At 44.3% G+C, this 57671-nt stretch carries 53 protein-coding genes, 2 tRNA genes and 1 other annotated feature (2 of these 56 cut by a window edge); of the genes, 14 read left to right on the top strand and 41 right to left on the bottom strand.

Annotated elements, in window-relative coordinates; translation table 11 throughout:
• Both nrdE and nrdF read left to right on the top strand, forming a co-directional pair.
• Positions 1-499, top strand: the 3' portion of a protein-coding gene (gene nrdE / locus IGI84_RS03430; protein ID WP_008377092.1) for a class 1b ribonucleoside-diphosphate reductase subunit alpha. It extends 1661 nt beyond the left edge of the window; only the last 499 of its 2160 coding nucleotides appear in the window; the start codon falls outside the window, past its left edge; the stop codon is at positions 497-499.
• A gap of 97 nt (positions 500-596) precedes the next feature.
• Positions 597-1562 (top strand): class 1b ribonucleoside-diphosphate reductase subunit beta, encoded by a 966-nt coding sequence (nrdF, locus tag IGI84_RS03425; protein ID WP_005225180.1) that lies wholly within the window; start codon positions 597-599, stop codon positions 1560-1562.
• A gap of 59 nt (positions 1563-1621) precedes the next feature.
• On the opposite strand, the gene IGI84_RS03420 is transcribed toward nrdF, so the two are convergent.
• The 6 genes from IGI84_RS03420 to IGI84_RS03395 form a co-directional block, all read right to left on the bottom strand.
• Positions 1622-2677 carry an alpha/beta hydrolase gene (locus tag IGI84_RS03420; protein WP_368255496.1) on the bottom strand — a complete coding sequence of 352 codons (1056 nt, stop codon included), beginning with the start codon at positions 2675-2677 and terminating at the stop codon, positions 1622-1624.
• 90 nt (positions 2678-2767) lie between these two features.
• A complete protein-coding gene (locus IGI84_RS03415; protein ID WP_005225178.1) occupies positions 2768-3484 on the bottom strand; it encodes an MIP/aquaporin family protein in 717 nt (238 codons plus the stop codon).
• The gene (gene glpO, locus IGI84_RS03410) at positions 3477-5306 is read right to left on the bottom strand and encodes a type 1 glycerol-3-phosphate oxidase (RefSeq protein WP_081119083.1); all 1830 of its coding nucleotides are present in this window, start codon (positions 5304-5306) and stop codon (positions 3477-3479) included. The genes IGI84_RS03415 and glpO overlap by 8 nt, the downstream gene beginning before the upstream one ends.
• Before the next feature lie 3 nt (positions 5307-5309).
• Positions 5310-6830, bottom strand: a complete 1521-nt coding sequence (gene glpK, locus IGI84_RS03405; RefSeq protein ID WP_005225176.1) for a glycerol kinase GlpK — start codon at positions 6828-6830, stop codon at positions 5310-5312.
• A 131-nt stretch (positions 6831-6961) separates the two neighbouring features.
• Positions 6962-8404, bottom strand: coding sequence for a helix-turn-helix domain-containing protein (locus IGI84_RS03400; RefSeq protein ID WP_081119084.1), 1443 nt, complete (start codon positions 8402-8404; stop codon positions 6962-6964).
• On the bottom strand, positions 8394-9701 hold the full coding sequence (locus IGI84_RS03395; RefSeq protein WP_081119085.1) for an NAD(P)/FAD-dependent oxidoreductase: 1308 nt from the start codon (positions 9699-9701) through the stop codon (positions 8394-8396). Before IGI84_RS03395 ends, IGI84_RS03400 begins: the two co-directional genes overlap by 11 nt.
• Positions 9702-9837: 136 nt before the next feature.
• Between IGI84_RS03395 and IGI84_RS03390 the strand changes: the two genes are divergently transcribed.
• Positions 9838-10662, top strand: coding sequence for a DUF92 domain-containing protein (locus tag IGI84_RS03390; RefSeq protein ID WP_081119086.1), 825 nt, complete (start codon positions 9838-9840; stop codon positions 10660-10662).
• 61 nt (positions 10663-10723) lie between these two features.
• On the opposite strand, the gene IGI84_RS03385 is transcribed toward IGI84_RS03390, so the two are convergent.
• Positions 10724-11434: an MgtC/SapB family protein gene (locus tag IGI84_RS03385; RefSeq protein ID WP_008377072.1), complete on the bottom strand. Its 711-nt coding sequence runs from the start codon at positions 11432-11434 to the stop codon at positions 10724-10726.
• 230 nt (positions 11435-11664) lie between these two features.
• Positions 11665-12366 carry a glucosamine-6-phosphate deaminase gene (gene nagB / locus IGI84_RS03380; RefSeq protein WP_005225171.1) on the bottom strand — a complete coding sequence of 234 codons (702 nt, stop codon included), beginning with the start codon at positions 12364-12366 and terminating at the stop codon, positions 11665-11667.
• Positions 12367-12594: 228 nt separating this feature from the next.
• Between nagB and IGI84_RS03375 the strand changes: the two genes are divergently transcribed.
• Positions 12595-13758, top strand: coding sequence for an epoxide hydrolase family protein (locus IGI84_RS03375; RefSeq protein WP_081119088.1), 1164 nt, complete (start codon positions 12595-12597; stop codon positions 13756-13758).
• A gap of 124 nt (positions 13759-13882) precedes the next feature.
• On the opposite strand, the gene IGI84_RS03370 is transcribed toward IGI84_RS03375, so the two are convergent.
• Positions 13883-14485 carry a LysM peptidoglycan-binding domain-containing protein gene (locus IGI84_RS03370; RefSeq protein WP_220426764.1) on the bottom strand — a complete coding sequence of 201 codons (603 nt, stop codon included), beginning with the start codon at positions 14483-14485 and terminating at the stop codon, positions 13883-13885.
• Between the two features lie 234 nt (positions 14486-14719).
• On the opposite strand from IGI84_RS03370, the gene IGI84_RS03365 reads away from it, so the two are divergent.
• Positions 14720-15109: a DUF1093 domain-containing protein gene (locus IGI84_RS03365; protein WP_005237494.1), complete on the top strand. Its 390-nt coding sequence runs from the start codon at positions 14720-14722 to the stop codon at positions 15107-15109.
• 320 nt (positions 15110-15429) lie between these two features.
• Here IGI84_RS03365 and glnA read toward each other — a convergent pair whose 3' ends face one another.
• The 6 genes from glnA to IGI84_RS03335 all read right to left on the bottom strand — a co-directional run bounded on the left by glnA (position 15430) and on the right by IGI84_RS03335 (position 21145).
• Positions 15430-16770 (bottom strand): type I glutamate--ammonia ligase, encoded by a 1341-nt coding sequence (gene glnA / locus IGI84_RS03360; RefSeq protein ID WP_005225167.1) that lies wholly within the window; start codon positions 16768-16770, stop codon positions 15430-15432.
• A gap of 58 nt (positions 16771-16828) precedes the next feature.
• The gene (locus IGI84_RS03355; protein ID WP_005225166.1) at positions 16829-17209 is read right to left on the bottom strand and encodes a MerR family transcriptional regulator; all 381 of its coding nucleotides are present in this window, start codon (positions 17207-17209) and stop codon (positions 16829-16831) included.
• 289 nt (positions 17210-17498) lie between these two features.
• Complete coding sequence (hflX, locus tag IGI84_RS03350) at positions 17499-18743, bottom strand: GTPase HflX (protein WP_081119091.1); 1245 nt, start codon at positions 18741-18743, stop codon at positions 17499-17501.
• Positions 18740-19657 (bottom strand): tRNA (adenosine(37)-N6)-dimethylallyltransferase MiaA, encoded by a 918-nt coding sequence (miaA, locus tag IGI84_RS03345; RefSeq protein ID WP_430600761.1) that lies wholly within the window; start codon positions 19655-19657, stop codon positions 18740-18742. Before miaA ends, hflX begins: the two co-directional genes overlap by 4 nt.
• A complete protein-coding gene (locus IGI84_RS03340) occupies positions 19654-20403 on the bottom strand; it encodes a glycerophosphodiester phosphodiesterase (protein WP_081119094.1) in 750 nt (249 codons plus the stop codon). Before IGI84_RS03340 ends, miaA begins: the two co-directional genes overlap by 4 nt.
• 223 nt (positions 20404-20626) lie before the next feature.
• Complete coding sequence (locus IGI84_RS03335; RefSeq protein WP_005231097.1) at positions 20627-21145, bottom strand: hypothetical protein; 519 nt, start codon at positions 21143-21145, stop codon at positions 20627-20629.
• A 175-nt stretch (positions 21146-21320) separates the two neighbouring features.
• On the opposite strand from IGI84_RS03335, the gene clpP reads away from it, so the two are divergent.
• Positions 21321-21911, top strand: a complete 591-nt coding sequence (clpP, locus tag IGI84_RS03330) for an ATP-dependent Clp endopeptidase proteolytic subunit ClpP (protein ID WP_005225161.1) — start codon at positions 21321-21323, stop codon at positions 21909-21911.
• Positions 21912-21973: 62 nt separating this feature from the next.
• On the opposite strand, the gene IGI84_RS03325 is transcribed toward clpP, so the two are convergent.
• The 3 genes from IGI84_RS03325 to IGI84_RS03315 form a co-directional block, all read right to left on the bottom strand.
• Positions 21974-22567: a gamma carbonic anhydrase family protein gene (locus IGI84_RS03325; RefSeq protein ID WP_005231095.1), complete on the bottom strand. Its 594-nt coding sequence runs from the start codon at positions 22565-22567 to the stop codon at positions 21974-21976.
• Positions 22568-22629: 62 nt separating this feature from the next.
• Positions 22630-24387, bottom strand: a complete 1758-nt coding sequence (locus IGI84_RS03320) for an ABC transporter ATP-binding protein (protein ID WP_005225159.1) — start codon at positions 24385-24387, stop codon at positions 22630-22632.
• On the bottom strand, positions 24384-26117 hold the full coding sequence (locus IGI84_RS03315) for an ABC transporter ATP-binding protein (RefSeq protein ID WP_010747462.1): 1734 nt from the start codon (positions 26115-26117) through the stop codon (positions 24384-24386). Before IGI84_RS03315 ends, IGI84_RS03320 begins: the two co-directional genes overlap by 4 nt.
• A gap of 401 nt (positions 26118-26518) precedes the next feature.
• Between IGI84_RS03315 and IGI84_RS03310 the strand changes: the two genes are divergently transcribed.
• Both IGI84_RS03310 and rnjA read left to right on the top strand, forming a co-directional pair.
• The gene (locus tag IGI84_RS03310) at positions 26519-26731 is read left to right on the top strand and encodes a DNA-directed RNA polymerase subunit epsilon (RefSeq protein WP_005225157.1); all 213 of its coding nucleotides are present in this window, start codon (positions 26519-26521) and stop codon (positions 26729-26731) included.
• Position 26732: 1 nt separating this feature from the next.
• Entirely contained in the window at positions 26733-28412 is a 1680-nt protein-coding gene (gene rnjA, locus IGI84_RS03305) for a ribonuclease J1 (RefSeq protein WP_005225156.1), read from the top strand.
• Between the two features lie 142 nt (positions 28413-28554).
• On the opposite strand, the gene IGI84_RS03300 is transcribed toward rnjA, so the two are convergent.
• The 10 genes from IGI84_RS03300 to ezrA form a co-directional block, all read right to left on the bottom strand.
• Complete coding sequence (locus tag IGI84_RS03300; RefSeq protein WP_005225155.1) at positions 28555-28755, bottom strand: cold-shock protein; 201 nt, start codon at positions 28753-28755, stop codon at positions 28555-28557.
• Positions 28756-28955: 200 nt separating this feature from the next.
• Complete coding sequence (radC, locus tag IGI84_RS03295) at positions 28956-29648, bottom strand: RadC family protein (protein WP_081119097.1); 693 nt, start codon at positions 29646-29648, stop codon at positions 28956-28958.
• An 81-nt stretch (positions 29649-29729) separates the two neighbouring features.
• Positions 29730-30404, bottom strand: a complete 675-nt coding sequence (locus tag IGI84_RS03290; RefSeq protein WP_081119098.1) for an HAD family hydrolase — start codon at positions 30402-30404, stop codon at positions 29730-29732.
• Complete coding sequence (locus tag IGI84_RS03285) at positions 30397-31710, bottom strand: bifunctional folylpolyglutamate synthase/dihydrofolate synthase (protein WP_081119100.1); 1314 nt, start codon at positions 31708-31710, stop codon at positions 30397-30399. Before IGI84_RS03285 ends, IGI84_RS03290 begins: the two co-directional genes overlap by 8 nt.
• Before the next feature lie 148 nt (positions 31711-31858).
• The gene (locus IGI84_RS03280; RefSeq protein ID WP_077454036.1) at positions 31859-34504 is read right to left on the bottom strand and encodes a valine--tRNA ligase; all 2646 of its coding nucleotides are present in this window, start codon (positions 34502-34504) and stop codon (positions 31859-31861) included.
• Positions 34505-34950: 446 nt separating this feature from the next.
• Positions 34951-35185: a binding site (T-box leader), on the bottom strand.
• 57 nt (positions 35186-35242) lie between these two features.
• Positions 35243-35734 carry a thiol peroxidase gene (gene tpx, locus IGI84_RS03275; RefSeq protein ID WP_081119102.1) on the bottom strand — a complete coding sequence of 164 codons (492 nt, stop codon included), beginning with the start codon at positions 35732-35734 and terminating at the stop codon, positions 35243-35245.
• Between the two features lie 65 nt (positions 35735-35799).
• The gene (locus IGI84_RS03270) at positions 35800-36453 is read right to left on the bottom strand and encodes a redox-sensing transcriptional repressor Rex (RefSeq protein ID WP_005237525.1); all 654 of its coding nucleotides are present in this window, start codon (positions 36451-36453) and stop codon (positions 35800-35802) included.
• Between the two features lie 153 nt (positions 36454-36606).
• On the bottom strand, positions 36607-37815 hold the full coding sequence (gene thiI, locus IGI84_RS03265) for a tRNA uracil 4-sulfurtransferase ThiI (protein WP_042890128.1): 1209 nt from the start codon (positions 37813-37815) through the stop codon (positions 36607-36609).
• A 47-nt stretch (positions 37816-37862) separates the two neighbouring features.
• The gene (locus IGI84_RS03260) at positions 37863-39005 is read right to left on the bottom strand and encodes a cysteine desulfurase family protein (RefSeq protein WP_081119120.1); all 1143 of its coding nucleotides are present in this window, start codon (positions 39003-39005) and stop codon (positions 37863-37865) included.
• A gap of 186 nt (positions 39006-39191) precedes the next feature.
• Positions 39192-40913 (bottom strand): septation ring formation regulator EzrA, encoded by a 1722-nt coding sequence (gene ezrA, locus IGI84_RS03255; RefSeq protein WP_016611694.1) that lies wholly within the window; start codon positions 40911-40913, stop codon positions 39192-39194.
• A gap of 358 nt (positions 40914-41271) precedes the next feature.
• Between ezrA and IGI84_RS03250 the strand changes: the two genes are divergently transcribed.
• Entirely contained in the window at positions 41272-42621 is a 1350-nt protein-coding gene (locus IGI84_RS03250) for an aspartate kinase (protein WP_081119103.1), read from the top strand.
• 71 nt (positions 42622-42692) lie between these two features.
• Here the strand turns inward: IGI84_RS03250 and IGI84_RS03245 are convergent, their stop codons facing one another.
• The 3 genes from IGI84_RS03245 to IGI84_RS03235 all read right to left on the bottom strand — a co-directional run bounded on the left by IGI84_RS03245 (position 42693) and on the right by IGI84_RS03235 (position 45019).
• Positions 42693-43223, bottom strand: a complete 531-nt coding sequence (locus IGI84_RS03245; protein WP_081119104.1) for an HAD family hydrolase — start codon at positions 43221-43223, stop codon at positions 42693-42695.
• 96 nt (positions 43224-43319) lie between these two features.
• A complete protein-coding gene (locus IGI84_RS03240) occupies positions 43320-44180 on the bottom strand; it encodes a Cof-type HAD-IIB family hydrolase (RefSeq protein WP_081119105.1) in 861 nt (286 codons plus the stop codon).
• 8 nt (positions 44181-44188) lie between these two features.
• Complete coding sequence (locus IGI84_RS03235; RefSeq protein WP_081119106.1) at positions 44189-45019, bottom strand: DUF72 domain-containing protein; 831 nt, start codon at positions 45017-45019, stop codon at positions 44189-44191.
• An 88-nt stretch (positions 45020-45107) separates the two neighbouring features.
• On the opposite strand from IGI84_RS03235, the gene IGI84_RS03230 reads away from it, so the two are divergent.
• Entirely contained in the window at positions 45108-46076 is a 969-nt protein-coding gene (locus tag IGI84_RS03230; protein WP_005237533.1) for an asparaginase, read from the top strand.
• A 50-nt stretch (positions 46077-46126) separates the two neighbouring features.
• Here IGI84_RS03230 and IGI84_RS03225 read toward each other — a convergent pair whose 3' ends face one another.
• The 6 genes from IGI84_RS03225 to IGI84_RS03200 all read right to left on the bottom strand — a co-directional run bounded on the left by IGI84_RS03225 (position 46127) and on the right by IGI84_RS03200 (position 52884).
• Entirely contained in the window at positions 46127-46885 is a 759-nt protein-coding gene (locus IGI84_RS03225; protein WP_015509041.1) for an acyl-ACP thioesterase domain-containing protein, read from the bottom strand.
• Positions 46886-46900: 15 nt separating this feature from the next.
• Positions 46901-47731 (bottom strand): fructosamine kinase family protein, encoded by an 831-nt coding sequence (locus IGI84_RS03220; RefSeq protein ID WP_081119107.1) that lies wholly within the window; start codon positions 47729-47731, stop codon positions 46901-46903.
• Positions 47732-47747: 16 nt separating this feature from the next.
• Positions 47748-48527 (bottom strand): tyrosine-protein phosphatase, encoded by a 780-nt coding sequence (locus IGI84_RS03215; protein ID WP_081119108.1) that lies wholly within the window; start codon positions 48525-48527, stop codon positions 47748-47750.
• A gap of 158 nt (positions 48528-48685) precedes the next feature.
• Entirely contained in the window at positions 48686-50074 is a 1389-nt protein-coding gene (locus IGI84_RS03210) for an L-cystine transporter (protein ID WP_081119110.1), read from the bottom strand.
• Positions 50075-50419: 345 nt separating this feature from the next.
• Positions 50420-51748, bottom strand: a complete 1329-nt coding sequence (locus IGI84_RS03205) for an aminopeptidase C (protein WP_005225135.1) — start codon at positions 51746-51748, stop codon at positions 50420-50422.
• Positions 51749-51867: 119 nt separating this feature from the next.
• On the bottom strand, positions 51868-52884 hold the full coding sequence (locus IGI84_RS03200) for an acyltransferase family protein (protein ID WP_194195697.1): 1017 nt from the start codon (positions 52882-52884) through the stop codon (positions 51868-51870).
• A gap of 164 nt (positions 52885-53048) precedes the next feature.
• Between IGI84_RS03200 and IGI84_RS03195 the strand changes: the two genes are divergently transcribed.
• Complete coding sequence (locus IGI84_RS03195) at positions 53049-53438, top strand: GntR family transcriptional regulator (RefSeq protein ID WP_005237540.1); 390 nt, start codon at positions 53049-53051, stop codon at positions 53436-53438.
• On the top strand, positions 53435-54823 hold the full coding sequence (locus tag IGI84_RS03190; RefSeq protein WP_430600754.1) for a hypothetical protein: 1389 nt from the start codon (positions 53435-53437) through the stop codon (positions 54821-54823). Before IGI84_RS03195 ends, IGI84_RS03190 begins: the two co-directional genes overlap by 4 nt.
• A 91-nt stretch (positions 54824-54914) precedes the next feature.
• Here IGI84_RS03190 and IGI84_RS03185 read toward each other — a convergent pair.
• A tRNA-Asn gene (locus IGI84_RS03185) sits at positions 54915-54988 on the bottom strand.
• Positions 54989-55182: 194 nt separating this feature from the next.
• Between IGI84_RS03185 and IGI84_RS03180 the strand changes: the two genes are divergently transcribed.
• Positions 55183-55255, top strand: a tRNA-Thr gene (locus tag IGI84_RS03180).
• Between the two features lie 94 nt (positions 55256-55349).
• Here IGI84_RS03180 and IGI84_RS03175 read toward each other — a convergent pair.
• Complete coding sequence (locus tag IGI84_RS03175; RefSeq protein WP_081119116.1) at positions 55350-55589, bottom strand: hypothetical protein; 240 nt, start codon at positions 55587-55589, stop codon at positions 55350-55352.
• 358 nt (positions 55590-55947) lie between these two features.
• Positions 55948-56382, bottom strand: coding sequence for a universal stress protein (locus IGI84_RS03170; RefSeq protein ID WP_005237544.1), 435 nt, complete (start codon positions 56380-56382; stop codon positions 55948-55950).
• Between the two features lie 392 nt (positions 56383-56774).
• On the opposite strand from IGI84_RS03170, the gene IGI84_RS03165 reads away from it, so the two are divergent.
• On the top strand, positions 56775-57131 hold the full coding sequence (locus tag IGI84_RS03165) for an iron-sulfur cluster biosynthesis family protein (RefSeq protein WP_194195699.1): 357 nt from the start codon (positions 56775-56777) through the stop codon (positions 57129-57131).
• A gap of 49 nt (positions 57132-57180) precedes the next feature.
• On the opposite strand, the gene IGI84_RS03160 is transcribed toward IGI84_RS03165, so the two are convergent.
• A protein-coding gene (locus IGI84_RS03160; RefSeq protein ID WP_081119118.1) for an HAD hydrolase-like protein crosses the window boundary here: on the bottom strand, positions 57181-57671 show its 3' portion. It continues 160 nt past the right edge of the window; 491 of the gene's 651 nt are visible here — the last part of the coding sequence; the start codon falls outside the window, past its right edge; the stop codon is at positions 57181-57183.

The raw sequence follows: 57671 nt of genomic DNA, 5'->3' as shown, positions 1-57671 counted from the left end.
TGGTGAAGATTGGGCAGCCTTGGCACAAACCGTCAAAGAAACCGGCTTGTATCACCAAAACCGCCTAGCCGTTGCACCAAATGGTTCGATCTCTTATATCAATGATACGAGTGCCAGCATCCACCCAATCACTCGGATGATCGAAGAACGCCAAGAAAAGAAAATCGGCAAGATTTACTATCCAGCACCTTACTTGAGCAATGAGACGATCGGCTACTACAAATCAGCCTACGATATGGATATGCGCAAAGTGATCGATGTTTACGCAACTGCTCAAAAACACGTCGATCAAGGGATGAGTATGACCTTGTTTATGCGTTCAGATATTCCAGAAGGTCTTTACGAATGGAAAGAAACGACAAAACAAACCACCCGTGATTTGAACATCTTGCGTCACTACGCTTTCCACAAAGGCATCAAATCGATCTACTATGTACGGACCTTTACAGATGATGCAGAAGAGATCGGCAGCAACCAATGTGAAAGCTGTGTCATCTAATCCAACTTTTGCCTGAAAACGAACTAACCGCCTGCCCCTGCTCTTTCTTGACAGCGGGTCGGCTGTTGTCTTGATACGATTATTGGAGGAACCGACTATGGGTAAGACTTACTATGAAGCAATCAACTGGAATGAGATTGAAGATATCATCGATAAATCCACTTGGGAAAAATTAACAGAACAATTCTGGTTAGATACGCGGATCCCTTTATCAAATGACCTTGATGATTGGCGGACGCTATCACCATTAGAAAAAACGACAGTGGGCTACGTCTTTGGCGGCTTGACCTTATTAGATACCGTTCAATCAGAAAGCGGTATGGATCAACTGCGTAAAGATGTCCGCACCCCACATGAAGAAGCGGTCTTGAACAACATCCAATTTATGGAATCTGTCCATGCAAAAAGCTATTCATCGATTTTCAGCACCTTGAATACAAAAGCGGAGATCGCCGATATTTTTGAATGGACCAACACCAATCCATATTTGCAAAAGAAAGCCGAACGAATCAATGAGATTTACAAAAATGGGACACCGCTAGAGAAAAAAATCGCCAGTGTGTTTCTAGAGACCTTCTTATTCTATTCAGGTTTCTATACACCCCTTTACTACTTAGGTAATAACAAACTAGCGAACGTAGCGGAGATCATCAAATTGATCATTCGTGACGAATCCGTTCATGGCACGTATATCGGCTACAAATTCCAATTAGGTTTCAACGAATTACCAGAAGACGAACAGCAAAAGCTGAAAGACTGGATGTACGACTTGTTGTATGAGTTGTATGAAAACGAAGAGCGTTATACCGAAGAATTATACGATGAGATCGGCTGGACCGAGGAAGTCAAAACCTTCTTGCGTTACAATGCCAATAAGGCTTTGATGAATCTAGGACAAGACCCGCTTTTCCCAGACACCGCCAACGATGTCAATCCAATCGTCATGAACGGTATTTCAACTGGTACCAGCAATCACGACTTCTTCTCACAAGTTGGGAACGGGTATCTGCTTGGTTCCGTTGAAGCGATGAAAGACGATGACTACTTCATCGGACTTGATTGATTTGCTTACAAAAAAACACCTTGTTTCTCGCCAATAGAGGGTGAGAAACAAGGTGTTTTTTAGTTAGCCAGCTGGTCTTTGATAAAGGTCAACGTTTCTGTCAAACATGCCTGTGCTTGCGGCAAGCTATAATCAAATTGGTATTCGTGGGTCACTGTTTCCGAATTCCCTTTGTAAAAACGACTTGTCACGGGAATATCAAGAGCTTGCAGCTGGTTGGCAAAGGCAATGCCTTGGTCTTCAAAGGAATAGGCATTGCCATCCGTGATATACGTTGGCGGAAAATCAGCCGTCAATTTATCCACCAGTGAGATCTCCTGCAGTTGGGGACTATCTTGCCATTCTTTTTTGCCTAATAACGACCAAGCCACCGTTTTGACAAAGAATTTCATAAAGCGATCATCCGAAGAAGTCCCGGCGATCTGCTTCAAATCAAGCGGTCCGCAATAGGAAATAAACCCTTTCAGGGCCGATGCAGGAATGTCTTGATCAAAGGACATTTCCTTCGCATACGCTGGATTGGTTTGCAGCGCCACATATTGCCCAGCAATTTGGGCTCCTGCAGAATCCCCGCCGAAGAAGAGTTGATCGAAATCCAGCATGGGGTATGCTTGGGCATCTGCTTTGATCGAGTCTACCGCTTGGGCTAATTGTTTGACCTGTCCAGGATAATGCAGACTTGGTGCCCATTCATAATTAATCGAAATCACAGCGGCTTTGGTTTCATCGACGACATAGGTCGCAAACTCTTTGACCCCTTCTTTGTCTCCCCCGACATAGCCGCCCCCATGGACCCAAAAAATGACTGGAACAGGGCCTTGTGCCTCTTTGGGATAATATAGATCAAAGGTACTACGTTGATAATCCGATTGATACGTCAAGTCCTGTTTGACCGTCACATTCGGCAAACTTTTTTGATAAGCTGCCTCATCCTTGATGGTCACTTCTTGGTTAAACAGATGACCGATCAAAAAAGCCCCCGGTCGTGGGGAGAGTTGAAAAGCCAGAAAAACGGCAGCTAAGAGTCCGATCAGGACCATCGCCACCCACATGAAAAAGCGCAGAATTTTTTTCACGCAAAAGCTCCTTCCTTCGTTCTGTTTCAGCTTTTTCATTTAACCATGTTTTTTTATCAAATTCAATGACAATCGCTAAAGATTAAAAAAGGATGATACCAATAGGCATCATCCTTAAAATAACATCGTTTATAATGGCAACATCATAAACAAACCAGCTGCGATCGCTGCCCCGATCATTGGACCGATGATTGGTACTAACGCATAGCCCCAATCGGAAGTCCCTTTGTTTTTGATTGGCAAGATTTGGTGAGCGATCCGTGGTCCTAAGTCCCGTGCCGGGTTGATGGCATAGCCTGTTGGTCCACCAAGCGACAGCCCGATCGCTAAGATCAAGATCCCAACGACGATGGGATTTAATCCATCCGTAAAGGTATTGGCACCAAAAGCCAATAAGCCAAAGACTAAGACAAAGGTACCAATCACTTCAGTGATGGTATTCGATACTAAATTACGAACTGCAGGCCCTGTTGCAAAGGTACCTAAAATCGCGCCTTGGTCTTTTGTTTCATCCCATAATGGCAAGTAGTTGAGCCAAACGAGGATCGCCCCTACGATCGCACCAGCAATTTGTGCCAGCATAAACGGTACAGCCAAGCTCCAAGAAAAATTCCCCGTCATCGCCATGCCTAATGTAACGGCTGGATTCAAGTGAGCAGGTCCCATGTACCCTGAAACGTAAACGGCAATCGTTACCGCTGTCGCCCAGCCCATCGCGATCACGATCCAGCCAGAGGCTTCCGCTTTACTCTTTTTCAGATTGACAGCCGCACACACACCATCCCCTAACAAAACCAAAATAGCCGTTCCTAGAAATTCACTAAAGATCTGGGTTGTTTCATTCATCTTTTTTTCCTCCTTTTAAGGCTGTTAAATCTGATTCTGCGATCACTTGGTTCAATTCTGCTACATGGGCTGCTTTTTCTTCCTCGTCCCAGACAAAGAAGTCGGTCATAGCTGCAACGACACCGGCTTTGACTTCATCTAAGGTATCTCGCATAAATAGGATATGGTTGGTCCGACGCAATAGATAATCGACAGGCGTCAGAACCATTTCTTCATGCAAGGAATAGTTCAAGGCAGTGCTTTCTTTTTCATCTAAGCCCTCAAACTTCGTCTTGTAGTTCAACACTTGGGGAAGATTCGACCCATAAAGATGAGCCAAATACGTCGCATCTGCTTCATTGAACCCAGCGGCTTGCGCTTGGTCAGCCAGCTTCGCTAATTCTTCCTCTACATTGGCTGCATCAAGCTCCCCACCAGAAACTGGGTACGTGGTTGAATCCACTAACTCGAAGGAAGCACCTCTTTCTTGAAGCAATTCATTGATCCGTTTGACTGCTCCTTCCGCCATCAAACGATAGTCGGTGATTTTTCCGCCTGCCAACGTCAATAGTCCGTCTTTTGAGCGTTCCAAACTGCTGCCGCGAGAAACTTGCGATGGATCCACTTTGCTGGCTTCTACTCGTTCTTGTGCTTGTTTTACGGCTTTTTCTACAACTGGTCGCTGCCGCTTATCTGCAAGATATTCTTTGACGCTTTCAACGATCTGCTCAAAGCTTTCATCCGATAGTTTGCCTTTACCGCCGCCATTGTAATCCGAACCGCCATTATTCGTAATCAATGGACGTAGACCAGCCCAGCTCGCTTCGATATCATCAAGGGTGATTTGTGCATGTGGGAAGCGTTCATTCACGATGGTCAGTAGATAATCGACATCTTCTTGTGTGACCGTCGGATGGGCAAAATCGCCTGTATAGTCCGTATCGGTTGTGCCAAAATAGGTCTTGTTTTCTCTTGGTACCACGAAAACCATCCGACCATCATTTTTCCCAGTATCAAAATAGGTTGGTTGCGGCACTTTTAGTTTTTCCCGATCGACCACTAAATGGACACCTTTCGTCGGACGCATTTGTGGCGGCAGCTCATCATTCTTGTCTAATTGACGAACGATGTCTGACCAAGGGCCGGTCGTGTTGATCACGACTTTGGCGTGAACCTCAAAGCGCTCGTTTGTCAGTTGATCCTCCACTTCTACCCCATTGATGATGCCTTGCTCATCATGTAAGATGCCGACGACTTTGGCTTTACTGATCATTGCTGCCCCATCGGCTTGTGCTCGTTTGATGTTTTCGATCACCAAGCGGGCATCGTTGTTGCGAAAATCAAGATAGACTCCGCCACCAACTAAGTTTTCCGCCTGCAGCTGTGGTTCGCGTTCTAAGACCTCTTCTTTCGTCAACAGATAATTTTCGTATTTACTGCCTGTCACATTTGCTAAGCGATCATAAAGATCCATCGCCACTTTAACAGAAAACAAGGAGAAGGTTGCCCCCGGTTCATCGTAAATCGGTAAAAGCATCGGATCGGGTTTCGGGATATGCGGAGCAATTTGTTGAACGATCGCCCGTTCCCGCACGGTGTCAGCGACCACTTCCACGTCAAAGGTTTTCAAATAGCGAATACCGCCATGAACGAGTTTCGTGGACCGCGAAGACGTCCCTTCGGCAAAGTCTTGCATTTCCAAAAGAGCCGTCTTCATCCCAGCGGCTGCGGTTTGAACAGCAACCCCTGCGCCAGTGATCCCACCACCGATGATCAATACATCATAGGTGGTCTTTGCCGCTTCTTGAATGGTTTGCTTCCGATCTTTCTGAGAAAAGGTCATGGCTTACTCGCCTTCTTTCTTCGCTTTGAATTTGAAGGTCTGAGTAGCCGCCACCGCTTGTTTCCAACCTTCGTACAAATTGTCTCTTTCTTCTGCTGGCATTTCTGGTGTAAACATTTGCCCTTCTTCTGCCATTGATTTCAATTCATCCAAGTCTTTCCAGAAGCCAACCGCTAGCCCTGCCAAGTAAGCTGCACCTAATGCGGTTGTTTCCAGATTCGCAGCTCGTTGCACGTCAATGTCTAAAATGTCCGCTTGGAACTGCATCAATAAATCGTTTTTGGCTGCACCGCCATCGACTTTCAGCAATGGGATATCGATGCCAGAATCTTTTTTCATCGTGTCGATGACATCTTTTGATTGATACGCAACAGCTTGCAATGTTGCCCGAACAAAATCTTCCTTCGTCGTCCCACGAGTCAAGCCAAAGACGGCTCCTCTTGCATCTGAATCCCAATAAGGTGCACCCAATCCAGTAAAGGCAGGCACCACATACACTTCATTATCGCCTTTTGCTTTGGCAGCTATTTCTTCTGATTGCGGAGAAGACTCGATCATTCGTAGACCGTCCCGCAGCCATTGGATCGCTGATCCAGCAACGAAGATACTTCCTTCTAAGGCATAATAGACTTTGCCGTTGATGCCATACCCGATGGTCGTCAGTAGGTCATTGTCAGACAATTGTGGTTCTTCACCCGTATTCATGACGATAAATGCCCCAGTGCCGTAAGTATTTTTGATCATGCCTTTTTCAAAGGCCATTTGTCCAAAGAGGGCGGCTTGTTGGTCCCCAGCCATTCCAGCGATTGGTACTTCACTGCCGTAAAAATGGTAGCTGCGGGTGTGACCATAGACTTCTGAGTTGCTTTTGACTTCTGGCAACATCGAGCTTGGAATGTTCAAAAGATCCAAGATTTCTTGATCCCACTCTAATTTATGAATGTTGTAAAGCATCGTCCGACTAGCATTGGAGTAATCGGTGACATGGACTTGCCCATCTGTCAGTTTCCACACAAGCCATGAATCGATCGTTCCGAAAAGTAGCTCGCCATTATCCGCCTTTTCTTGTGCCCCTTCGATATTGTCTAAAAGCCAGCGCACCTTGGTCGCTGAGAAATACGCATCAATGACTAACCCAGTTTTTTCATGAATCATCTCTGTATGGCCATCTGCTTTTAATTGGTCAGCGATCGGTGAAGATTGGCGGGATTGCCAAACGATTGCATTTGCGATCGGCTGGCCTGTCGTTTTGTCCCAAACCACTGTCGTTTCACGCTGGTTAGTGATCCCGATGCCGGCGATTGCTTCTGGTCGGATACCTGATTCAATAAATGCCCCTGCGATGACTGATTGGACAGAGTTCCAAATTTCATTGGCGTTGTGTTCTACCCAACCCGATTTTGGAAAGTATTGCGGAAACTCTTTTTGTGAACTGCCGATTTTTTTCCCGTTACGATCAAAAATAATTGCTCTTGAACTAGTGGTTCCTTGGTCGATCGCCATTACATAATTTTTTTCTGCCATTTGATTCGCTCCCTTTAGTTTTTTATACGCTCTTCTTGTTAGCGCTTTCTGACTTGCTTTTATTTTAGCCGAACTTTCGCTATGTGGTTCGTCAATTTTTTTTCAAATTTCTAAGAAATTGACGAAATCCACTATTGAAAGCGTTCGCGGATCATTTTTTTGATCGTTTCCCGATCATAAGCGGTACCTAGTTCACTGATTCGATAAGTCGGTGTTTTCGTCTCGATAGCATAATTTGCCAAGATCAAATCATATTCTTGTTCTGGACGATAGCGTTCGACAACTACGCCATTCAAATTTTTGAGATACAGCAGCCACATGTAGTAGAGGGCTTCTTTAAACAGTTCATCCATTTTCAAAGCGATCCCGACGCGAAACTCCCGATTGATTTGATAATCGATGATCGTGATCACGCTCAAGTATTTGACCATCGTCATCATCAACAAACTATTTTTATCAGATGGCTTGATATCAAGCTCTGCTAAAGCCTTATCCAATAGTTCGTGACTGATTTGCTGGATGTTACGACTGGATAGCTGCGCTTCTAACTGCCAAATATTTTCTCGATCAAAAACCTCCACATCCCCTTTGAAAAAATAGACGCGGCTGTGGATCTGCAGCAGGTGACCATAACAAGTGGCTTCGATTTCACGGGGAACAAACGATGGGCGGTAGAGATGCAAAATATGTTCCAAAATCAAGGTATCCGTCAAGGCAGTTGGCGTAAACCGAGAACGCTGCAGCATATACACTTGCAGATCGTGTTCGGATAACACCGAGAACGACAGTAAAAAGACAAAGTGCAGCATCGCCTCCTCTTCTCTGACTTCTAATGCATAATGGCCAAACCCACGAAATACCAACTCCCGTAATTGCTGAAACAAAGGATCTTTCATGTAAGGTGCCATTTTCTCCCGTAAGACTTGAAAGGATTGAGTAGCAATTTTCAGTCGCGCCTTCATGATCCTCAGCCATAGGGACAAGCGCTGCTGGGCTTCTTTCGTGAAGGTCATGTTCAGACCTCGTGTGATCAGACCGACGTATTTTTCATCGATCGGCAGCGGCTGACTGTCGAAAGAATGGACATACCAAAAGAGTTCAAAATAGAAATAACGAATTTGCGTTTCTTCCCCAATCAGCTTTCCTTGCCAAATCTCTAATTCGAATTCTGCTAGCAAGCCATTTAGCTCTTTGATTTTGCGAAACAAGGATGACTCGCTGACCGCTAATTTTTGTGCCAGCTGGACAGTCGTCACTTCTTGATGTTGTAAAAGATGCTCAAGAATTTGAAATTTCAATGCTGACCGATAAAACGCCCATTCGATTTGATTGAGGGAAAAAGTGGGACTCATTTCAAAAACCAGTGAACCATTTCGGTAATACAATCGACACTGCTCTTGGTAGTGAGCCAGCTCATCTTGCAACTCCTCCACATATTTTTCCAAGGAAGGCTTACTGATGCCAAGATAGAGCGCTAATTCATGTAGCTCCATTTGACCGCCAACTAGTAAAAGTTTTTTGAGCAGCTGCAATTGCTTTGCTTCTTTTTTTTCTAATAACTGATCAAGTCTCATCGGCATCACTTCCCGACCATATGAAGGTTTGATCCAACACATTCGTGAACCGTGGATGGAAGAAAAAGTCTTTTTGGGTCAGCTCCTCCATCGTTGCCTGCTGCTCGATCGCAAATGCTAGTAAATTGATTTTTTCCAAAATATTGGCTTTTGATAATAGCTGCGCACCAACGATTCGGCCGCTGGCTTGATCGATCATCACTTTTCCATGAACCTGCGTCGAATCAAAAAGGGAAGCGGCAGCCGTAAAAGTGTGACAGACGATCGGGGATTCATAGAAAAACTGATCCGACTCGGTCAAACCAGTACTGGCTAAATACCACTCAAACAATTGTGTACCGACTGTCCGCAATCCACCACGAAACGGAGTTGTTTTGCTTGCTAGATTGCGAGCTGCCGCGATCCCTGAGCGAACAGCATTATTGACTAAGGGCATATAGACCGTGTCTTTCGTAATAGCATTCGGAATTTGGATCAAATCGCCGACCGCAAAAATATCCGTGGCAGAAGTTTCCAAGTAGGCATCTGTCCAGATGGTTTGATCACTGTGTAATTCAAAGACCGCAAATGCCTCTGGCAAGCGAGGATGAACGTTAACTGTCGTCAATACAAGGTCACTTTCATAGCCTTGATTGGCGGTTTCGATCCGAAAGCCTGTTTCCGTTTTGACGACTGCCAAAGTTGGCTCCGACCAATGCAGTTGCAAGTTGGGGATTTTTTCGATCTCCGTTAAAAAGGGCTGCAAAAAATCGCGATCAAAGTACTTGAACAAAGGATATGACATTGATTCGATCACACTGACTTTTTTTCCGATCGCCGTCAAGGTATTCGCCGCTTCCATCCCCGCTTGACCAGCACCGACGATGGTAATCGACTCTGCTTGGGGCAATTGCTGCAAGAAATGCTTCGCTGCTTCATATTCTTTGTAGGTCAGCAGTGCTTCTTCTGGTTGTGGCAAAACAGTGGAATCCTGACTAGAGCCTGCTGCCAAGACGAGTCGATCATAACTTAGTTCCCGCTTATCCGTTCGAATCCGATGATCCGAAGGAAAGACTTCTAGAAGGGTTTCTTCTAAGGCTACGTCGATTGTTTCTGCCTCCAGCTGCTCCTTCGTACAAAAGAATGCTTCTTCCAGCGAAGCGATCCTGCCTTCGATCAGCAATAACAAGCCGCTTGGAACAAACCCAAGATGGGCTTTTTTTTCTATCAGTAGAATCTCTGCGTCAGGGTATAATCGACGTGCTTCACGGGCGCAGCTGACACCACCAAAAGACCCACCTATAATTATGATTTTCATTGGATCACCTCTCTCCTTTAGCTTAAATGAAACGCTCTCATTTGACGAGTAAAAAGCTATCAAGCTGACTATTTTTTTGTTAACTGCGGTAAAATAAATGAGACCTATGCTACACTATACGCAAAGGAGTGTTCAAATGGTTTTCTTCTATCAATTCATGCTGGGCTTGTTTGCCAGTACATTCGTTGCAGCGGCAGCATTCGTCTTTCAGTGGCTGACTGTTTCTGGCGCACTGGCTGCGATTCTTTGCGGCACACTGGTCATTGGCTTTGGTCCGTGGTACAGCATCTTTTTGATTGGCTTTTTCTTTGCCAGCTCTGGCATCATTGGTCTTTTAAAGAAAATGCGCAGTCAGCCAGAGTCAGCTGTGCTTGCCAAAGGTGCTCGCCGTGATGCAAAACAAGTCTTTGCGAACATCGCACCAAGCATCTTTGCTCTACTGCTTGCCTTTTGGACGAAAGAACCGCTATTCCTTTGGGGATTTGTGGTGGGAATCGCTAGCTGTACAGCTGACACTTGGGGCTCAGAAATCGGCGTGCTGAGTCCAAGTGCACCGCGTCACTTACTAACGGGAAAAAAATTACCACCGGGACTTTCCGGCGGTGTCAGTTGGTTGGGAACTGCCGCTTCCCTAGCAGGGAGTCTCGCCATCACTGGTTTATTCGCAACAGCTTTATGGTTGAACGGCAAGCCGTTCTCCTTTGATCTCTGGTTGACCTTGACTGTCTTAGGCTTTTGCGGTAGTCTTTTGGACAGCTTACTAGGCGCAACGATTCAGGTGCGCTATCAATGCCCTGTCTGTCACCAATACACCGAAAAAAAAGTCCACCATGACGTTGTGACCAAGCAAGTCGGCGGTCTTTCCTTTGTAACGAATGAAGGGGTCAATTTGCTGACTTCAATCGTGATCGTTATTTTGACTGTGTGTTTCTTTTACTTAAAAATGTCTAACGCATCATAAAAAAAGCAGCAAGGCATCTCACTAATGTGAGGTGTCTTGCTGCTTTTTGATTCAATATCCGTTAAGCAATATCCACCAAGCGGATCTTCGTGACATTTTTGTAGACAGACAATTCTTCGATCACTTCAGAAAAGCCTAGACCTCGCGGGAGATCAATCGTATAAATGTTGGTATAAATGCGATAGTCTTCCATGAATTTGACATCAAAATTGACATCTTCGATCACGATATTTTTCTCTTGGAAGTACTCCGTCAAAAACTCTTTGGTCTCGGTGCGATGAATGTACTGGATCTCCAATTTCTTTGCTGTTGGTACGCGGACGATCCGCTTAACGATCGTCAATGCAAAGAAGATCCCGATAAAACTACTTAATGCGATGGTGTAAAAGCCCATCCCGATGGCAATTCCTAAACCGGCGATCGCCCATAAGGAAGCAGCCGTCGTCAACCCCGTCACCGAGCGCTTCGTCACAATGATTGTTCCGGCGCCTAGAAAACCGACCCCGCTGACGACTTGCGCAATCAATCGTGCTTCGTCCGAACGAATCACGCCTGCTAAATCTGGATGATCCAGCGCATCTCGCATGGCACCTGTGGCGATCTCCACTTGGATCAAAGCAATGACACAAGCCCCCATGCAAACCAAGATATGGGTTCTAAGACCAGCTGGTCGGCTTTTGTACTGCCGCTCGTACCCAATCGCGCCACCCATGACCATCGCCAACAGCAACCTCAGTGCTACTTCAGGAATGGATAAATGCATATCAACCATTTGCATCCCTCTTTTCTTCGTATTCTCTCTTTTAACTATAGCATCTCTGATGGAAAAAAGGAAAAAACATCGCTAGAGCGGCCAAATAAAAAAAGCCTCCTCAGAAATAAGCAAGATAGATCCGAACCATCGCTCGCAGCTGCGCTGGCATTACTGCACAAGCGCAGGGGGAAGCTGCAAGGATGGCGCGTTTTCCTTCTGACTTATTTCTGAAAAGGGCTGATTTTGTTTTACAGGTTGCTGGCAGCAGCCTCATCGATGATCACGATCACGTCATCATGCTTTTGTAAAACTGAAGCTGGTAATTCGTTGGTTACGGGTCCTTCGATCATTTTTTGGATTGCATCCGCTTTGACTTCGCCAAATGCCATCAAAATGATTTTTTTGCTTTGCATAATTGAACCGATTCCCATTGAAATTGCCGTCGTCGGGACGTCTTCGACTTTATCAAAGTAGCGTTTGTTGGCATTGATGGTCGATTCAGTCAAATCAACGACTGAGGTCGTTCCTTCAAAGGATGCACCAGGTTCGTTGAAGCCGATATGTCCGTTTTGACCGATACCCAAGATTTGGATATCAACTGGGTGATCCGCAATCACGCTATCGTAGCGTTGGCACTCTGCTTCTAAGTCTTCCGCTTTGCCGTTTGGTACGAAGGTTTCTTTGAATGGTTTTTTATTGAATAAATGAGCATTCATGAAGTAGCGATAGCTTTGTTCGTCTTCGCCACCTAGTCCTACGTATTCATCTAAGTTGACTGAAGTCATTTCTGAAAAATCAACTTCACTGGCAGTCATTTCTGCATAAAGGGTCTCTGGCGTGCTTCCTGTTGCTAAACCTAGCACCTTGGCGCCATTTGCCATACCTTCTTGTATCAATTCAAAAGCTTTCTTTCCGCCTTGAGCAGCATCTTTAACGCGAATAATTTCCATGATCAGCGCTCCGTTTCTATTTGGTATAGTCCAATAATACCACAGGTTGTGTTTGATTACAATAATTAGTCTAGACCAGATGACGATTTTTACTATTTTGATAGCCGAATCTGTCTTCTTCATCCTAAAAATCAGGTTCAATTTTGACTCAACAAGCGAAAAACTGTAAAAAGAACATACGTTCATGTATCCTAATTCTTAACAAGTACATTTTTATTAGGAGGTCCCATGGAAATTAGCCCTTTTGAAGTACAGATTTCAGAAAAAGCATTAAGTGACTTAAAAAAACGCCTGGCGCTAACAAGGTATCCCGATGAACCCGCCAATGCTGGCTGGAATTATGGTATTCCTTTAGATGATATGAAAACGATTATTTCTTATTGGCAAGACGAATTTGATTGGCGTAATGCAGAAAAGAGAATAAATGCTTTTGCCAATTTCACAACTACGATTGATGGAATGACGATTCATTTTATTCATGAACGTGGGCATGGTCCCAATCCAACACCATTGTTGATCCCCCATGGTTGGCCGAGTTCTATTTATGAGCTTTTGGATTTGATTCCCTTCCTAACTGATCCAGAATCCTTTGGTGGTTCACCAGAAGCTTCTTTTGATGTCATCATTCCTTCGATTCCTGGACATGGATTTTCTGACATCCCAAAAGAGGGACATTTTGAAGATCGCAAGGCTGGGCAGATTTTGTTAAAACTTATGAAGAGGTTGGGCTATGATCAATTCGGAATTCATGGTTATGATTTAGGAGCAAGTATCGCCGGTCTCCTATGTTTGGATCACCCAGACAATGTGATTGGCTACCATACCACCTCACCGGGAAACCCTAGTCCTCTTATAACAGATGAAACGCCTATGAGCACAGCAGAAACAGAATATTTGGCACTTTGTAAACGTTGGTATGCAAAAGAAGGTGGCTATGCTCATAGTTTAGGTACAAAACCACAAACGTATGCTTATGGACTCAATGATTCACCTGTAGGTTTAGCTGCCTTCATTATTGAAAAATGGCATTTATGGTCAATGCAGAATGAGGAAGACACCCACTATCACTTTGACTTGGACACACTCTTAACCAATGTGTCTATTTACTGGTTTACCGAAACGATCAATTCTTCAAATCGCTTCTACTATGAAGGCCAATATACACAGTGGCCTAACCAATTCGACCGTTCATTTGTACCTTTAGGTGTTTTACTAACTTCCCAAGCTCATGAACGTCCGCCAAAAGAGTACGTAGAAAGACTTTTCCCGAAGATCCTTCGCTGGGAAGAGCTTAACACTGGCGGGCATTTCGCAGCTGCTGAATGTCCAGCTTTGCTTGCGAGCCATATCCGCGCTTTCTTTTCTACAGTAACTGATACAACAAAGGAGTAAATAAAAAAAGCTGTGCCCTAAAAGTTGATGGGCGCAGCTTTTTTAGCGTCTGCGACGAGCTGTTCAAAACTAAATGCTCGCTTCAGTTATAGTATAGTAGTTTTTTCGATCAAGTTTTACTTGCTTACCAATTCGTATAAACATCAATACCGCTATGACCAACACCTGTGTCATAGACTTTATAGGCACCTAAGGATGATTGACCGGTCGAACCTTTCGGTTGATTGTCGCTGGCAACAACGATGTACCCATCGGCATCACGGATGGTTCCGTCTGATGCTACATAGCGACCAGGGATGTTCAATCCGCCTCCTGGCAAGACTTTTTGTGAGTAGTACGATTCTCTCACACCATTGAAGTAGTTGATACCGTCCACTGGATTCAAGACACCAGAACCAGCACCAGGAATGCTTGAACGGGTTTGACTCACGTTAGCAGTCGCTGTAGATTCACTTTTTTCTGTGCTTTCTTTCGTACTTGTTTCTTTGTTTTCTACTGATTGGCCATCGTTAGAAACCAACAATGTTTCGCCATCAAAAATCATATTTGGATTTTCGATCGAATCATTCAAAGCTAAAAGATCTTCGACCGTTGTTTGATAAGTAGCAGCGATCCCAGATAGGGTGTCTCCTGGTTCGACAACATGGGTTTGTTCTGCTGCTGAAACAACTGTTCCTCCAACGAATAAACCAAATCCTGCAACAACTGTAAATGCAAATTTTTTCAAATGAAAAAACCTCTCTTTTGATTATTTGTCCCGCTATCGGGCACAAGTAAGAGAATAACATTACAATATTGCAAGAAGGTTTCAGAAATATTTTTCATTATCACAATTGTTAAACAGAAAGTTACAAGCTTTTTGTTGATAATCAGTAAACTTACAATATTGTTATCCATTTCGATGAATGATTTTGGCTCCATCATGCTATAGTAAACCCAGTAATTGAAAGGATCGATGCACATGAAAAAACTACTTTTGACGCTTGGCGTTTTGATTTTAGCAGTAGGTGGCTACTTTGGCTATACGTACTATACAACAACTTATCAAGGGATAACGGCTTATGCCATCACGCCCAACAAAGTCCCAGAAAAGACCCAAACGTACAGCGATTCCGGTGAAAAAATCGATGGCTCCTTTACGTATAAGTACACGTTTGAGTTTGTTAAGAAAAACGGCGAGAAAGAACTCATGACCTATGATCTTTCTGGTGAAAATGTGAAGCCATTCGCGCCAAATACCTTAGTCAAAGCAGAGATCAGTAAAACCCGTGTCATCTCGGGTCCCAATGAAGTCCCTCAATCAGAAGTCCCAGCAAAAATACTGTCTGAGCTGGAAACCTTTGACGAATAAAGACTTCTTACAAGAAACTTTCTACTTTTTAAGGTTCATTTTACTTTGACCGGCTATGCTAACGTTATACCAAAACTATTTTTCTTCCTCTTACCAGTCCTAGCCCGACTGGTATTTTTTATTTTTTCTCAATGGTCAGGCAAGATTTACGCTTCTTATAGACAGAACCGCTCTAGCTTTGCAATGGTTTTTTTCTCAAATTTTGATCAAGCAGCTATTGACGATCGGAAATAAATAAAACCAGAATCAATAGGATAAACGCTGGTTTCATCATAAAAAAACCGCTAGATTGTTTATCTCTAGCGGCTTTTTTTTCGATTTTAATAGAGTTCCAAGTATTGTTCTCTTTCCCACTCGGAGACTGTTTGGCGGAAGGCTGCCCATTCTAATCGTTTTGCTTCGACAAAGTTGGCATAGATGTGTTTGCCTAAGGCATCGATCATCACTTGGTCTTTGCGCAATGCTTTGATGGCATTGTGAATCGTTGATGGCAGATCTTCGATTTGTGCTTCTGCACGTTCTGTTTCGTTCATGATGTAGATGTTGCGGTCGACAGCTGGTGGTGGTGTCAACTCACGTCTAACGCCATCAAGTCCTGCTTGTAATAAAACAGCCATTGCTAAGTATGGGTTAGCGGATGGGTCAACTGAACGCAATTCCAAACGTGTTGACAAGCCTCTTGATTCTGGTACCCGAATCAATGGTGAACGGTTGCGTCCTGACCATGCCACGTATACAGGCGCTTCGTAACCTGGCACTAAGCGTTTGTAAGAGTTGACGGTTGGGTTGCAGACAGCTGTGTAAGCACGGGCGTGTTCGATCAAACCGCCTAAGAAGTGATACGCTGTTTGGCTTAATTGCATTGGTCCTTCTTCATCAAAGAAGACATTTTCATCACCTTTGAACAAGGACATGTTGCAATGCATGCCTGAACCGTTTATGCCAAATAATGGTTTTGGCATAAAGGTCGCATGCAAGCCGTGTTTACGAGCAATAGTTTTCACGACAAGCTTGAAGGTTTGGATGTTGTCACATGCTTCCACTGCATCCGCATATTTAAAGTCGATCTCGTGTTGCCCTGGTGCCACCTCATGGTGAGACGCTTCAACTTCAAAGCCAAGGCTTTCTAATTCTAATACGATATCGCGACGGCAGTTTTCCCCTAGATCGGTTGGGGCAAAATCGAAGTAGCCGCCTTTGTCGTTTAATTCAGTTGTGATTTCGCCTGCTTCATCTAATTTGAATAGGAAAAATTCGGGTTCTGGTCCAAGATTGAAAGAAGTAAAACCAAGGGATTGCATGTCAGCTAATGCCCGTTTTAAGTTGCCGCGAGGGTCGCCTGCAAATGGGGTGCCATCTGGATTGTAGATATCACAGATCAAACGAGCCACTTTGCCATGTTCACTTTCCCAAGGGAAGATCATCCAGGTGGACAAATCAGGATACAGATACATGTCACTTTCTTCAATACGGACAAATCCTTCAATAGAAGAACCGTCAAACATCATTTTGTTTTCCAGTACTTTATCTAATTGACTTACAGGTACTTCAACGTTCTTGTTCGTTCCTAAAATATCAGTAAACATCAAGCGTAAAAAGCGCACGTTCTCATCCTTTACGATTTGTTTGATGTCTTCGGCAGTTCTTTCAAATTTTGGCATAGTATCCCTTCCTTTTTCCCAATTCTTTTTTATATCACAGCAATGATCTACTAATGCTCTACATTCGTGGACCTTTTTGCTGGTATGGCTGTTGTTGATTCAATCCACCTTGAGCCAAGAGTTCATCATAAAAAATTCGACGTACATCTTCATCGGTCAGCGGCGGTTTGTTCTTCGCTTCTTTTTCTTTGGCAACTTTCATTTCATAAACTCGTTTGATTCCCGCCATGTTCAGTCCATCGGAAAGATAGTCTTTGATCTCTAGCAAGGTATCAATATCATTCAGCGAATACATTCGTCGATTGCCATCGCTGCGTTCCGGGTGGATCAATTCTTGTTCTTCGTAATAACGAATTTGACGGGCGGTGAGATCGGTCAATTTCATGACTGTTCCGATAGGAAAGACTGACATTGAGCGCCGCAATTCTTTTTCCCGCATAACTTGGCTCCCCTCCGTTTCAATGATGCTGCGTAACTTTATGGAAACTATACCAATTCTTTTTTTGCGTGTCAACCCCTCATGTTAGAAAAAGTGACATGAATGCAAATTTTTTTGATTTTTCCACTGAGTCCTTGATTTGATCGCATGTTCAAGCAGTCCTTTTTCTGGAAGAAATGGTGCCTTAGCCAAAAATGTTCGGGTTTTGCACTTGAAGAAAGTCAAACCACTTACGCTCCCATAATTTTGTCACCACAAAAAAACGGTGCATCAGCTGCACCGTTTCTGTTTATTGCTGTTCTTGCGCCATTCTGCGTAGTGGATAGGTATCCTCCAGCGCAAATCCTTTGATATGATAGGTCTGTGTTGCTTCATCGAAGGCATTACTCAACACTAGCGACTCCCGTTTTAAACGATTCAGCGCATTGCCTTCATCGGCTTGCAGCACCAGATGATAAGGCTGCATGATCTGCATCAATTCCATTTTGATTGCTTGAGTCAAGCGCTCTTTGCCTTTGGTACTCTTTGCCGAGATCAAGACATTGGGAAATAACGTTGGGACAAACTGATCGGCGTCGATGCGATCCGCCTTATTGTAGACCGTCAACATCGGTAATTGGGTCAAAGAAAGTTCCTCCATTAATTTTAAGACCGTCTCCTCTTGCTGGACCCGTTCTTCGGAACTGGCATCGACGACATGCAGCAAGAAGTCCATGTTTTGACTTTCCTCCAGTGTGGAATGAAACGCATCGATCAATTGAGTCGGCAATTCTTGGATAAAACCAACCGTATCGGTAATGGTGACTTCGAATCCTTCTGGCATCCGCCAGCGTTTCGTCAAAGGGTCAAGTGTCGCAAACAACTGGTCTTGTTCATACGTATCCGCACTGGTCAAAATGTTTAAAATAGTTGATTTTCCAGCATTGGTATAACCAATCAAGCCCATTTGAAAGACTTGGCTGTCTTTGCGCTTTTGGCGTGTTCGGTCTCGATGGGCTGCCACTTCCTTCAATTCCCGTTTGATGATGGTGATGCGGTTGCGGATGTGTCGACGATCGGTCTCCAGCTTGGTTTCCCCTGGTCCTCTCGTTCCGATTCCGCCCCCTAGCCGAGACATGTTCTTTCCTTGCCCTATCAAGCGTGGAAGCAAATAATCCAGCTGCGCCAATTCTACTTGCAGCTTTCCTTCTTTGGAACGGGCACGCATCGCAAATATATCGAGGATCAGCTGGACGCGATCAATCACTGGCACTTCTAGCGCATCACCAATCAACTGGCTTTGCCTTGGTGTCAGTTCATGATTGAAGATCACTAGATCTGCTTCATGTGCTTCTGCCAACTGCTGCAATTCCGCAACTTTCCCCTTGCCAATCACGGTTTGTCGATCGACTTGCTGCCGTTTTTGCACCAGTGAAAAAACAACTTCGCCATTGGCGGTTTTTGTTAAGCTTTTCAATTCTTTCATTGACGAATCAAAATGAAGATAGTTTTTCTCCGTTTCTACTCCGACAAGAATCACACGTTCTTGGCTCATCTTTTCTCCTCCAACCATTGGTCGATTTCTGTTTCAAGGATACGTTGTTCTTCAGGTTGCCTCACTAAATCAATCCATCGGGGCTGTGCTCGGTTATTGAACCACGTCAGCTGCCGCTTGGCGTAGCGGCGTGAGTTTTGCTTGATTTGCTCAATGGTTTCATCCAATGTGGCCTGCCCGTAAAAATAGGGCAAAAATTCCTTGTAGCCGATCCCTTTGGCGGCTTGCGTTTCTGGATACTGCAAAACAGCTTTTGCTTCTTCGATCAAGCCTTGATCCATCATCAAGTCCACCCGCTGATTGATTCGCTGGTATAACAATGCTCGCTCAGTGGTTAACCCGATCATGAAGAAATCGTACAAAGCTTGTGGTGTCTCTTTTGGTGCAGCGATACTTTCGCCAGTCGTTTCAAAAACCTCCAACGCACGAATCACTTTCCGCTCATTGTTGTAGTGGATCTTCGCTGCTGCCAAGGGATCGACCGCCTGCAGCTTTTGCCATAAAGCTTCTTTGCCGATGGCTGCTGCTTCTTGTTCGTAACGCTGATGAATCGTAGGGTCGCCTTCTTCTGCCCCTAAACGAAAGTCATACAAAAGCGCTTGGATGTATAACCCTGTTCCCCCTACAACGATCGGCAGCTTTCCTTGCTGCTGGATCGTCTCGATGGCTTCACGCCCCATTTGCTGGAAATCAGCGGCAGAGTATGCTTCCGTCATTGCACGAATATCGATCAAATGATGGGGAACCCCTGCCATTTCTTCCTTCGTCACTTTGGCGGTACCGATATCTAACTGACGGTAAATTTGCATGGAATCCCCGCTGATGATCTCCCCATGGTATTTTTGGGCTAACTGGATACTCAAGGCGGTTTTGCCGACTGCGGTCGGTCCCACGATTACTAAGACTTTTTTCATCCTTTTGTTTCCTCACGGACCTGTTGCACAATTGCCCGAGCTTTTTCTGGAAAATCGGTGATGATCCCCGTCAACCCCAGAGCCAAGCAGGTGCGAATCGCCGCTTCTTCGTTGACAGTCCACGGACGGATCGCGATCGGAAAATCAGTTAAGATCGTTGCTGTCTCTTGGACCCAGCGATAGGCAGGATGAATTCCTTCGATATACGGTCGGCTGAGCGCCAACGGTGGTTTGTCTTCCCCGCGTCCCATAATAAAATCAAGGGTCGCATCCGGTTCGATCGCATGGATCCGATCCAAGGTCTCGATATTGAAGGAACAATACCAATGAGTAAAGGGCCATTCTTGACTATTCATTAAGTCGGATACTTTGGCTTCGATTCCTTCATACTCATAATGATCGGTTTTTAATTCGATCGTCAAAATGCCACGATAATTCTTCGCTGCAAGTAAATCCAACACTTCTTTTAGCGTGGGGACTTTGGCGGCTTGGAATTCCTCAGAAAACCAGCTGCCAGCATTGAGGTCTTTTAGTTCAGCAACCGTCAGGTCACAGATCCGACCTTTGCCGTTGGTCGTTCGATCAACCGTTTCATCATGCATGACGATCAAGCCGCCATCTTTTGATAGATGTACATCTAACTCAATGATATCAGCTTTGACCCGCACCGCTTCCGCAAATGCTGGTAGCGTGTTTTCAGGTCGGTTGCCGCTACTCCCGCGGTGGGCAACGATTTGTACCATCATTCTTTCACTCCATTCTCACTCTTTATTTTACCATGGAATCTCCTAGAACCAAAAAGCCTCTGTTTGTTTCGATCCTCTTAATGAATAATAACGCTTTGTTTCGGTCAAAGAAAAACACCCTTACTATGATCGCAGTAAGAGTGTGTGTGATCAGTTAAAAAAGCGCAACCGTCGATACTCTGGTTTGGTTGCCTTAACCAAGGAAAACGGCTGACCAGTAGAATCAAATCGTTTTTGAAAAATAGGTCAACGGTTCGCTCGTCATGTTTTTCATTTGGGTTTTACGCTCATTGACCATTTCGACTAATTGATCAAGGAAATTTTCCATAATGATCCGACCGCCTTTATAGGTATACCCACCGATTTTAACAGTTTCCTCTGGGGATAAAATCACCCGACGTGTTCCGATTTTTTTGAAAAATTCTTCCAAGAAAAAATTCGGTAGATAAAAACTGTTTTGCGCCGCAAAAGATTGTAGATAGGCAAAATCATCGATGGTGATATAACAGTCGTCAAAGGCATCAAAGCTGACATACTCATCCATCAGCATGACCCGTTTTTGTAGAATCTCACTGATTTTTTGATTCAATAAAACCAACGTTTCGATTTCTTTGACTTTATGCTCCAACAAACGGCGTTGTTTTTCTTTTTGCTCCTCATACCGAATGCGTAAATTAAAAATGATGGTTACTAACAATGCGCCCACTAAGACGCCGATCAAACCTGCTATTGCTACTGCCATTCTTCGATCCTTCCTCATTCCTTTTTTCATATTGTATCATATTTGAAAGTTTCGCAAAAAAGATAACGAACTTTTTATTTGACCTTTCTTGACCTAATCGGTATACTATCTCTTAGATATTGCGAAAACTTTATGCTAAACTATATCTATAACGATTTTTAGGAGGACTATCACTATGAATTTAATTCCTACAGTCATTGAACAATCATCTCGCGGTGAAAGAGCGTATGACATCTATTCTCGTCTATTAAAAGACCGGATCATTATGTTGAGTGGTCAAGTAACCGATGACTTAGCAAACTCAATCATTGCTCAGCTTTTATTCTTAGACGCGCAAGATTCTGAAAAAGACATCTATTTGTACATCAACTCGCCGGGCGGAAGCGTTACTGCTGGTCTAGCGATCTTTGATACCATGAACTTTATCAAAGCCGATGTCCAAACCATCGTTATGGGGATGGCTGCTTCTATGGGTTCATTCTTATTGACAGCTGGTGAAAAAGGCAAACGTTTTGCGTTACCAAATGCCGAAATCATGATTCACCAACCATTAGGTGGCGCACAAGGTCAAGCAACTGAGATTGAAATTGCTGCCCGCCACATTTTGGCAACCCGCGAACGTCTGAACAAAATCTTGTCAGAACGTACTGGTCAACCAATCGAAGTGATTGAACGCGACACCGATCGCGACAACTTCATGACCGCACAAGAAGCCAAAGATTACGGCTTGATCGACGAGATCATGGAATCAAACAAATTGAAATAAGCTTGCATAAAAAAAGGTGTACGAAGCAATTCGTACACCTTTTTGCGTCTTTTGGTTCGGCGTCAGACTTCACCATATTCCCCCTGTTGGTAAGCATACCCATTTTCCACGTAATGCGTGATGTTTGCCTGATTTTTGGCGATTTCTTCTTCTGTCAACGGGCGGATCACTCGTGCAGGACGACCAAACGCCAACACATTGGGCGGAATGACGGTTCCTTCCGTTACTAACGAACCAGCACCTAACAAACTATTTTCACCGATCACTGCATGATTCAAAACAATCGAGCTCATGCCGATCAGCGCCCCTTTTTTGATGGTGCAGCCATGAAGCATACACTGATGCCCAACAGTCACATCGTCTTCCACGATCGTCGGGGCATCGTGATCAACGTGGATGATCGTTCCATCTTGAATATTGGTACGCGCGCCGATTTCGATGCGATTGGCATCGCCTCGAATCACTGCTTGAAACCAGACCGTACTCTCTTTTCCTAGAGTCACGTTTCCTACGATCGTCGCATTTTTTGCCACAAAACAAGGTGTTCCTTGCAACGAGGCGGGCGAAACTGTTTTGTGGGTTTCATTCCCTGATTGTTCTTTGTCCATCAACTTCTCCTTCCAATCCATAAACGGATCTGCGCTTTCTTTTTTCACTATAGCACCACCCTTGCGACAATGCAAAAAGAGCGCCAGTCAGACTGGACGCTCTTTTCGGCTTACTCGGCTTCTTCTGAAAATTGACTTTGATACAGTTGGCTATAAAAGCCGCCAGCTGCCAACAAGGTTTCGTGATTGCCTTTTTCAATGATCGATCCTTGATCCATTACTAAGATCAGATCTGCTTCACGAATCGTTGACAAACGATGGGCGATCACAAAGCTGGTACGACCTTCCATCACTTTATCCATTGCTTTTTGAATCAGCGCTTCTAAGCGGGTGTCCACCGAACTGGTGGCTTCATCGAGAATCAAAATCTTTGGATCAGAGATGACTGCCCGGGCGATGGTCAACAATTGTTTTTGTCCCAAAGAGACATTATCGCCTTCAGAATTGATGATCATCTCGTAGCCATCCGGCATCGTACGAATGAAGTGATCGACATTGGCGGTTTTCGCTGCATCAACGACTTCATAATCGGTGGCATCTAATTTCCCAAAGCGAATGTTGTCGCCAATCGTGCCTTCATACAACCATGCATCTTGTAAAACCATCCCAAACAATGAGCGGACATCATGACGTTCCATCTTCTTCGTGTCGATACCGTCAATCTTGATGGCCCCTTCATTGACATCATAAAAACGCATCAACAAATTTATCAAGGTGGTTTTCCCAGCACCTGTTGGTCCCACGATCGCCACGGTTTGTCCAGCTTTGACTTCAAAGTTCAAGTCTTTGATCAACGGTTTTTTCGGATCATAGGCAAAGCCGACATGTTCAAAGGTCACGTCGCCTCTGATTTGTTCTGGCAATTGGATATCGGTTTGATTGACTGGCTCTTCTTCCTCATCTAAGATTTCAAAGACCCGTTTTGCTGCTGCTGAGGCACTTTGCAAGACAGAAGACAACTGGGTTATATTCCCCATTGGCTGACTGACTTGCCAGATGTATTGAATGAACGCTTGCAGCTGACCAACAACGATCACACCGCTGATTACGTAAAAACTACCCATGACTGCCATTGCGATATAGGTAAAGTACGCGGTCATTTGCACCAGTGGCATCATCAATCCTGACACAAAGGCAGAACGAAAGCCGTAATAGCGCAACTGGTGGTTAACGTTTTTAAACCCTTCAAGTGTTTGCTTTTCCCGTCCATACACTTTCAAGACACTGAATCCAGTCATGTTTTCTTGTACGTAGCCGTTCAGATCCCCTAACGCATTTTGCATGCCTTGGAAGTCTTTTTGTGACTTTTTGACGATCGTGCGAGAAATCAATAAGGAGGCTGGGATCATGATCAATGAAACCAATGCCATGTAGGTATTGATGTAAAACATCATGGAAACCGCCATAACGATTCCTAAGAAGGCATTGACGATCCCGATCAAGGCTTGCTGCATTGCACCGCTGACGGCATCCACGTCATTGGTCACCCGTGACAGGATATTCCCTTGTTGGTTGCGGTCGAAGTAAGAAACGGGCAAACGATTGATTTTTTCTTCAATGTCTTGCCGCAAATCTCGCATCGCCGATTGGACAACGTTGGTGATCAGCAGCCCTGACATCAATTGTGAGAAACAGTAACCGACACCAACGACTGCGATCCAGATCAAGCAAAGGATCACGTAATCAAAATTAACGCCTTCGCCAGCGGCGATGTTGCGGCTGATCTCTGTCGTCGGTAATCCAGAAACATACGGCATTGCCGCATTGAAGCCGACGGTGGCAACAGTAAACAGCAAGACTAGGATAAATTGTACTTTGTACGGTTTGATGTAAGCACCTAACCGTTTTAAAGAAGAGATTGCTTTCATTGTGCCAACTCCTCCTCTGATAATTGTGACGCCGCAATGTCGTAGTATACTGGACAAGTTTGCAGCAGTTCTTTGTGGGTGCCGATGCCAACCACATCGCCTTCATTCAGGACGACGATCTTATCGGCATTCATGATCGTTCCTACTCGTTGAGCAACGATCAAAACGGTCGATTCTGTGGTTTCTTTTTTCAAGCGTGCCCGCAATTTTGCATCCGTTTGGTAATCCAATGCAGAAAAACTATCATCAAAAATATAGATCTCTGGTTGGCGGATCACCGCACGGGCAATCGCTAGGCGTTGTTTTTGTCCGCCAGAGAAGTTGGTTCCGCCTTCTGCCAAGTGAGCATCAAAGCCATCTGGTGTGCGAGAAATGAAATCTGCCGCTTGCGCAATCTCGGCCGCTCGTTCCAGCTCTGCTTGCGTGGCATCTTCTTTCCCATAGCGCAGATTTTCTGCGATCGTCCCTGTAAACAGCAACGCTTTTTGAGGGATAAACCCGATCTTATTACGCAACGTCGTTAAGCTGTAATCCCGAACGTCAACGCCATCCACCAAGACTTGGCCTTCACTGACGTCGTAAAAACGTGGGATCAATTGGATCAAGGTCGATTTCCCGCTCCCGGTACTACCGATAAATGCCACGGTTTCCCCTGGTGAAGCGGTAAAGCTAACATTACGGATCACTGGACTTTGGGCATGTCCTGGATAAGCAAAGGTAACATTTTTAAATTCCAAGAAGCCTTTCGTCTTAGTTTCTGTCACTGGCTGTTCTGGCTCTTTGATTTCAGAAGTCGCATCTAACGCTTCTTGGATTCGGCGAGCAGAAACCGCCGCTCGTGGATACATCGTAAAGACGGTCGCAAACAGCATGAAAGAAAACAGCGCATGGAAGATGTATTCGATAAATGCAATCAAGTCACCGACTTGCAGCTGCCCTTGATCGATTTGAATACTTCCCGTCCAAATAATCAAAATCATCACGATATTGAATAAGAAGAAAAAGCCTGGTTGTGCCGTTGCCATCAAGCGAAACAAGCTGCGAGAACTAGAAGCATAGGCTTGGTTGACTTTGCCAAAGCGTTTTTCTTCAAATTTTTCATTGACGAAGGCACGGATCACTCGTAACCCAGAGAGATTTTCCCGCAAGATGCCATTGATTTTATCTAGATTGGCTTGTTGTTTGGTGGATAAGGGTTCCGAGATTTTAGCAATGGCGATGACGGCCATTAGCAATATCGGCAATGCCCCCAAGACATACAACCCTAGTTGTGTACTTGTTCGCATGACCATGTACAAGCTGACCACAAACATCATGGGTGTCATCAAACCTGTCCGTAAGATACTTTGCATAAACAGCATGATTTGATACGCATCATTGGTCACACGGGTGATCAATGATGAAACCCCGATTTTTTCATATTCAGTATGTGAATAGCCTTGGACTTTTTCAAAAAGGTCGTCACGAATATCCGCCACAATGTTAGTGGTGATACGTGACGTGAAATAGCCCAACAAAATGTTCATCGTGATCCCCACAATGGTGATCGCGATCATCGCCGCACCCATTTTCCATATGTAGTCGCGATCACCAGCGGCGATCCCTTTGTCGATCATTCTTGCCAATAACGTCGGCAAACCTAATTCAATCAAAATAAAACCAAAAACACAGATGAAATTAAAAACCAGCAGTTTTTTGTTTCTCATCGTATAGTGCCACATTAATTTCAAAAAATCCCCTCCTTTTTTACTTCATTACTTCTACTATAGCATAGGAATATTCTTATTGTAATGCACTATCAGCGAAAAAAAGTAAACTTCAGCGATAGTCCTTTCATTTTCTTTCAGTAAGCCTTTTCAAAATGACGTGTTTCTATACTTATTCGTTTTTCTGTGATAAACTAGTGATACTTGTAGTGGAACGACTTACAAACTCGGTGAATTTTTTATGACGACATTTGGAAAGCAAAGACGAGGCTTTCTCTTTTTTCTCACAACGATTGTCTGAAAAAAGCATGCAGCGGCTCTCGAAGCCTTCTTTTCAGGTCACTTTATTCGGACCTCGATTTTGTGATGCAGCGAATTCATCAACCAAATAGACTACTGCGAAAAGCAGATAAAGGAGAAAAGATATGATTTACAAAATTTATTACCAAGAAACAAAAGACCGCAACCCAAAGAGAGAACAAACCCACTCTTTGTACATTGAAGCAGACGATGCAGTGATCGCACGCCGTCTGGTTGAACAAAATACCCCATACAACATCGAGTTCGTTCAAGAACTAGATGAAAAACATTTAGCTTACGAAAAAGAAAACGCTGATTTCAAATTAGCGGAGTTTTAAGATGAAAGTTTCGCTGAAAAATAATGAGACTGGCGTATTCGGCGTCGGTGGACTTGGCGAAATCGGAAAAAACTGTTATGGGGTTCAATTCCAAGATGAGATCATCTTAATTGACGCGGGAATCAAATTCCCCGAAGATGAACTGCTTGGGATCGACTATGTCATTTCCGATTATAGCTACATCGTTCAAAATTTACCGAAAGTCAAAGGCTTGATCGTCACTCATGGTCACGAAGACCATATTGGCGGAATCCCTTACTTGTTGCGGGAAGCCAATATCCCGATCTATGCTGGACCATTGGCACTTGCTTTGATCACCAACAAATTAGATGAGCATGGCTTATTGCGAGACGCAGAATTACACGAAATCAATGAAGATACGGTGATTCGTTTCCGTAAAACGTCCATCAGCTTCTTCCGAACGACCCACAGTATCCCTGATGCTTTAGGTGTCGTTGTCAAAACGCCTTCTGGTAATATCGTCGCAACTGGCGATTTCAAGTTTGACTTTACGCCTGTGGGCGAACCAGCAAACTTGCACAAAATGGCAAAAATTGGTGAAGAAGGCGTCCTTTGCCTCCTTTCCGATAGTACCAATGCAGAAATTCCGACCTTTACCAAATCAGAAAAAACGATCGGCAGCTCGATCCAAAAGATTTTTGAAAAAATCGATGGTCGGATCATTTTTGCCAGCTTTGCCTCCAACATTTTCCGTCTCCAACAAGCTGCAGATGCGGCGGTTGCGACTGGACGTAAAATCGCCGTTTTTGGACGCAGTATGGAAAATGCAATCGTCAACGGACAGCGCCTTGGCTATATCAAGGTGCCAGATGGAACCTTTGTGGAATCTCATGAGATCAACCGTTTGCCTGCAAACGAAACCATGATCCTTTGTACGGGTTCTCAAGGAGAGCCAATGGCTGCTTTGAGTCGGATTGCCAACGGGACTCACCGTCAAATCCAAATTCACCCAGATGATACCGTGATTTTCTCAAGCTCACCGATCCCAGGAAATACCACGAGTGTCAATCAGCTGATCAACTTGTTGTTGGAAGCTGGCGCAAACGTGATCCATGGCAAATTGAACAACATCCATACTTCTGGTCACGGTGGCCAAGAAGAACAAAAACTGATGTTGCGTCTAATGAAGCCAAAATTCTTTATGCCTGTCCATGGGGAATTTCGGATGCTGAACATCCACACCCAGTTGGCACAAGATGTCGGTGTACCAAAAGAAAATTGTTTCATTATGGAAAATGGTGACATGTTGGCCTTAACAGCGGATACCGCTCGCTTGGCTGGTCATTTCAATGCCAATGATGTTTATGTTGACGGCAGCGGTATCGGTGATATCGGAAATGTCGTCTTACGAGATCGTCGCATTCTTTCAGAAGAAGGCCTCGTCTTAGCTGTCGCGACAGTCGATGTGGCGAAGAAAGAAGTCCTTGCTGGACCAGATATCCTTTCGCGTGGGTTTGTTTATATGCGGGAATCTGGCGAGATGATCAACGAAGCACAGCAGATCCTCTTCCGTGCATTGCGGGAAGTCTTGAACCAACCAGACCCAACAGAACACAAATTAAGAGAAGCGATGTCTTCGGCGTTACAGCCATTCCTATTTGAAAAAACCGAACGTCATCCAATGATCCTTTCAATGATCATGACGCCGGATGATTTATAGTCTTACATGCAAGGGGAGTTCTCAGGTTACTGAGAACTCCCCTTTTTCCTTTCCGTTGCCAAAAGCAAAAAAAAGACCATCAATTGATGGTCTTTTGGGTTTTTGATTTCAAAGTGTTCTTACTGGCAGTTTGTTTGAAAGCTTACGCTTTGTTTACGTTAACTGCTTGAGGTCCACGATCAGAATCTTCCACGTCGAAAGTAACTGCTTGACCTTCTTCTAAAGTTTTGAATCCTTCACCTTGGATCGCTGAAAAATGTACAAATACGTCTGTACCGTCTTCGCGAGAGATAAAACCAAACCCTTTTTCAGCATTGAACCATTTTACTGTACCTTGTTCCATTATAAAAAAACCTCCTCGTGCATAAGCACTTAATTATGTGTAACATTGCCTTTGTGCGATAGAGGCCTAACGTGCGTTTCAACATCTATTCAGCAAACAAAATTACAATAATATTTTACACTTGCCCGTATTTTTTTGCAAGACAGACGATTAGACAATTCACCTTTATTTTTAATAATGTTCGCAAATTAGCCGTTGTGTCAGCAATTTTCTTGTTGCCAGAGGCCTTCTTCTCGCAAACTAACATAGGCATTGTCGCCAATAATCAAATGATCTAGTAGTTCGATCCCCATCAAGTCCCCACATTTGATCAAGCGGCGTGTAAACAGTAGATCTGCCTCCGAGGCTTGAGGACTTCCACTTGGGTGGTTGTGAACGACGATCACACGTGCGGCGCTATAACGTACCGCCCAATGAAAAATCTCCCGTGGGTGAGCGATCGACTGATTCAACGATCCGATGAAGATCGTCTTTTTTTGAATGATCTCATTTTTGGTATTCAAATAAATTCCTAGCAAGTGCTCCTGACGAAAGTCTTTTAATTCTTGGATCAGCTGATGAGCGATCGCCATACTGGAGTTGATCTTGCCGTACTTCGGTTGAACAGACCGCTGGATCCGCACGCCTAATTCAACCATCGCTTTGATCTCAATGGCTTTGATTTGTCCGACGCCGCGAATTTCTTGTAATTCATCGATTGTCGCTTCTTTTAATTCATACAATTCTTCAAAACGATTCAAGACACTAGCCGCCAATTCCAGGACATTTAGGGGCCGTGAGCCAGTTCGCAACAAAATGGCCAACAGTTCTTGGTTCGAAAGGGCATCAACCCCATATTGCACTAAGCGCTCTCGTGGAAACGAGCTTTGGGGAATTACTGTTTCATTGATCATAAAAAAACTCCTTTGCGTCGGTCTAATAAGAAATACGCAAAGGAGGAACTATTTGATTCCGATGCTTTTAAAAAATCGCCATTAGAAAGAAAAAGCCGTTTCTAGAAAATCAGGGACATCCTCTAGTGATGGTAAGACTTTCAAAACTTTTTCTTCAATGATGGTCGTCGGCGCGATCAAATCGGGAATCATAATGACTGAGATCCCTGCCCCATGAGCAGCATGGATACCATTGGCCGAATCTTCGAGGATCACCAATTCTTCTTTTGGTACCGCCAATAATGCGCGGGCTTTTTCAAAAATCTCAGGATCTGGTTTTGCCCGTGTGACATCATCAAAGCAGACGATCTCAGGAAATTCCGCCGTTAAGCCTGCTGCTTCCAGCAAGGTATCGATCACTTTGCGCTGGTTGCTAGACGCCAACACTCGGGGAATCTTTTTCTCATCAAGATAATGCAATAACTCGTGGATCCCTGGCTTCAATTCAGCCTCGCCCCGTTGGAACATTTCCAGCGTTTGCTGAAAAGCCGCTTGAATAAATTCTTCAATCATCTGATGACCAAAGGCCTCATCGAACCGTTCATGATAGGCGGCCCAAACTTCTTCATCCGAGACCCCCACATAAGCTAGATACAACTCTTTTGTATAGGGAATACCCATTTGATCCGCCACGATTTGAGTTGCTTGGTAGTAGAGCAGCTCCGTATCAAAAATCAAGCCGTCCATATCGAAAATCACACCACGTAACTTAGCCATTTTTTCCTCCTATTGCCAACAACAATTCACGAACTTCTGAAACAAAATACAAGGATCCTGTCACCAGTAGCAAATCTTCATTGGTCATTTTTTCTAATAACTCTGCCAAACCAAACTGCCATAAAGAAACCGTCGAGATTCGGTTGTTATCGAGTTCCTGATAGCCGTCTGCCAAATGCAATGCTTTGGGAAAATCAAAGGTCGTTAAATAAATCTCGGCTTGGGGAATCGCCAGCAATTGCTGAAGCATCTCATTGACGTTTTTAGTTTCTAAGGCTGAGAACAGCACATGGATGCGATAGTCGCTAAACTCTTCTTTCATTGTATCTACTAAACGAGCCATGGCGTGTACGTTATGGGCACCATCGATAATCACCAGCGGTTCACTGCTGATTCGTTCCATTCGGGCGGGCCAATAGGCTTTTCGCAAGCCATTGCGAATCTCTTTGGCTGAAAACGGCAGTTGTCGCAGGTCGCAATACAGGCTGTACAATTGGATCGCAACACCGGCATTTTCTGGTTGATGGCGGCCTAACATCGGCGTTTTCAAGCCTTTGATTTTGCCATGCTCATTTTCAAAATCAAACAATTCGCCCCATTCTTCATCGGGATGACGATAGGTCACACGGTACTCTTGCCCTGCATGATAAGCGGGTGCCTGTGCTTCTGCAGCTTTCAAATCGATCACCGAAAGCGCACTTTCAACGATATTGCCAGTAACAAGGGGTGTTTGTGGCTTAATGATCCCTGCCTTATGGGCAGCGATTGCTTCAATAGTATCCCCTAAGACATCCATGTGATCCATGCCGATCGTCGTGATCGCGGTCAAAATAGGAGAAATAACGTTGGTACTATCTAAGAGTCCCCCTAAGCCAACTTCAATAATCGCAACATCGACCTTTTTTTCTTCAAAATAGCCTAATGCCATAGCGGTAATGATCTCGAACTGAGTGATGCCAGTCAAGGTTTCATCACGATCGATTTCAGCAACCAGCGGCTGGATTTTTTCCACCCAAGCGACCAAGTCCTCATCTGATATAAATTGTCCGTTGATTTCGATTCGTTCATTGAACGCTTCAATGTGTGGGGAAGTAAAGGTCCCCACTTGCTGCCCAGCTTCTTCTAAAAGACTGCGCAAATAACTGACGGTCGATCCCTTGCCATTCGTTCCGGCGATATGGATCATGGTCACCTTTTTTTCAGGATTCCCCATCCGTTTTAATAATGCTTCGACACGCATCAATCCGGGTCTTTGCCCAAATGTCAAACGCGAATGGATCCACGCTGTTGCTTCTTCGCTTGTCATCTCGCTCACCTCGCTCCTATTTTAACAAAAAATGAACGGCTTTCCCATTTTCTTTCCTTTAAACGAGAAAGTTATTCGCCCTGTTTCTATTGATTAAGCAAAAACAAGCATCTTCGAGAGATGCTTGTTTGCGCGTGATGTGCTCATCCTATTGGATTGTGCGTAATTGTTCGATCCGTTCTTGAACGGCTTTTTGTTTTTCAAGATAATCGGCTTCTTTGCTGCGTTCTTGTGCCACGACTTCCTCAGGCGCATTGGCAACGAAGCGTTCGTTCGCCAGTTTGCCTTGTACCCGTTGAACTTCTTGAGTGAACTTCGCTAGTTCTTTCTCCAAACGCGCGATTTCTTCTTCAATGTTGATCAACCCAGCTAGTGGCAAGTAGATCGTCGCACCTGACAGGATGGCTGACATCGCCAATTCAGGAGCTTGCAAGCTGTTAGAGATTTCTAGTTCTTCTGGATTACAGAAGCGTTCGATATAGTTTTTGTTAGCAATCAAGAATTCTTCGATCTCAGGCTCATTTGCTTGGATCAGCAAAGTAATTGGTTTCGAAAGTGGTGTATTTACTTCTGCTCGGATATTTCGAACCGAACGAATCAATTCTTTCAACACTTCCATCCCTTGCGCCGCTTTTTCATCGGTCCATTCTGGTGCCACTTGTGGATACTCAGCAACAACTAATGATTCCCCTGTATGCGGCAGTTTGCTCCAGATTTCTTCTGTAACAAATGGCATGATTGGGTGCAATAAGCGTAAAATTTGATCAAGAACATGGACTAAGATGCTCTTATTGACTTGTTTCGCTGCTTCATTGTCACCGTATAAGGTTTCTTTCGACATTTCAATGTACCAGTCACAGAAGTCATCCCAGATAAAGTTGTATAATTGACGACCCGCTTCCCCAAATTCGAAGCGTTCAAAAAGATCAGTGACTTTTTCAATCGTTTCATTCAAGCGCGTCAAGATCCAACGATCCGCCACTGATTTTTCACCAGAAAAATCAATGTCTTCGGCAGTCATTTCGCTGACATTCATCAAGACGAAACGGGAAGCATTCCAAATTTTATTGATGAAGTTCCAAGCGGCATCCATTTTTTCATAGCTGAAACGCACGTCTTGTCCCGGTGCAGAGCCATTTGATAAGAACCAACGCAATGCATCGGCACCGTATTGTTCAATGACTTCCATCGGATCGATCCCATTTCCAAGCGACTTACTCATTTTGCGACCTTGTTCATCACGGATCAATCCGTGGATCAGGACATTTTCAAATGGTCGTTTGCCAGTAAATTCCAAGCTTTGGAAGATCATACGGCTTACCCAGAAGAAAATGATGTCGTACCCGGTCACTAATGTATTCGTTGGGAAGTAGCGTTGGAAATCTTCATTGTTTTCATCTGGCCACCCCATTGTTGAAAACGGCCATAAAGCAGAACTAAACCAGGTATCCAATACGTCTGGATCTTGCTGCCAATTTTCGGCATCTGCTGGCGCTTCAAGTCCTACATACATTTCTCCCGTTTCTTTGTGGTACCAAGCTGGGATTTGATGGCCCCACCACAACTGACGAGAGATCACCCAGTCATGGACATTTTCCATCCAACGTAAGAATGTTTGGTTGAAACGTGGCGGATAAAAGTCCACCGCTTCGTCGGTATCTTGGTTGTCGATGGCTTGTTTTGCTAATGGTTCCATTTTTACGAACCATTGTGTTGATAAACGAGGTTCGACTACTACGCCTGTCCGTTCTGAGTGACCTACGCTATGGACCATTTTTTCGATCTTGATCAGACGACCTAACGCCTCTAAGTCTTTCACGATTTGCTTGCGAGCAGCAAAACGATCCATTCCTGCATAGGTACCTGCTAAGTCATTCATTGTTCCATCATCGTTCATAACATTGACCCTTGGTAGGTCATGGCGGTTACCGACCTCAAAGTCATTCGGGTCATGGGCAGGAGTGATTTTTACGACCCCTGTTCCAAATTCTTGGTCCACGTACTCGTCAGCAATGATTGGGATCTCTTTATTGACCAAAGGCAAAATCACTTTTTTACCGATCAATGCTTGATAGCGTTCATCTTCTGGATGAACCGCGACTGCTGTATCCCCCAACATTGTTTCTGGACGAGTCGTTGCGATCTCCACCACACCGCTGCCATCTGCTAATTCGTAAGACATGTGGTAAAAAGCACCTTCGATGTCTTTGTGGATCACTTCAATATCAGATAATGCCGTGCGGGCTTGCGGGTCCCAGTTAATGATGTACTCGCCACGATAGATCAAGCCTTTTTCATAGAGCGTCACGAAAACTTTACGAACCGCTTCGGATAATCCATCATCTAACGTAAATCGTTCACGGCTATAGTCTAGAGATAAGCCTAGTTTCGCCCATTGTTCCCGAATGTGACCGGCATATTCTTCTTTCCAATCCCATACTTGTTCAACAAATTTTTCCCGACCAAGGTCATAGCGAGAAATTCCTTGTTCCCGTAGCTTTTCTTCTACTTTGGCTTGGGTAGCGATCCCAGCATGGTCCATTCCTGGTAACCATAAGGTGTCATACCCTTGCATCCGTTTTTGACGAATGATGATGTCTTGTAACGTGGTATCCCAGGCATGACCTAAGTGCAATTTTCCTGTTACGTTTGGTGGTGGAATCACGATAGAATAAGGTTTTGCTTCTTTGTTGCCGCTTGGTTTAAAACGGTCATGTTCTAACCAATCTTGGTAACGCCCCGCTTCTACTTCTTGGGGATTGTACTTGGTGGATAGATTCTCAGTTTCTGTCATAGTTGGTCCTCCTAAAGTTACGTTTTTTAAGCGTAATGGTTGGTGTAGTTTTTTTGGTGCCAGTTGCCAAGTAAAGCGTGACAATGTTTGAATCGTTCAGGATGAGTGCGGTGGTAATTATTAGCAGTTTATTGTTGGTAAAAAAATTGCTTACAGAGGTCATGGCTCACTTCGTGAACCATTTTTGGTGACTCCTTGTACTGTTCATCATCTATTCTGTCTTGCTCCGCAAGCCAGTCGTTGTGATTCCTAGTACGGTTACTACGCTCCCTTTGGTCGCCTAGTACTGTTCATCATCTGCTCTGTCTCACTTTGTGGCCAGTCATAGTGATTCCTAGTACGGTTACTACGCTCCCTATGGTCGCCTAGTACTGTTCATCATCTGCTCTGTCCCACTTGTGGGCCACTCGCAGTGATTCACAGCAAAAAGCGCCCTAATGCCGAGGCATTAGGGCGCTGATACGCGGTACCACCTAAATTGCAGATTGCTCTGCCACTTTGACGTGAGGTAACGTTCACGACGCGCTTGATCTTACTGTGCGGCTTTGTCTGCAAGAAACAAACCGTGGTTCGGATCAAAGACCTTCAAGCTACCTTTTCAGTGTCTGGGGAAGTCTTGCACCGACCGACTTCTCTCTGACCGCCAGGGTCACTGATACTCCTCTTGAACATTGTCTTGCTATCATAGATTCTTGTTTCATCTTGCTACATTCTACAATGAACTTTTTTGAAAGTCAATCAGAGGTTTGCTTTCGCCGCATCAATGGCTGCTTGATAATCCGGTTCGTGGGAAATCTCAGGCACGATCTCAACGTGTTGAATCACGCCTTCACGGTCCAAAACGAAAATTGCTCGGGCAAAATGACCGAAGTCTGGGATCATGATTTGATAGGCCTCACCGAAGGTATTCGCCGGATCATGAAGCATGATCATGTCGACGCCTTCTTGGCCGCACCATTGTGCTTGATCTTCTTTTGTATTGTTAGAGATCGTTACAAAATTTATATCATCCAATTGACTTGCCTCTTGGTTGAAACGCTTGGTCTGCAACGCACAAACGCGTGTCACGATATCGGGAACAACGCTGATGATCGTTGGTTTTCCTAAAAAATCAGTCAGTGTGTATTCCTTGTCCTCTAAACTTTTCAAGCGAAAATCAGCTGCTTTATCCCCTACTTTTGGTTGGTTGCCGGGCATCTCATAAACCGTTTCTTTGCGTGTAACTTGCATAACATCTCTCCTATAGCATTTTCTCCCAGTATAAGAAAGATTGTCAAAAAACGAAAAGGATTTGCTCAGACTTTCGATTTTTGCGAGTAGGTCGTATCAAAAAAGATCAAGGTTTGCAATTCTGTCGTCAAATCAATGTATTGGATATTGACATCTTTTGGCACGATGACGGGATCAGGGGCAAAATTCAGGATTGCTGTGATCCCAGCATCCACGATCGCATCGATCGCCATTTGTGAATAGCGGCTAGGAACAGTCGAAATCGCTACGGTGATCCCTTTTTCCGCTACGACTTCCGCCAATTGGTCCATTCCATAGACATAACGTCCACTAATGGTCTGGCCAATCATTTCTGGATCATTGTCAAAAACCGCGATGACGGAAAGATTTTCATTTCTGCGAAAATTGTTGTTAGCTAACGCTTTTCCTAAATTTCCATAACCAATCAAGGCGATTTTTTTCTCCTCATTGGTTTCTAAAATATAGCTCAAAACCTCAATCAAATAAGGAACATCATAGCCATAGCCACTTCTACCCAATTCTCCTAGATGAGAAAAATCCCGGCGGATCGTGGCTGAAGGAACTTGCGTGATTTCTGCAAACTCTTTTGATTTGATTCGCTGAATACCTGAGGCATCCAGTAATTTTAAGTGTCGTAAATAAGCTGGCAAACGTTTTGCCGTTGCTTTCGGAAGTTTTTTATCTCTTAATGCTTCCATCCTGTCCACCCTCCTTGTTAAATGATTCACATATTGAGTGTAGCATGTTCCATTTTCAATAGCAAGAAAATATTCACAAACTCTCTCTCACGATGAAAAACGACCACAAATGTTCCATAACAGTTGTGGTCGTAGTTTAAAAAAGAGAGATTATTATAAGAATTCAGCGAATTCAGTTGCTGCTTTTTCTTGATTTGCCGTGATTACTTCCAGTTTCAACCCAGCCATCGCCCGTTCCATCATCCCTTCGATATCGAGACGCTCTTCATATTGATGTACTTTATCCAGTCTTGGGCGCGTCTTTGGTTGAGGAGGCGCAAAGATTGTGCAGCAATCCTCAAAGGGCTGAACCGACAATTCAAAGGTATCAATGGCTTCGGCAACTTCAATGATCTCCAATTTGTCCATCGTTGCCACTGGGCGCACGATCGGCGTATTGGTTACTTCATTGATGGCGACCATGCTATGCAAAGTTTGTGAAGCGACTTGTCCTAATGATTCACCATTTAAGATGATCAAACCGTGACGAGCCTCACGAATCGCATCTGTCAAACGCAGCATCATCCGACGAGTGATGGTCATCCAATAACCTTGCGGTACGCGGTTTTTGATTTCTTCTTGGATTTCCGTAAACGGAACTTCGATAAATTGAATGCTTCCTACATAAGGCGCAAGCTTCTTCGTTAAATCTTTGGCTTTTTGTAATGCTTGTTCACTCGTATAAGGAGGACTTGCGAAATGGACCGCTTCGATCTCAACGCCGCGTTTCATAGCAAAGTAGCCTGCAACGGGCGAATCGATACCGCCAGAAAGCATCAACATTCCCTTACCGCTGGTGCCAACGGGTAAGCCGGCTGCTCCTTGGATCGTTTCATAGGACAAATAAGCGCCATCGATCCGTATTTCTACCCGCAAATTGATATCTGGTTTTTTCATTTGGACCTTGATATCAGGAAAACGGTCGATCACCGCATTACCTAAGGTCAAATTCAACTGGTTGCTATCTTGCACAAACGAGTGATCACTGCGTTTGGCTGTGATTTTAAAGGTCTCAACGCCCGTATAGATCTCTGCCATGACGTCTTGAACGGCTTTCTTTAATACCTCAATGTCTTTTTCAACCCGAATACTAGGGGAAAAGTTTTGAATACCAAAGACTTTTTGCAGCTTAGGAATGATCTCTTGGCTGTTTTCACCGTTCAATAGCAAGTGCATGCGATCTCGCTCGGCATGAACTTTGACATGGGGATAATCTGCTAAGGTACGTTTGACGTTTGAAGCTAATTGCATAATAAAACTACGACGATTTTTGCCCTTTGTTGACAGTTCGCCGTAACGAACCATGATTTCTGAATAATTCACGAGAAAACTCCTTTGATTTGGATTGATTTTATAGTGGTCTGTCGTGCTTAATTGATTTTCGAAAATTTTTGGTACAACTGGTGGAAGACGATCAGAAACTGTTCGACTTCAGCCATCGTATTACTCTCATCTAAACTGATACGAACAGCCGATGTCGCTAACTGTTCCGGAACGTGCATCGCATGAAGCGTACTGCTGGCCATCTTTTTACGTGAGGAACAAGCACTTGTCGTCGAAAGATAGATCTGCTTTTCTTCAAAGGCATGGACTAAGACTTCTCCTCGGATCCCTTTTAATGAAAAACAAAGTATATGTGGCGCAAACCCTTCAGTGCCAGAAAAAAGCGTGACTTTCTCGTACCCAGCCAGTGCTTCTTGCAAATAGCCTTTTAATAATTGAACATGGTTCGGCTTTTCAGCCTTTTGCTCGGTCGCTAAACGTAGGGCTTTTGCCATAGCAACGATTGCTGGTACGTTTTCGGTACCGCTGCGTTGATTTTGCTCTTGCCCACCGCCAGTCATCAATGGCGCCAACTTACGGCCTTGTTTCCAATAGATAAAGCCGGCGCCACGAGGTCCGTGAAATTTATGTGCAGAGAACACGGCAAAATCGACTCGCTCATTGAACCATTGCTCTTGCGGGACCTTTGTGATGGCTTGGACGGCATCTACATGGAAATGGATCGTTGGGTAGTCCGCTAACACGGTTGCAATCTCATGGATCGGTTGGATCGATCCTACCTCATTATTGACCGCCATCACCGAAACCAAAATCGTTTCTTTGCGAATTAACTTTGCTAATTCTGACACGTTGACAAAGCCTTGGGCATCGACAGGCACAACACTGACTTCAAACCCTAACTCGGCCAATTGAGCCGCTGTTTCACTGACGGCAGGGTGTTCAATACTGGAAATAATCAGGTGATTTCCATAGGCTTTTTTCGCTATAGCAGTCCCTTTGATGACCCAGTTGTCTCCTTCAGTTCCCCCACTGGTAAATGCGATCTCTTTGGAAGAAACGTTTAACAGATCGGCGATCTGCTGACGTGATTGCTGCAGCAGGCGATTGGCTTGATTTCCTAAATCATGCAGGCTTGAGGGATTGCCGATGATTCGCTGACTGACTTGGACATATGTATTTAAAGCTTGTGGATAAATAGCGGTTGTTGCACTGTTGTCAAAATAGATCAATGATAGGACCCTTTCTCTAAAAAAATTCTTTCCCATTATAACTGCTCTTGGGCTGAGTTTCAAGGTGACTCGCTGGCTTTGCCCTTATTTAAAGGAAACTTTTCCTTCCTTCGTAAGCGGTACTCATGCAACGAGCCATTCTTTCCATGAAAAAAGCCAGTCAGTTTTTCACTGCTGGCTTTCGTATTATACTAAGTCGCGGTTATTGAAGTAGAAGTTTTCGATCCGTTTGAAGGCACCTGGTTCTACTCGTTCCAACGCTGTGCCGATTTCATCTAGCGCATCTTGATAGCGATATTCTTTACTGAACAAGTAAAGTGATTTGTCGATCGCTGCCTTGATATCTGGATGAGAATGACGATAGCGGTTGGCATATTGCATCATTTGCTCAGTCAATGCCGCAGCATCCACTAAGTCTTTTGTTTGTTCATCTAAAAGATCAAGATCTTCTTCACAGACAGAAACCAATTTATTGATTTCTTGCATGTTGATGCGAATCTTGTTCAATTCTTTGCCTAATTCTTCCACCCGATCTGTTGCCACGAAGAAGAATTCTAAATACTCGCCTGGCAAACCAGGTAAGCGTTGCTTCTCAACAAACCGCTTCAAGTTGCGTAGACGGAATTCGAAGCTTTCCACTTTTTCTTGCGCAACTTTTTCGCCACGACGTAATTCCGCAAGGGAATCATCGATTTCGACTTGCTGGCTTTCCACATCATCCAAAATCTTGTAGGCATCTTTGTAGAAGCTTTGCACTTCTGAATAAGGAATTTCGTGCTTTTCTAATTGTGGTAGGTACTCGTTGTTGCGACGAGCCAATTCGTCGACTTCCGTTTGGAAACCACGGACGCGACCTAATTCATTATGATTCAATGTGTAGCTTTGTGCCGTATGATCCAACTCGATCAACAATTGACGGTTGTTCTTCGTTGCGTGGTCAATATAGTCTTCAATGATTTGGCGATTTTTCATGACATATTTCTTGGCGTTGATCTCACGTTCCATCACCGTATACAAGGCATCGATATCACTTGCAGTATCACGACTTGCCACTTCAACGGAAGCGACTTCTGTTTTCGCTAGATCGTTCATGGAGTTTTCAACTCGTTTTTTCACACGGTTGATTTCTTCTTGGAAGTTTGCTTCTGGGAACACATATTTTTGTTCTAATAATTTTTTGTAGCCATCTTGGATTTCTTTCAACTGATCTGGGAAGGTGCGGTTTAATTCTTCGTAGGCCGCTGGGATCCGTTTCATTAAGTCTTCCACTTCATAGGTGTGTTTTTCCGCTTGGTCTAACACTTCCCGTGCTTCCACAGGATCGCCTGAAGTATTTAAGGTAACAAATTGGGTGAACTCAATTTCAATGTTTTTGATTTGTTTTTGCAGCTCATTGTAAGCAGGACCGAATTCTTCCCCTTGATCCCGTAGCTTCTTCTTCAAGTCTTCGTAAACGTCCAACGCTTTTTGGACTTCTAGTGAATTTCGTTCTTCACTTTCTCGTAATTCTTTCAAGCCGGCGCGAATCTCTTCTACTTGACGTTCCATCTCATCCATGGTCGCTTCGGCTTGGACGATCGCCCCTTTTGCTTTGAAAAAGCGGATGCGTTCGTTTAGTTCTTCCACTTCAAAGATTTGACTCTCAAGTTCAGCAAAAGATTTTGTGGAGATATCTGTCCATTGTTGGTTCCACTCACGGAAGGTATTTTGACTTTGACCAACCAAGTGCATTCTTTTTACTTCATCGACTTCTTCGATCACCGGTAAGTCAAACAGATTTTCTTTGCGTTTTTCCAAGTCATTTAGCTTTTCTTGGTTTTTCTTCCGCATGAAAAAGCCAATTGCATACAAGACCGCTGCGATGATAATGATGGCAATGACAATTCCAAAGATGATATTAGTTCCCATTTTGTGGTTCCTCCAATTTTCAAATATACATGTTTCGTCTAAAACCTGCTGATCAGCAGATTGATTGATAAGTTCATTGAGCATAAAAAGGACAGACAGTCCCTTTATAAAAAAGCATCTACGCTAGATTATAGCATAAAGAAAAAAATCAAGCATTAGATTGAGGCAAAAAAGATCGACTTTTTTCGCATTGAATAAAATCATTCACGGCTTTTCCATCGATAATGAAAACAAATCGTGAAATTTACATCAACAAGTGACTTTTTTTCTGATTTTTCCGATTTTTTTCAAGAAACCGCTTGATTTCTCCCTATTGAAACTGTACTCTAGTAAAAAGCTTGAACAGGAGTAATGTCAAATGAAAGTAGCGAAATTCGGAGGCAGTTCCCTTGCCTCAGCCGAACAAGTCGAAAAAGTTGTTGCGATAATTGAAAGTGATCCTAAAAGACGGTTTGTCGTTGTTTCAGCGCCTGGTAAGCGTTCCAGTGACGATCAGAAAGTCACCGATCTGTTACTAGCAGTCTGTACCCGTCTGTGTGCTCAAGAAGAAATTACTGATTTAATCGAAGAAATCTATGCCCGCTATACCGCGATCGCCGCCCCTTTTAATATCGAACAAGTCCATTTAGATCGCATCTGGCAATCATTGGCGGCTTTTCAAACGCTGCCTACCCAAGACAATCCGCATCTCTATGATACGGTCTTGGCAAGCGGCGAAGACAACAATGCCAAATTGATCGCAGGGATTTTACAAAGTCGTGGGTTAGCTGCTCGCTACATGAATCCGCAAGAACTTGGGTTGCTAGTGACGGATGAACCCCAAAACGCCCGTATCTTGAACAAGTCGTACGCCAAGATCGCACAATGGCGCGATAGTTCTGAAATCTTAGTGATTCCTGGCTTCTTTGGTTACACAGAAGCCGGCGAGATTTGTACCTTCTCTCGAGGGGGATCAGATATTTCTGGTGCCATCGTGGCGGCTGGTCTGCAAGTAGAATTGTACGAAAACTTTACCGATGTCGATGGGATTTTTTCTGCTCATCCAGGCTACGTTCATCATCCAGAGTCCATCAAAGAAGTGACTTACCGAGAAATGCGGGAGCTGTCTTATGCCGGCTTTACTGTGTTGCACGATGAGGCGTTGATGCCTTCATACCATGCAAAAATTCCCGTGGTGATCAAAAACACCAATAACCCAAGTCATCCCGGTACCTTGATCACCAACCAAAGAGACAACTTGGATCAGCCGGTGATCGGCGTTGCCAGTGACGAAGGCTTTTGTATGATCTATATCCGCAAATACTTGATGAACCGCGAAGTTGGGTTCACGTTACGAGTCTTAGAGATTTTCCGGGAATTTGATTTAAATTATGAACACATGCCTTCAGGAATCGATGATATCTCGATCATTATGCGCTCCAACCAATTGAATCCAGTATTGGAAGAAGAGCTGCTGCGCAAAATCGCCTACGAGATCGATCCCGATGAACTGCGAATGACCCACGATCTCTCCATGGTCGTCGTCGTTGGTGAAGGAATGCGTCAAAGAGTCGGAATCACTGCCGACAGTACCGCTGCCCTTGCGCGGAAAAATATCAACTTAGAGATGATCAACCAAGGGTCCTCTGAGGTCAGCATCATGTTCGGCATCCACAAAGAACAAGAAAAAGCCGCTGTCAGAACCCTTTACTACACGTTCTTTGATTAAACCAAACGTGCCAGTTGCACCACTCCTTTTGCTGATAAGCAATCGGAACGGGCAACTGGCACGTTTCTGTTTTATTCTGACGATTCGTGGGCTTGCGCTTGTTTTTGCGCCAATTGGCGGTTGATTTCTGCCTTGATTCGCGGTTCAGGAGCATACCGTTCTTCCCAATCGCTCGGCTTCATGACTTTGTGGGTCTCAGGATCATAATGGGGCTGCCCATCTGGGAAAAGTTTCCCCATGTTGGCTTCATGAACGATAGCCAGGATCGGCGCTGGATCGACCCCTAACAGTGAAAAAGAGCCATAGGTAAAATACAGCAGATCACAGAGCGCATCGACTTGTTCTACTAGAGAATCACTGACAGGCTGTTTTTTGGCAGCCAGCTTGGCTTGGGCTTGATCGATCGCTTGATGCAAATGCTCCAGACCTGATTGGAAGGTCTCTTCGTCATTGTTGCTGGCAGCATAAAGGAACTCAACTAATTCTTCAATTTTAAAACCAGCACGAAACTGGGCTTTTTCCGCTGAAAAAGCTTGTGGATATGGCGGTCGTGTTGGATCAAAGGTTTTATGAAACTCTTCCGTCATTTCAAATGGACTCATTTTACTCGCTTCTTTCTGCTTTTTCTAATGGTTCTGTTTCATGGTTCTACGCTGTCTCCTACGTTGCTTCATGGATTGGCTACTTGCTTATTTTTTTCATTCCTTGGCTTTAGCATCCTTGGCAATGATGCCAAAATGGATCAAGGCTTTCTTGATGCCGTCATGATCGTTGGTGTCCGTCACAAAGTCAGCACTGGCTTTAGTGATAGGCTGGGCATTGCCCATCGCAACCCCGATCCCCACGCCTTCTAACATTTCCACATCATTAAAATGATCCCCAAAGGCCATCGCTTCTTCCATCGCGATCCCTTCATAGGCCAAAAACTCTTTGATGCCTTTGATTTTTGAACCGTTTTTCGGCACGATGTCAACAGAATAGGCATTTGATCGCTTAAAATCACATTGCGGCAGCTTGGACCGTAATTTTTCGCGCTCTGATTCAGGGCTCAGCATAATGCACTGATAGATGGGTTCTCGTAAAATGTCCAATGATTCATAACGTTTGGCGTTGCGATTGGGACTGAAGCGCTGCAAAACTTTCTTTAAAAAACCGACGGGAAATTTTTTGGGCACATAGCGCAAGTAGCGCTGCATGACGGGTGATTGGCTTAAACGGATCGTCAAGCTACCAGCCACTTGGGTTTCTCCGCCAAACATGACTTGACGGTAATTTTCATCGGCGTAGTCTACGATCGCTTCCAATGTTTGTTTTGGAAATGGTTTGGCATAAATCAAGTTTTCCTTCGTGTAGACATATTGGCCGTTATAGGTGATAAACATGTCTAACGACAAGTAATCGATCACCTTCTCTAAATCAACCGGACCACGTCCGGTGGCAATGCCGCAGAGGACGCCATTGGCTTGGGCTTGTTTGATGGCTTCACGGGTACTGGCAAGTGCCTTGCCGTTGCTGGCGATCAGTGTGCCATCAATATCAAAAAAGATTGCTTTTATCATATGACTCCTCAAAATAATTTCAGCTGATTAGGATTTAATGCTTCGTAATCGATCTGCAGCGCATCGATCAATGCGCGGGCATTGTCAGCGGCATCACGACCGGCATTATTATTGAAGACCACTGCGACTTCTTTGGCATTGGCTTCGATGGCTTGGACCGCTTGTTTTAACTCCGTTAGTTCGGCTTGGTCATAGCGATACAAGGTCCGCAGATTTTTGGCGTCTGGTCCTGTCGCTGTCCAGCCGCTGTCGTTGCGTCCGTGAAAACGGCACAAGACAAACTCGGGATTGGTCACGGTTGGATCAAGGGGAATCGTGGTCGATAGCTTTTTTGGCTGATCAACGACTACTAAGGAAAACTGTTTTCGCTTCATATAATCGATCATGCCCGGATACAGTTTTGGCTGATACCAGCTGCTGTCTCTCAGCTCGATCGCCACGGGGTAGCCCGCAAACCAATCTCGCACTTGGTCTAAATAGGCGACATTTTCTTTCGTACATTTAAAGCTGTTGGGAAACTGGGCCAGTAGGCAAAACAGTTTGCCCGCTTCTATCATTGGCGCGATCGCTTCTTTGTAAAGCTGCAGCGCTTCAGTCATGGTCAACTGATCTGGCAAATCCCCTTGGGTGGTCACACTTTGATGGACTTTCAACACAAAGCGAAAATTTTCGGGAATCTGGGTCAACCAGTTGCGCACATCTTTTTCTTTTGGCAAAAAATGATAGGTGGTATCCAGCTCAACTAACGGAAAATAACGGGCATACTCAAATAATTTCGAGTTTTTTCTTTGCACGAGACTGCCATGTTCACTAAATGTGGTACAACCAATTCGAATCATTTTTTCCCATCGCTCCTTGTTTTCTTATTTTAATAGTATACAATAGTTTTGAGTTAAGAGTAAATAAATCATTGCAGGTGATGAAAAAATGAAACGAATTCTCGTGTTGCACACTGGCGGCACCATCGCCATGAAAGAAGACACCCTGACTGGCGGCGTCAGCCCTGATGTCAGCAATCCACTGATGGATGCACCGATCCACATTGACGACGATGTTGAATTGATCGTCGAAGATATTTTTAATATTCCCAGTCCTCATATGACGCCAAAAGAAATGCTGCAGCTGAAAGAACGTATCCAGCTGGCGCATTTAAGCGGTGTCGATGGGGTCGTGATCACTCACGGAACCGATACGCTGGAAGAAACAGCCTTCTTTTTAGATACCACGATCGGCGGTCAATTACCGATCGTGGTGACTGGTGCCATGCGCTCAAGTAATGAAATTGGCAGTGACGGGCTGTATAACTTTGAAAGTGCGATTCGGGTGGCGAAATCACCTGATGCCATAGGAAAAGGCGTCTTAGTCGTGATGAACGATGAGATCCATTCCGCACGTTATGTTACGAAGACCCACACCACCAATATTGCGACGTTCCGTACCCCGACATTAGGTCCGATTGGCTTAGTCACAAAGCACCGAATCTTGTTTATGCAAGAGCTGTTAAATAACCGCCATTTGGATGTTGATCGTGTCGACGGTCTGTTTCCGATCGTCAAAGCCTATGCTGGGATGACTGGGGAATTGTTCGATGCTTTAGCCGACTCGCTGATCGATGGACTAGTGATCGAAGCTTTAGGCGCTGGCAATCTGCCCCCGCAAACCATAGAACCTTTGAAAAAACTGATCGCTAGAAACATTCCAGTCGTCTTAGTTTCTCGCTGCTTCAACGGAGTTGCCGAGCCGGTCTATGACTACTTAGGCGGCGGGATCGAATTGCAAGCTCTTGGGGTGATTTTCTGCAATAGCATCAATAGCCAAAAAGCCCGCATCAAATTGCTGATAGCAAAAAACCGTGGGTTGACCATGGATGAACTGCCTGATTTCATGGAGAATTAACCAAACAAAAACCCTTTTGCCATTCCGCTAACGGAGGCAAAAGGGTTGTTTTATTTTTCTCGCCAAGTAAAGATGGCTTCGCAGTAAGTATCCTCACCAATCTTGATCTCGTGGATCGTTTGCAGCGGCACAGCCTCGCCGGCTTCATCGACTGTCTTCTCATTGATTTGAAAATGGCTTTCGATCAAATGGCCGTAAGCCACTTCCCGATCAAAGCGGATCGTCACTTGTGTCACTTCATGTTTTGTTAAAAACTCATAGCCTAAGACGTCCATCAGCCAATTGAAATACATGGCATTGTTGACATGCTGATTGCTATCGATATCGTAGAAACGCACCCGATACGGCAAAAATTGTCCTTGTGTGATAGGGGTGATCTTCGGATAGCGTTTGATTCGCTTGATTTTTTCACTGCCAAAAGGCGCCACGATCTCATCTGGTACACTGCTGACTTTGCGCGTCTCCGGGTCCATCAACGCAAAAACCGCCTCGATTTTGACCAGTTCCGTTCCGTCTTCTGCCAATAACCAAAAGTAACGGTAACAGAAAAACTTATTGTATTCTCTCGCCTGGGTCGCCACTTGGATCTGCTCCCCTACGCGCGGCAAACGAGTCACCGTTATGTGATAGCTGGTAATGATCCAGGTCAAGCCGTAACTAGCGATGACTTCTGGTCCGCGGTTTAACGCCGCACTTTGTTCCTCTGATGTCTTGATGGCGATGCCTAGCATGGCTGGAAACGTCATCGTTTGGTTGACATCACATTCATAATACGCCACTTCATGCGTGGTTTGATACTTTGCTGCCATAGTTCTAATTGCCTCCTAAAAACGACTCAATAGTTCATCGACATTGGGTCCATAGCTTTCGCCAAATTGATTCAAATGGACCAATAAATAATACAATTGATACACTGGCAGTCGCTCTTGCCAATCCTCATCTAATGGATAGACTTCTTGATAGCCTTCCAAAAATTCCTGACGAAAACCGCCGAAGAGCTGGGACATCGCAATATCCATTTCTCGATCCCCATAAGCGACTGCTGGATCAAGAAACACTGGTTCTCCTTGTTGATCGAACAGCACATTCCCCCGCCAAAAATCACCGTGCAATAAAGCAGGTGTGACGCTGCGATCACGCCAATTCTCATGCAAAAAATCTTTCAAACGCAGATAAGCGGCTTCCCGTTTGGCATGCCAGCGATTACCCAGCTTCGCTAATTCGACTTGCACATCCAAACGGCAGACTGTGTAAAAATCAAGCCAATGGGTGGTTTTCGGGTTGACTTGCGGCAAAAAGCCGATGTAATTGTCTTCGTAAAAACCAAAAGTCTCCTGCGTCTGCTGATGAAGCCGAGCCAAGCTTTGGCCTAAGCGTCGCTGCTGTCCTTCCCCACTATCGATCCATTCCATCAATAAAAACGCCCCCTCTTCGGTCTGACCGAGACGTTCGATTTTTGGCACCCGCACGAAAGGAGCTAATTCAGCTAAGCCGTTGATCTCTGCTTGAAAGAACATCGATGAAACATGAGGATGGGTCTTTAAAAAATAGCGATTTTCCGCTGTAGTGAAACGATAGGTTTGATTGACATCCCCACCACTGATGGGCGTCAGCGAGCCGGTCATCCCGATTGCTGCGAACAATGCTTCCTCCATACGGATCTCCCTTTCTTTACTCAGTCAGTTGGGCAGTCAAATACGCTTGTTCCTCTTTCGTCACCCCTAGTCCTTGCAGAAGATACTGATCGACCGAACCGAAATGCTGATCGATCGCTGCCAAACTTTCATCAAGAAAACTCTCTTTGGCACTCATCAAAACCGTGATCGCCGTTAACAGCTCTTGCGGCAAACGCTGGGTCATTGGGGCAAATTTTTCTTTTAGCATTGGGGCTAGATAGCGATTGGTCGCTAAATAATCTTCTTTGATCGTCGTTGGTGCCACCGCCAACACATGCAGCAATAAAAAGGCGCCAAAGCCTGTGCGATCTTTGCCAGCGGTACAGTGGAACAAGGTTGCACCTTCGCCTTCCGCATTGTCGATCACATGATCAAAGAACTGCCGATATTGTTGGCGGGCATAGTCGCTTTCAACAAAGTGACGGTAGACTTTTTTCATCTGCTCTTCGGCATCTTCCCCATCTTCCAAGCGCTGCTTCAAGCTTTCTGGCGACAAGGAAACCATCGTTTCGTCTTCTTTGAAAATAGGTAAAAAAAGCTGCTTTGCTGTGGCGATCGGTCGATCAGGCTGTGCATTGGCTTCAGCGATGGAGCGAAAATCAATGACCTGATTGACCCCATAGTTTGCCAGTACTGCTTGATCTGAAGCAGTTAATTCATTGATCGCCGCACTGCGGATCAATTTTTTTCGTTTGATCGTCGTGCCGTTTGTCGTTTGATAGCCGCCAAGTTCTCTGACGTTTGCTGCTCGTTCTAGTTGAATCAATTGTGTCATTGCTTATCCCTCCCGCGATGTTCTAGTTAAAAGTATAGCAGAAACTTCGCTATTAAGTGCACTGAAACCTAGATTTTTCTATGAGCTGAGCTTTAACGGACAAAAAAAAGAAAGACCACACGCAGTCTTTCTTTGCTTTCGCTTGTTACAAAATGTTTCTATTCGGCTTCGATCACGGCCGCAGAATCATCTAAGATCGAACGATCCAGTTCGTTGATACGGCTGCTGGTCACCATTCCCGCAACCATACTGTCGCTGACATTAACAAGTGTCCGTGCCATATCGATCAATGGTTCAACAGAAATAACTAAGCCTACGATGGCGATCGGCAAGTTCATTGAGCCTAAGACGATCAATGAAGCAAAGGTTGCGCCACCGCCGACACCAGCAACGCCGAATGAGCTGATCGTAACTACTGCAACTAGCAGCAGGATAAACTGCCAATCAAAGACATTGATCCCAACCGTTGGTGCAACGATCGTTGCCAACATCGCTGGATAAACACCCGCACAGCCGTTTTGACCAATCGATAAACCAAAGCTGCCTGCAAAGTTAGCCGTGGCTTCATCAACACCTAACGCTTTGGTTTGGGTTTCGATGTTCAATGGCAAGGCACCCGCACTTGAACGAGAAGTAAAGGCGAAGCTCAAGACTGGAAAGGCCTTTTTGAAATACGTTACTGGATTGACCCGAACAGCGATCAGCAATAATGAATGAACGAGTAAGACCAAAATCAAAGCCGCATAAGAGGCAATGATAAATTTGCCTAAGTTCAAGATGGCTTCAAAATCACTTGAAGCTAATACGTTTGTCATCAATGCCAAAACGCCATAAGGTGTCAGGCGCAAAACTAACGTGACGATACGCATCACGATTTTATATAAGCTGTCCATCAAATTCGCAAAAGTTTCCGCTTCTTTCGGTGATTTACGTTTGACACCAAGAAAGGCGATCCCAACAAAGGCTGAGAAAATCACGACCCCGATCGTACTTGTCGAACGAGTACCAGCAAAGTCGGCGAAGACATTGCTTGGGATGAAGGAAACGATTTGTTGTGGGATCGATAGATCTTGGACTTGTGTCGAACGTTCCGCTAATTCTGCGATCCGCGCTGTTTCCGTTGCGCCTTCGGTAAAGCTGGCACCGTCAAGACCAAAGACCATGACCATCACGATCCCGATCAAGGCAGCGATCGCCGTTGTCCCTAGCAAAGTCGCAAGAACCGTAAAACTGATCTTCTTGATTTTTTCGCTTTCTTTCATCTTGGTGAAAGCACCAACGATCGAAACGAAGATCAAGGGCATGATCAGCATTTGCAAGAGAGCTACATAGCCGCTACCGACCATCGTGATCCAGTCAAGAGCTTGCGTGATAACGTCAGAGCCTGTCCCAAAAATCAGCTGCAGTACACCACCAAAAACGATCCCGACGAACAACGCCGCAAAGACCCGCGTTGAAAACTTCAGGTGACGCTTTTGCAATAAGTAGAACCCATAAATAAGGGCAGCAAAAAGTAGAACAACAATAATAGTTAACAGATTTGTCATTTGAATCCTCCTTTTGTTCAGTAAACATGACAAAGTCTGTCAGAGGAAGTAAAGGTTCCCAGTGACCATTCTTCAACAGTTCACTCTAATGAGACGTGTGGCATCATTAGTGACTATTCCATTTTAAAGAAGTTTGCTTCATCTTACAATAAATAAGTTTCCAGTTTTCTGTGATGGTACCGCTTTTTTGTCAGAAAATAAAAAAAGAACCGTTGCCACACCCCCCTGCTGCTAGGATTTCTGCTTTCCTAACAGTTAGATTGCGGCAACTGGTTCGTTATTTTTTCATTTCGTCTTTTTGAAAAATTTCAGAGAATATTCAAGAGGTCAATAGAAATTGCTGACTTACGCCAAAGCCCCCATTGGGTCCCAAGGTGCTAAGACCGTTGGTTCTGCTTCAAAGGCAGCCAATTGTTCAGCTGTCAGGAATTCTTTGCGAACCACGATTTGATAGGTGTATTCATCCATCCATGCATCGCTCATGACGAAGAAACCATTCGTTCCGACTTTTTCCCCCCAGCTGTTTTCGACTTTCCATTTGGTTGATTCGCCATCGATCAAGTCAACACCGGTCAAGACCATCGCATGGGTCATTAAGCTTTCGCCAAAATCTAAGCGTTCTGCTTTGGTCATCGTAAAGTCGATATCAAATAAGTCGTTGATATCATAGGCATCTAATGCCATGATCCCAGTATCTCTGGTAGAAGATTGACCGACATCACAACCGAACCACACGGACTCCCCTTGTTCCAATTGAGCGATCGCTAATTTTTTGAAGGTCGGCATATCGACGTTCAAGTATTTGACTTCTTTGCCGCCAACCACGTTGCCGAGCATTTCTACGGTATACGATTGATTGTAAGGTTTGTCGGCAGTTGGTGCGTTGATGATGCTGACATAATCGTCAAGGTCAACACCAACATATTTTTCATAAAAGCTTTGTGGTGTTAAGTTGCGATCAATGTGATAATTTTTGTCTTCATCACGGTATTCAAAATCAAAGGTTTCTGGCGGTGTGCCTAAAGAAGTCGCTAAGAAACGATAAATGTCTTCCAACATCGCTTCTTTGGCTGTTTGGATGTCTTCAGCTGTTTTGCCTTCGGCTACTAGCTGACGCAAAGCAACCGCATCTTTACGCAGTTTTTTGTTTAAGTAATTGTTTAGATCACGAGAATTAGAAGAGTTGCTGCTTTCTGGCATGACTGTTTTTGGCACGACACCATATTTTTGGAAAATCGAAACGATCATGTCCCATTGCCCACCATCTTGTTGTGGGGTTTGCAACAAGAAAGCAACTTTGCGACTTGTCAAAGGCTCGTTGGCAGTTGCTAAAATATTTTCATAGAAATAGTTGGCTTTTTCGTATTTGTCCCAAAAAAAGGTATGGTTTTGCGACAATTCAAATTCTTTTAAATTGAAATCATTCAGCATCTTATGACGGAATGTATTCAATGCGGCAAACATCCAGCAGCGACCTGATTGTTTTTGGTTTGAGACTTTCCCGGTTGTCACATCAACTGAAAAAACTGGCACATTGTTGACTTTTGCTGACACGTTTTCTGCAGAAGCGGTGATCCCATTTTTCACCACACTCCGTTGCAGTGCCGTTTGTTTATTGTTGTCTTGATACGCTTGCGCAAAGGCAGCGGTGGTCTTTTTTGAAATTTCTGACATATTTCTTCATCCTTTCACTTTCCGTTCCTTCCATTTTACGCCTCTGCCTCTCAAATAACAACCGCTCCTAGAAAAATGAAAGGATCATCTTTCTAAGAACGGTTGCTCGTATCAAGGATTTAAAGGGTGAGCATCAAAAGCAAAAAGCCAAGTAAAACAAAGGATAGTCCTCGTTCAAATCGTGCATACAGAAAGCGGATCGGGCGACTGGCTAGCAAGATCGTCAGTAAAACACTGGCTAACACCAACGTCACAAAGCCTAATACCGATAGATTCAAGTCGGTGATCGCTAATGCCCGCAAGCCCTTGATGAAGATCCCTTGTAAAAGATAGACCAGCAGAGTGTTTTTGCCCCAATTCGTAAAAAACAAGTGCTCTCTGGGCACGAGGCTCATAAAGCCGATGATCCCCATCAGCCCGATCACGAAAAAGACCGCACGCAAGGGACCGCCGAACAACGGATAGCTCAAGTAATCGTCATAAGGCTTGGAACCAAAAACCATGTACTTGTTCATCCCATGAAAAAACGCGATAAAGGTGTAGATGATCGGTAAGAAAAGCAAACTGATGGTCCGAATCTTTGGTTTCAGTAAAAAGCGCATCTCATTTTTGGGAAAATAAAACCCGATGATGAAAAACGGCAAAAAGACAAAGGTCCGTTGCAAGGTCAACACTTGATTTAAAAACGGCACGTAGCCAGCGAAGATACTCAAGCCGATACTCAGCAAGATCGCCTGCTTTTTAGACATTTTTTGAAAGACTAGCAGCGAGAGCTGCCAAAAGAACATGCTAAGCAAAAACCAAAGTGCCCATTGCGGATTCAACAGTTGGATTTGTAACGACTCCCGTAGACCGATCAACCAGTAATAGACGGTGTAAAACACCTGAAAGAAGACATAAGGCAGCAAGAACTTTTTCATCAGCTCACGAAGCTTGTGTCCCTTCGTCAACGGTTTGGCAAAGTACCCAGCCAGAAAAACAAAAGCTGGCATGTGGAAAGTGAAGATAAAGTAATATAGGTCATGATAAAACTTCTGATCGCCGATAAAAGGCTGTAGTAAGTGACTGAAGACGACCAAGATCATCAGTAAAAATTTTGCATTATCAAAGTAAGCCGTTCTTTGCGATTGGCTCATAAAAAGTTCCTCCTCTAAGTTGTATCTGTCAAAGGATACCTGATCCATGAAACAGAACTGTAACAAGCTATTTACTTTTTTCTAACGATTCTTGTTCATTTGATTACCAGTTGCTATTTTGTATCGTTTGTATTAATATATATAATACAAAGGAGCTGTTTTCGATGATATTTGATATTCAAACCCAAAGCAACCAACCCATCTACCAGCAGTTGCGGGAACAGATCATTGTCGGTATCGCAAAAGGCGATTTGGCCGCTGGCGAATTGCTGCCATCCGTCCGTCAATTAGCCGAAGAGATCGGCATCAATACCATGACGATCTCAAAAGCCTACAATTCCCTCAAAGAAGAAGGCTTGTTAGTCACAGATCGCCGCAAAGGAACCGCCGTTGCCGCGCCACCACCGTTTACTTCCGGACAAGAAGCGGAGTATCGCCAAAACTTGCAGCTACAGCTAGCAACCGCTCTCTTACACGGCAAAAGCAAGCAAGCGCTTTTAACGGATGTTCAACAACTGCTGGACCAATTTCCTGAAAGGAATGAATGCAAATGACCTATCTTTTTTTCATTATTGCTCTTGTCCTCTGTGGGACGACCGCCTTTGGTTTACGCTTGATCAGTAAACCCCACAAAAATGTTTTACTCGAAAATACCCTTGCTCCTGAGCATCTGGATGATCCTAGCGTCCACAGCTTGATCACAGAATTTCGCAAGCGTATCTTACAAATCGTTGGTACATTTAGTGTAGCAAGTCTCCTTTTTTTGTTCAATTTATCTGACTCCATCATCCTTACCCTGTTCTGGCTTTATATGGCCGCTTTGCTGGGAACAGCTTACCTGGTGCAAGTGCATTACATCGGGAAAATGCGGCAATTGATCCTTGCCAATGGATGGGAACTACCCATCGATCCGATTCGGATCGATACCAAACTCGTTCAAGCCAAAAATAAACGGATGTTGCCGTGGTATAGCCTCGTTCCTGCGGGGATTTTGTTGATGATCAGTTTGTACCAAGCATGGCAGTTGCCTGATCTTTCTACAGGATACTTGATGGGCGGCGTCTCCTTAGCAATTTTTGCGCTGTTCCTCTATCTCTGGGTGATCATCAGCCGCTTACCCGTTCGCGGGATCAGCGGTGATTCAGCTATCGACCAGCACATCAATGATTTAACAAAGCGCTATTGGTCCTTATTGATCGCTGTCACTTGTACCATTACACTGCTCTTGTTGACTGTCCCGTTGGCGTCCATGTCCGCTACTGGAGCATTCAGTACTATCCTCTTACTTCTCTTTGTTGTTTTGGTGGTTTTCTTGATCGTCTTTACCTTCTTCTTGTTGCTAGATCTGCGTAAAAAACAAGATCAACTCTTAGAACCAGCAGGACAACCGCGCTATTATGGTGAAGATGCTTACTGGCGATATGGTTTTTACATCAATCCTAATGATGCGCGACTGTTCGTTCCTGACCGTGTTGGGATGAATATCGGCATCAATCTAGGCAAACGCAGCGGACAAATCGTCGCAGGCATCACCGCTGTCTTCTTACTTGTGTTAATGGTCGGTACCATCATTCCAATGTACCGCTTAGATTTCGCTCCTGATGCGATCACCGGCGAAGTGCAAGGACAAGAAGTCACCTTTGATGCACCAATGACCGGGAAAACAACGGTCTCTTTGGCAGATATAGAAACAGTGGAATTGATCGAAGCTTTGCCATCGCCTCGTGTTCGTACCATGGGTGTAGGAACCGCCAGTTACCAAATCGGTAAGTTTACCGTTGCCGGTGAACCAGCCAGAATGTTCGTGGACATAAACTCGACACCTATTTTAAAAGTCACCACCAAAGATGGCCCAACCGTTTTTTACACAAATAAAAAAACCGCCGAAACGACGGACTTATATGAGGAACTAGTACAGAAGATTTCCTCAGCGAAGTGAGAGTTCTGGAGAAAAAACTGGGGAACACATTATCCCCAGCCTATCCACAATCAAAAAAAACGACCTTCCGAAACGAAGGTCGTTTTTGATACTCCGGCAGTAGGACTCGAACCTACGACATCATGATTAACAGTCATGCGCTACTACCAACTGAGCTATGCCGGAAGAATCTATCTGTACTATACCAAATAGTCAGATAATTTAGCAAGAGCAAAAATCGATTTTTTGTTCCTTTTTTTCAAGAAAATCCCCTTTTAGAAACTTCCCTTCCCGCAAAGTGTTTTTCTCAAGAAATATCCGAAAATCTCATTGACAAAGCAGCGCCTTTACGGTATTCTATATCTTGTGTTAAATAACACGCCGCTTTAGCTCAGTTGGTAGAGCGCATCCATGGTAAGGATGAGGTCGACGGTTCAAGCCCGTCAAGTGGCTTTGGTAGGACAACGTTTCTAGGACGTTGTCTTTTTTGTGCATCTAATTCCCCAAATATAGCGATATTTTCTTAACTTAATCATTCGTATTGCCCCTAATTCCCTGCGATATACAAAAGAAATAAGATCGTAAAACCCAATAGTAGGACAGATACAACGGCTTTCACCATCCTCACTGCATCTTTAAATTTAAACAAGAGCGTATATAGATTAATAAAGTAAATGATCGACAGAACTGCTTCTTGGGAATATTCTTTTACTTGGATCAAGCCTAACCATATAATCAGCAAAAGAATCGAAAAAACAACCAAATAGTTTTCTGCAACACGTTTCATTTCATTCTCCTTTCCAATGATAAACATTTGCAACCAGCTGAATCATGGAAACTCAGTAAATTATCAGCCCCTCTCTCCATTACTTTTCCTACAGCCTTTGCTTATTAAAAGTGTAACAAACTATCTTTTCTAACGGTCAACCTAGTTCAATTTACCTAAATATTTTTTTGATAGAACGACGAAAAGACGTTTTCAATCGTTACTCACAGCTCAGTTTTAGGCACTTCTTTTTTACAACAAAAAACCCGCTCTCCTAAAGCTAAGAGAGCAGATTTTTCAACTAAACTGAATTTTTTTGAAAGGAGATGCCTGGTGCTAACTTAAAAAATAACATATTTTTTCCGTTTAATTTAAATTTTTACTTCACGACCAGCACCGTACATTTCGAATGATTGACGACATAATCGGTGGTTGAGCCCACGACAGCTCGGGTCAATGTGCCTTTACCAGTTGCACCGATAACGATCAAATCAATTGGATACAATTCAGTCGCTGCATGAATGATAAAACGTTTTGGATCGCCGACTTCAACGATCACCTCAACATCTTCCACCCCATGTTGATTGGCATCATAGATTTTTTTCAACATATCCGTTTCCACACGTAATTTTTCTTGATCAAAAATTTTCGCAAAAGCATAGGCACTTGTGGATAACTCAGCATTGTTAATAACAGAGAGGACATACAATTTGGCTTTGTTCCTACGACAAATCGCGAGTGCTTCTTGGAACGCTTTTTCTGACTGATCCGACCCATCTAAGGCAACAAGTACATTTTGAGAATTACGTAACATCCAAATCGCCTCCTTTTCTTTATTTTACCACAAAAAATGGAAGCGTTACAAAAAAGGACGATGTCTACTCTTAAGAGACCTAAAACTTCCTTTAAGATTTGTGAAGGTCCTTACTTGGTTCCGCAATTATGCAGTAAAATAAGGAGAACAATGATTCGAGGTGAAAGAAATGCGCTCTTTTTTCCATGCTGCAGTCACTGTGCTCTTGTATTTAGGGCTTTTCTTGCTGATAATCGGTATTATCGCCTTTTTCTTGCTAAAACTTTAAGCTTGGTTGGTTGAAAAGCAAGTTGCTGTCACATCCCTGAGAGGAGTGATACACTTGGTTTATCAACAAATATCGAAACGAAACAGCTTGTTGCTCATTCGTTTCAAAAAGGAGATCATGCAAAATGGACTTACATATTACCCCTACTGCCGCTGCTCGCTTTCCAGAAGGACACGACTTATATATTCTGACGAGTAATGACGGATCGAACCAATTTTCTTCAGCAGCTGGATGCTGTATGATCGGCGAACGTTTTTTGATCACACCAATCGATGAACCGTTAGACTCATACAATGAGTTAGTCTCAAGCAATCAGTTTACTTTCTTTACATCAACCTATGATCAAATGTTCTTGACTGGTCATCTGATTCTAGATGTTCACCCAACTTCAGGAACCTTGATTTTGAAAAACGAAAGCGGCTATTTGGATACCAATCTTTTATTGGAATCCTCTCCACAGTTGAAACAAACGAATGCTTAACAAAAGAGCTTACAAACGCCTTGTAAGGTGCTTGTCAGCTCTTTTTTCTCTATAATGAATCTGGAATCAACGCTAAGAGTTCTTGTGTCTCAGCGGCTAAAGCGATCGCACCAGCATCAAGCAATTCTTCTTTTGACCCAAAACCATATAAAACGCCGATTGCCGGTAACTGGTTTTCTTTTGCACCTAAAATATCATGCTCACGGTCGCCGATCATGATGGTTTGCTGCGCTTTTTGCTCCTTTTCGATCTCAGTAAGTGCGTAGCGGATAACCGCCGCTTTTTCGCCACGTTTATTCTCAAGATCCGCCCCATAGATTCCTTTGAAATAGCCATCATACTTGAGATGGGTCAGGATCTCTTTTGCAAAAACTTCTGGTTTCGACGTAGCGATATACAAATCGTGCTCCTGCGCCAGCTCCTGCAATGTTTCTTCGATCAACGTATATGGTTGGACTTGAAACATACCCGCTTGACGATAATTTTCACGGTAAAAGGCAACAGCTTGCTGGGCAGCTGCTTCATCTAAGCCCAAGCCAC

The organism is Enterococcus sp. DIV0008, assembly GCF_050542615.1.
In the GTDB taxonomy this organism is placed as follows: Bacteria; Bacillota; Bacilli; order Lactobacillales; family Enterococcaceae; genus Enterococcus_D; species Enterococcus_D innesii.
Note: the sequence above shows the minus strand (reverse complement) of the source record. Positions and strands in the feature narration are given on the sequence as shown.

Coding starts and splice junctions, on each gene's coding strand:
- nrdF (WP_005225180.1), top strand. CDS start 597: ATGGGTAAGACTTACTATGAAGCAATCAACTGGAATGAGATTGAAGAT.
- IGI84_RS03420 (WP_368255496.1), bottom strand. CDS start 2,677: ATGAAAAAGCTGAAACAGAACGAAGGAAGGAGCTTTTGCGTGAAAAAA.
- IGI84_RS03415 (WP_005225178.1), bottom strand. CDS start 3,484: ATGAATGAAACAACCCAGATCTTTAGTGAATTTCTAGGAACGGCTATT.
- glpO (WP_081119083.1), bottom strand. CDS start 5,306: ATGACCTTTTCTCAGAAAGATCGGAAGCAAACCATTCAAGAAGCGGCA.
- glpK (WP_005225176.1), bottom strand. CDS start 6,830: ATGGCAGAAAAAAATTATGTAATGGCGATCGACCAAGGAACCACTAGT.
- IGI84_RS03400 (WP_081119084.1), bottom strand. CDS start 8,404: ATGAGACTTGATCAGTTATTAGAAAAAAAAGAAGCAAAGCAATTGCAG.
- IGI84_RS03395 (WP_081119085.1), bottom strand. CDS start 9,701: ATGAAAATCATAATTATAGGTGGGTCTTTTGGTGGTGTCAGCTGCGCC.
- IGI84_RS03390 (WP_081119086.1), top strand. CDS start 9,838: ATGGTTTTCTTCTATCAATTCATGCTGGGCTTGTTTGCCAGTACATTC.
- IGI84_RS03385 (WP_008377072.1), bottom strand. CDS start 11,434: ATGGTTGATATGCATTTATCCATTCCTGAAGTAGCACTGAGGTTGCTG.
- nagB (WP_005225171.1), bottom strand. CDS start 12,366: ATGGAAATTATTCGCGTTAAAGATGCTGCTCAAGGCGGAAAGAAAGCT.
- IGI84_RS03375 (WP_081119088.1), top strand. CDS start 12,595: ATGGAAATTAGCCCTTTTGAAGTACAGATTTCAGAAAAAGCATTAAGT.
- IGI84_RS03365 (WP_005237494.1), top strand. CDS start 14,720: ATGAAAAAACTACTTTTGACGCTTGGCGTTTTGATTTTAGCAGTAGGT.
- glnA (WP_005225167.1), bottom strand. CDS start 16,770: ATGCCAAAATTTGAAAGAACTGCCGAAGACATCAAACAAATCGTAAAG.
- IGI84_RS03355 (WP_005225166.1), bottom strand. CDS start 17,209: ATGCGGGAAAAAGAATTGCGGCGCTCAATGTCAGTCTTTCCTATCGGA.
- hflX (WP_081119091.1), bottom strand. CDS start 18,743: ATGAGCCAAGAACGTGTGATTCTTGTCGGAGTAGAAACGGAGAAAAAC.
- miaA (WP_430600761.1), bottom strand. CDS start 19,657: ATGAAAAAAGTCTTAGTAATCGTGGGACCGACCGCAGTCGGCAAAACC.
- IGI84_RS03340 (WP_081119094.1), bottom strand. CDS start 20,403: ATGATGGTACAAATCGTTGCCCACCGCGGGAGTAGCGGCAACCGACCT.
- IGI84_RS03335 (WP_005231097.1), bottom strand. CDS start 21,145: ATGGCAGTAGCAATAGCAGGTTTGATCGGCGTCTTAGTGGGCGCATTG.
- clpP (WP_005225161.1), top strand. CDS start 21,321: ATGAATTTAATTCCTACAGTCATTGAACAATCATCTCGCGGTGAAAGA.
- IGI84_RS03320 (WP_005225159.1), bottom strand. CDS start 24,387: ATGAAAGCAATCTCTTCTTTAAAACGGTTAGGTGCTTACATCAAACCG.
- IGI84_RS03310 (WP_005225157.1), top strand. CDS start 26,519: ATGATTTACAAAATTTATTACCAAGAAACAAAAGACCGCAACCCAAAG.
- rnjA (WP_005225156.1), top strand. CDS start 26,733: ATGAAAGTTTCGCTGAAAAATAATGAGACTGGCGTATTCGGCGTCGGT.
- IGI84_RS03300 (WP_005225155.1), bottom strand. CDS start 28,755: ATGGAACAAGGTACAGTAAAATGGTTCAATGCTGAAAAAGGGTTTGGT.
- radC (WP_081119097.1), bottom strand. CDS start 29,648: ATGATCAATGAAACAGTAATTCCCCAAAGCTCGTTTCCACGAGAGCGC.
- IGI84_RS03290 (WP_081119098.1), bottom strand. CDS start 30,404: ATGGCTAAGTTACGTGGTGTGATTTTCGATATGGACGGCTTGATTTTT.
- IGI84_RS03285 (WP_081119100.1), bottom strand. CDS start 31,710: ATGACAAGCGAAGAAGCAACAGCGTGGATCCATTCGCGTTTGACATTT.
- IGI84_RS03280 (WP_077454036.1), bottom strand. CDS start 34,504: ATGACAGAAACTGAGAATCTATCCACCAAGTACAATCCCCAAGAAGTA.
- tpx (WP_081119102.1), bottom strand. CDS start 35,734: ATGCAAGTTACACGCAAAGAAACGGTTTATGAGATGCCCGGCAACCAA.
- IGI84_RS03270 (WP_005237525.1), bottom strand. CDS start 36,453: ATGGAAGCATTAAGAGATAAAAAACTTCCGAAAGCAACGGCAAAACGT.
- ezrA (WP_016611694.1), bottom strand. CDS start 40,913: ATGGGAACTAATATCATCTTTGGAATTGTCATTGCCATCATTATCATC.
- IGI84_RS03250 (WP_081119103.1), top strand. CDS start 41,272: ATGAAAGTAGCGAAATTCGGAGGCAGTTCCCTTGCCTCAGCCGAACAA.
- IGI84_RS03245 (WP_081119104.1), bottom strand. CDS start 43,223: ATGAGTCCATTTGAAATGACGGAAGAGTTTCATAAAACCTTTGATCCA.
- IGI84_RS03240 (WP_081119105.1), bottom strand. CDS start 44,180: ATGATAAAAGCAATCTTTTTTGATATTGATGGCACACTGATCGCCAGC.
- IGI84_RS03235 (WP_081119106.1), bottom strand. CDS start 45,019: ATGATTCGAATTGGTTGTACCACATTTAGTGAACATGGCAGTCTCGTG.
- IGI84_RS03230 (WP_005237533.1), top strand. CDS start 45,108: ATGAAACGAATTCTCGTGTTGCACACTGGCGGCACCATCGCCATGAAA.
- IGI84_RS03225 (WP_015509041.1), bottom strand. CDS start 46,885: ATGGCAGCAAAGTATCAAACCACGCATGAAGTGGCGTATTATGAATGT.
- IGI84_RS03220 (WP_081119107.1), bottom strand. CDS start 47,731: ATGGAGGAAGCATTGTTCGCAGCAATCGGGATGACCGGCTCGCTGACG.
- IGI84_RS03215 (WP_081119108.1), bottom strand. CDS start 48,527: ATGACACAATTGATTCAACTAGAACGAGCAGCAAACGTCAGAGAACTT.
- IGI84_RS03210 (WP_081119110.1), bottom strand. CDS start 50,074: ATGACAAATCTGTTAACTATTATTGTTGTTCTACTTTTTGCTGCCCTT.
- IGI84_RS03205 (WP_005225135.1), bottom strand. CDS start 51,748: ATGTCAGAAATTTCAAAAAAGACCACCGCTGCCTTTGCGCAAGCGTAT.
- IGI84_RS03200 (WP_194195697.1), bottom strand. CDS start 52,884: ATGAGCCAATCGCAAAGAACGGCTTACTTTGATAATGCAAAATTTTTA.
- IGI84_RS03195 (WP_005237540.1), top strand. CDS start 53,049: ATGATATTTGATATTCAAACCCAAAGCAACCAACCCATCTACCAGCAG.
- IGI84_RS03190 (WP_430600754.1), top strand. CDS start 53,435: ATGACCTATCTTTTTTTCATTATTGCTCTTGTCCTCTGTGGGACGACC.
- IGI84_RS03175 (WP_081119116.1), bottom strand. CDS start 55,589: ATGAAACGTGTTGCAGAAAACTATTTGGTTGTTTTTTCGATTCTTTTG.
- IGI84_RS03170 (WP_005237544.1), bottom strand. CDS start 56,382: ATGTTACGTAATTCTCAAAATGTACTTGTTGCCTTAGATGGGTCGGAT.
- IGI84_RS03165 (WP_194195699.1), top strand. CDS start 56,775: ATGGACTTACATATTACCCCTACTGCCGCTGCTCGCTTTCCAGAAGGA.